Annotated in this window: 65 protein-coding genes (1 of these 65 only partly in view); 38 read left to right on the top strand and 27 right to left on the bottom strand. The window is 59.8% G+C overall.

Features of this window, described 5'->3' with window-relative positions:
• Positions 1-374 precede the first annotated feature (374 nt).
• The 23 genes from V7756_RS12905 to V7756_RS12795 all read left to right on the top strand — a co-directional run bounded on the left by V7756_RS12905 (position 375) and on the right by V7756_RS12795 (position 14,125).
• Positions 375-722 (top strand): hypothetical protein, encoded by a 348-nt coding sequence (locus V7756_RS12905; RefSeq protein WP_335610595.1) that lies wholly within the window; start codon positions 375-377, stop codon positions 720-722.
• On the top strand, positions 715-1,173 hold the full coding sequence (locus V7756_RS12900; protein WP_335610594.1) for a hypothetical protein: 459 nt from the start codon (positions 715-717) through the stop codon (positions 1,171-1,173). Before V7756_RS12905 ends, V7756_RS12900 begins: the two co-directional genes overlap by 8 nt.
• On the top strand, positions 1,170-1,481 hold the full coding sequence (locus tag V7756_RS12895) for a hypothetical protein (protein ID WP_335610593.1): 312 nt from the start codon (positions 1,170-1,172) through the stop codon (positions 1,479-1,481). Before V7756_RS12900 ends, V7756_RS12895 begins: the two co-directional genes overlap by 4 nt.
• Complete coding sequence (locus V7756_RS12890) at positions 1,478-1,879, top strand: DUF551 domain-containing protein (RefSeq protein ID WP_335610592.1); 402 nt, start codon at positions 1,478-1,480, stop codon at positions 1,877-1,879. The genes V7756_RS12895 and V7756_RS12890 overlap by 4 nt, the downstream gene beginning before the upstream one ends.
• Before the next feature lie 95 nt (positions 1,880-1,974).
• Complete coding sequence (locus V7756_RS12885; protein WP_335610591.1) at positions 1,975-3,045, top strand: hypothetical protein; 1,071 nt, start codon at positions 1,975-1,977, stop codon at positions 3,043-3,045.
• Positions 3,046-3,052: 7 nt separating this feature from the next.
• Positions 3,053-3,934 (top strand): hypothetical protein, encoded by an 882-nt coding sequence (locus V7756_RS12880; protein WP_335610590.1) that lies wholly within the window; start codon positions 3,053-3,055, stop codon positions 3,932-3,934.
• Positions 3,935-3,942: 8 nt separating this feature from the next.
• Positions 3,943-4,710: a YqaJ viral recombinase family protein gene (locus tag V7756_RS12875; protein ID WP_335610589.1), complete on the top strand. Its 768-nt coding sequence runs from the start codon at positions 3,943-3,945 to the stop codon at positions 4,708-4,710.
• Between the two features lie 35 nt (positions 4,711-4,745).
• Positions 4,746-4,994, top strand: coding sequence for a hypothetical protein (locus V7756_RS12870; protein WP_335610588.1), 249 nt, complete (start codon positions 4,746-4,748; stop codon positions 4,992-4,994).
• Positions 4,995-5,384: 390 nt separating this feature from the next.
• A complete protein-coding gene (locus tag V7756_RS12865) occupies positions 5,385-5,699 on the top strand; it encodes a hypothetical protein (protein WP_335610587.1) in 315 nt (104 codons plus the stop codon).
• A gap of 1 nt (position 5,700) precedes the next feature.
• Positions 5,701-6,165 carry a hypothetical protein gene (locus tag V7756_RS12860; protein ID WP_335610586.1) on the top strand — a complete coding sequence of 155 codons (465 nt, stop codon included), beginning with the start codon at positions 5,701-5,703 and terminating at the stop codon, positions 6,163-6,165.
• A 48-nt stretch (positions 6,166-6,213) separates the two neighbouring features.
• Positions 6,214-7,023, top strand: a complete 810-nt coding sequence (locus tag V7756_RS12855) for an N-6 DNA methylase (protein WP_335610585.1) — start codon at positions 6,214-6,216, stop codon at positions 7,021-7,023.
• A 126-nt stretch (positions 7,024-7,149) separates the two neighbouring features.
• On the top strand, positions 7,150-7,683 hold the full coding sequence (locus tag V7756_RS12850) for an HNH endonuclease signature motif containing protein (protein ID WP_335610584.1): 534 nt from the start codon (positions 7,150-7,152) through the stop codon (positions 7,681-7,683).
• Positions 7,667-7,906 carry a hypothetical protein gene (locus tag V7756_RS12845; RefSeq protein WP_335610583.1) on the top strand — a complete coding sequence of 80 codons (240 nt, stop codon included), beginning with the start codon at positions 7,667-7,669 and terminating at the stop codon, positions 7,904-7,906. Before V7756_RS12850 ends, V7756_RS12845 begins: the two co-directional genes overlap by 17 nt.
• A gap of 26 nt (positions 7,907-7,932) precedes the next feature.
• Positions 7,933-8,853, top strand: coding sequence for a DNA cytosine methyltransferase (locus V7756_RS12840; RefSeq protein ID WP_335610582.1), 921 nt, complete (start codon positions 7,933-7,935; stop codon positions 8,851-8,853).
• Between the two features lie 123 nt (positions 8,854-8,976).
• Positions 8,977-9,582: a hypothetical protein gene (locus V7756_RS12835; protein WP_335610581.1), complete on the top strand. Its 606-nt coding sequence runs from the start codon at positions 8,977-8,979 to the stop codon at positions 9,580-9,582.
• A 200-nt stretch (positions 9,583-9,782) separates the two neighbouring features.
• Positions 9,783-10,217 (top strand): hypothetical protein, encoded by a 435-nt coding sequence (locus V7756_RS12830; RefSeq protein WP_335610580.1) that lies wholly within the window; start codon positions 9,783-9,785, stop codon positions 10,215-10,217.
• On the top strand, positions 10,214-10,402 hold the full coding sequence (locus V7756_RS12825) for a hypothetical protein (protein ID WP_335610579.1): 189 nt from the start codon (positions 10,214-10,216) through the stop codon (positions 10,400-10,402). Before V7756_RS12830 ends, V7756_RS12825 begins: the two co-directional genes overlap by 4 nt.
• A 55-nt stretch (positions 10,403-10,457) precedes the next feature.
• Entirely contained in the window at positions 10,458-10,640 is a 183-nt protein-coding gene (locus V7756_RS12820) for a hypothetical protein (RefSeq protein WP_335610578.1), read from the top strand.
• Between the two features lie 45 nt (positions 10,641-10,685).
• Positions 10,686-11,336 (top strand): hypothetical protein, encoded by a 651-nt coding sequence (locus V7756_RS12815; RefSeq protein WP_335610577.1) that lies wholly within the window; start codon positions 10,686-10,688, stop codon positions 11,334-11,336.
• 3 nt (positions 11,337-11,339) lie between these two features.
• The gene (locus V7756_RS12810; RefSeq protein WP_335610576.1) at positions 11,340-11,567 is read left to right on the top strand and encodes a helix-turn-helix transcriptional regulator; all 228 of its coding nucleotides are present in this window, start codon (positions 11,340-11,342) and stop codon (positions 11,565-11,567) included.
• A gap of 395 nt (positions 11,568-11,962) precedes the next feature.
• A complete protein-coding gene (bfr, locus tag V7756_RS12805; RefSeq protein ID WP_335610575.1) occupies positions 11,963-12,427 on the top strand; it encodes a bacterioferritin in 465 nt (154 codons plus the stop codon).
• 417 nt (positions 12,428-12,844) lie between these two features.
• Positions 12,845-13,378: a hypothetical protein gene (locus V7756_RS12800; RefSeq protein WP_335610574.1), complete on the top strand. Its 534-nt coding sequence runs from the start codon at positions 12,845-12,847 to the stop codon at positions 13,376-13,378.
• A gap of 15 nt (positions 13,379-13,393) precedes the next feature.
• Positions 13,394-14,125, top strand: a complete 732-nt coding sequence (locus V7756_RS12795) for a DUF6515 family protein (protein WP_335610573.1) — start codon at positions 13,394-13,396, stop codon at positions 14,123-14,125.
• A gap of 114 nt (positions 14,126-14,239) precedes the next feature.
• Here V7756_RS12795 and V7756_RS12790 read toward each other — a convergent pair whose 3' ends face one another.
• From V7756_RS12790 to moaC, 6 genes are all read right to left on the bottom strand, one after another.
• Positions 14,240-15,442 carry a hypothetical protein gene (locus tag V7756_RS12790; protein ID WP_335610572.1) on the bottom strand — a complete coding sequence of 401 codons (1,203 nt, stop codon included), beginning with the start codon at positions 15,440-15,442 and terminating at the stop codon, positions 14,240-14,242.
• A gap of 93 nt (positions 15,443-15,535) precedes the next feature.
• The gene (hemN, locus tag V7756_RS12785; RefSeq protein WP_335610571.1) at positions 15,536-16,918 is read right to left on the bottom strand and encodes an oxygen-independent coproporphyrinogen III oxidase; all 1,383 of its coding nucleotides are present in this window, start codon (positions 16,916-16,918) and stop codon (positions 15,536-15,538) included.
• A 114-nt stretch (positions 16,919-17,032) separates the two neighbouring features.
• Complete coding sequence (gene moaA / locus V7756_RS12780; RefSeq protein WP_335610570.1) at positions 17,033-18,025, bottom strand: GTP 3',8-cyclase MoaA; 993 nt, start codon at positions 18,023-18,025, stop codon at positions 17,033-17,035.
• A 57-nt stretch (positions 18,026-18,082) separates the two neighbouring features.
• A complete protein-coding gene (moaE, locus tag V7756_RS12775; protein ID WP_335610569.1) occupies positions 18,083-18,553 on the bottom strand; it encodes a molybdopterin synthase catalytic subunit MoaE in 471 nt (156 codons plus the stop codon).
• Between the two features lies 1 nt (position 18,554).
• Positions 18,555-18,803: a MoaD/ThiS family protein gene (locus tag V7756_RS12770; protein ID WP_335610568.1), complete on the bottom strand. Its 249-nt coding sequence runs from the start codon at positions 18,801-18,803 to the stop codon at positions 18,555-18,557.
• On the bottom strand, positions 18,800-19,276 hold the full coding sequence (gene moaC, locus V7756_RS12765; protein WP_335610567.1) for a cyclic pyranopterin monophosphate synthase MoaC: 477 nt from the start codon (positions 19,274-19,276) through the stop codon (positions 18,800-18,802). The genes V7756_RS12770 and moaC overlap by 4 nt, the downstream gene beginning before the upstream one ends.
• A gap of 297 nt (positions 19,277-19,573) precedes the next feature.
• On the opposite strand from moaC, the gene ahpC reads away from it, so the two are divergent.
• Together ahpC and ahpF are read left to right on the top strand one after the other, a co-directional pair.
• Positions 19,574-20,137, top strand: coding sequence for an alkyl hydroperoxide reductase subunit C (gene ahpC / locus V7756_RS12760; protein WP_335610566.1), 564 nt, complete (start codon positions 19,574-19,576; stop codon positions 20,135-20,137).
• Positions 20,138-20,240: 103 nt separating this feature from the next.
• A complete protein-coding gene (gene ahpF, locus V7756_RS12755; RefSeq protein ID WP_335610565.1) occupies positions 20,241-21,818 on the top strand; it encodes an alkyl hydroperoxide reductase subunit F in 1,578 nt (525 codons plus the stop codon).
• A 61-nt stretch (positions 21,819-21,879) separates the two neighbouring features.
• Here the strand turns inward: ahpF and V7756_RS12750 are convergent, their stop codons facing one another.
• From V7756_RS12750 to purU, 3 genes are all read right to left on the bottom strand, one after another.
• A complete protein-coding gene (locus V7756_RS12750; protein ID WP_335610564.1) occupies positions 21,880-23,112 on the bottom strand; it encodes an HD-GYP domain-containing protein in 1,233 nt (410 codons plus the stop codon).
• A 340-nt stretch (positions 23,113-23,452) separates the two neighbouring features.
• The gene (locus V7756_RS12745) at positions 23,453-23,866 is read right to left on the bottom strand and encodes a CBS domain-containing protein (RefSeq protein ID WP_335610563.1); all 414 of its coding nucleotides are present in this window, start codon (positions 23,864-23,866) and stop codon (positions 23,453-23,455) included.
• A 34-nt stretch (positions 23,867-23,900) separates the two neighbouring features.
• A complete protein-coding gene (gene purU / locus V7756_RS12740) occupies positions 23,901-24,752 on the bottom strand; it encodes a formyltetrahydrofolate deformylase (RefSeq protein ID WP_335610562.1) in 852 nt (283 codons plus the stop codon).
• 354 nt (positions 24,753-25,106) lie between these two features.
• On the opposite strand from purU, the gene mvaT reads away from it, so the two are divergent.
• On the top strand, positions 25,107-25,475 hold the full coding sequence (gene mvaT, locus V7756_RS12735; RefSeq protein ID WP_335610561.1) for a histone-like nucleoid-structuring protein MvaT: 369 nt from the start codon (positions 25,107-25,109) through the stop codon (positions 25,473-25,475).
• A 63-nt stretch (positions 25,476-25,538) separates the two neighbouring features.
• Here mvaT and sbcB read toward each other — a convergent pair whose 3' ends face one another.
• From sbcB to V7756_RS12715, 4 genes are all read right to left on the bottom strand, one after another.
• Complete coding sequence (gene sbcB, locus V7756_RS12730) at positions 25,539-26,987, bottom strand: exodeoxyribonuclease I (protein WP_335610560.1); 1,449 nt, start codon at positions 26,985-26,987, stop codon at positions 25,539-25,541.
• A 46-nt stretch (positions 26,988-27,033) separates the two neighbouring features.
• Entirely contained in the window at positions 27,034-27,426 is a 393-nt protein-coding gene (locus tag V7756_RS12725) for a PilZ domain-containing protein (RefSeq protein ID WP_335610559.1), read from the bottom strand.
• Between the two features lies 1 nt (position 27,427).
• Positions 27,428-27,856 (bottom strand): DUF4124 domain-containing protein, encoded by a 429-nt coding sequence (locus tag V7756_RS12720; RefSeq protein ID WP_335610558.1) that lies wholly within the window; start codon positions 27,854-27,856, stop codon positions 27,428-27,430.
• 86 nt (positions 27,857-27,942) lie between these two features.
• Complete coding sequence (locus V7756_RS12715; RefSeq protein ID WP_335610557.1) at positions 27,943-28,317, bottom strand: tetratricopeptide repeat protein; 375 nt, start codon at positions 28,315-28,317, stop codon at positions 27,943-27,945.
• 169 nt (positions 28,318-28,486) lie between these two features.
• Here V7756_RS12715 and V7756_RS12710 point away from each other — a divergent pair, with 169 nt between their 5' ends.
• On the top strand, positions 28,487-29,416 hold the full coding sequence (locus V7756_RS12710; RefSeq protein WP_335610556.1) for a universal stress protein: 930 nt from the start codon (positions 28,487-28,489) through the stop codon (positions 29,414-29,416).
• Positions 29,417-29,425: 9 nt separating this feature from the next.
• Here the strand turns inward: V7756_RS12710 and eda are convergent, their stop codons facing one another.
• From eda to edd, 3 genes are read right to left on the bottom strand one after another with little or no spacing between them, the layout of a single operon-like run.
• Positions 29,426-30,067: a bifunctional 4-hydroxy-2-oxoglutarate aldolase/2-dehydro-3-deoxy-phosphogluconate aldolase gene (eda, locus tag V7756_RS12705; protein ID WP_335610555.1), complete on the bottom strand. Its 642-nt coding sequence runs from the start codon at positions 30,065-30,067 to the stop codon at positions 29,426-29,428.
• Positions 30,068-30,092: 25 nt separating this feature from the next.
• Positions 30,093-30,806, bottom strand: coding sequence for a 6-phosphogluconolactonase (gene pgl / locus V7756_RS12700; protein ID WP_335610554.1), 714 nt, complete (start codon positions 30,804-30,806; stop codon positions 30,093-30,095).
• Positions 30,807-32,621: a phosphogluconate dehydratase gene (edd, locus tag V7756_RS12695; protein ID WP_335610553.1), complete on the bottom strand. Its 1,815-nt coding sequence runs from the start codon at positions 32,619-32,621 to the stop codon at positions 30,807-30,809.
• 97 nt (positions 32,622-32,718) lie between these two features.
• Here edd and pyk point away from each other — a divergent pair, with 97 nt between their 5' ends.
• Entirely contained in the window at positions 32,719-34,170 is a 1,452-nt protein-coding gene (gene pyk, locus V7756_RS12690; protein ID WP_335610552.1) for a pyruvate kinase, read from the top strand.
• A gap of 255 nt (positions 34,171-34,425) precedes the next feature.
• Here pyk and V7756_RS12685 read toward each other — a convergent pair whose 3' ends face one another.
• A complete protein-coding gene (locus V7756_RS12685) occupies positions 34,426-35,949 on the bottom strand; it encodes a fumarate hydratase (protein ID WP_335610551.1) in 1,524 nt (507 codons plus the stop codon).
• A 343-nt stretch (positions 35,950-36,292) separates the two neighbouring features.
• Here V7756_RS12685 and V7756_RS12680 point away from each other — a divergent pair, with 343 nt between their 5' ends.
• The 3 genes from V7756_RS12680 to V7756_RS12670 all read left to right on the top strand — a co-directional run bounded on the left by V7756_RS12680 (position 36,293) and on the right by V7756_RS12670 (position 39,339).
• Positions 36,293-37,420 carry a GGDEF domain-containing protein gene (locus tag V7756_RS12680; RefSeq protein ID WP_335610550.1) on the top strand — a complete coding sequence of 376 codons (1,128 nt, stop codon included), beginning with the start codon at positions 36,293-36,295 and terminating at the stop codon, positions 37,418-37,420.
• 20 nt (positions 37,421-37,440) lie between these two features.
• A complete protein-coding gene (locus V7756_RS12675) occupies positions 37,441-38,376 on the top strand; it encodes a 2Fe-2S iron-sulfur cluster-binding protein (protein WP_335610549.1) in 936 nt (311 codons plus the stop codon).
• Positions 38,377-38,568: 192 nt separating this feature from the next.
• Positions 38,569-39,339, top strand: coding sequence for an enoyl-CoA hydratase (locus tag V7756_RS12670; protein WP_335610548.1), 771 nt, complete (start codon positions 38,569-38,571; stop codon positions 39,337-39,339).
• Positions 39,340-39,375: 36 nt separating this feature from the next.
• Here the strand turns inward: V7756_RS12670 and V7756_RS12665 are convergent, their stop codons facing one another.
• Together V7756_RS12665 and V7756_RS12660 are read right to left on the bottom strand one after the other, a co-directional pair.
• Positions 39,376-40,536, bottom strand: a complete 1,161-nt coding sequence (locus V7756_RS12665) for a phospholipase D-like domain-containing protein (RefSeq protein ID WP_335610547.1) — start codon at positions 40,534-40,536, stop codon at positions 39,376-39,378.
• Between the two features lie 24 nt (positions 40,537-40,560).
• Positions 40,561-41,340: an MBL fold metallo-hydrolase gene (locus V7756_RS12660; protein WP_335610546.1), complete on the bottom strand. Its 780-nt coding sequence runs from the start codon at positions 41,338-41,340 to the stop codon at positions 40,561-40,563.
• A 180-nt stretch (positions 41,341-41,520) separates the two neighbouring features.
• On the opposite strand from V7756_RS12660, the gene V7756_RS12655 reads away from it, so the two are divergent.
• Entirely contained in the window at positions 41,521-42,273 is a 753-nt protein-coding gene (locus tag V7756_RS12655) for a GNAT family N-acetyltransferase (protein WP_335610545.1), read from the top strand.
• Between the two features lie 2 nt (positions 42,274-42,275).
• Positions 42,276-43,064, top strand: a complete 789-nt coding sequence (locus V7756_RS12650; protein WP_335610544.1) for a lysophospholipid acyltransferase family protein — start codon at positions 42,276-42,278, stop codon at positions 43,062-43,064.
• Here the strand turns inward: V7756_RS12650 and V7756_RS12645 are convergent.
• The gene (locus tag V7756_RS12645; protein WP_335610543.1) at positions 42,998-43,633 is read right to left on the bottom strand and encodes an acyl carrier protein phosphodiesterase; all 636 of its coding nucleotides are present in this window, start codon (positions 43,631-43,633) and stop codon (positions 42,998-43,000) included. The two genes, V7756_RS12650 and V7756_RS12645, sit on opposite strands and share 67 nt — an antisense overlap.
• A complete protein-coding gene (locus V7756_RS12640) occupies positions 43,633-44,478 on the bottom strand; it encodes an ATPase (RefSeq protein WP_335610542.1) in 846 nt (281 codons plus the stop codon). The genes V7756_RS12645 and V7756_RS12640 overlap by 1 nt, the downstream gene beginning before the upstream one ends.
• 296 nt (positions 44,479-44,774) lie before the next feature.
• On the opposite strand from V7756_RS12640, the gene V7756_RS12635 reads away from it, so the two are divergent.
• Both V7756_RS12635 and V7756_RS12630 read left to right on the top strand, forming a co-directional pair.
• Positions 44,775-45,122, top strand: coding sequence for a hypothetical protein (locus V7756_RS12635; protein ID WP_335610541.1), 348 nt, complete (start codon positions 44,775-44,777; stop codon positions 45,120-45,122).
• 125 nt (positions 45,123-45,247) lie between these two features.
• Entirely contained in the window at positions 45,248-46,300 is a 1,053-nt protein-coding gene (locus V7756_RS12630) for a saccharopine dehydrogenase family protein (RefSeq protein WP_335610540.1), read from the top strand.
• Here V7756_RS12630 and V7756_RS12625 read toward each other — a convergent pair whose 3' ends face one another.
• The gene (locus V7756_RS12625) at positions 46,301-47,185 is read right to left on the bottom strand and encodes a LysR family transcriptional regulator ArgP (protein WP_335610539.1); all 885 of its coding nucleotides are present in this window, start codon (positions 47,183-47,185) and stop codon (positions 46,301-46,303) included.
• A gap of 95 nt (positions 47,186-47,280) precedes the next feature.
• Between V7756_RS12625 and V7756_RS12620 the strand changes: the two genes are divergently transcribed.
• The 3 genes from V7756_RS12620 (at position 47,281) to V7756_RS12610 (ending at position 51,023) form a co-directional block, all read left to right on the top strand.
• Positions 47,281-47,901: a LysE/ArgO family amino acid transporter gene (locus V7756_RS12620; protein WP_335610538.1), complete on the top strand. Its 621-nt coding sequence runs from the start codon at positions 47,281-47,283 to the stop codon at positions 47,899-47,901.
• A gap of 244 nt (positions 47,902-48,145) precedes the next feature.
• Complete coding sequence (sodB, locus tag V7756_RS12615) at positions 48,146-48,727, top strand: superoxide dismutase [Fe] (protein ID WP_335610537.1); 582 nt, start codon at positions 48,146-48,148, stop codon at positions 48,725-48,727.
• 226 nt (positions 48,728-48,953) lie between these two features.
• Positions 48,954-51,023, top strand: coding sequence for a putative bifunctional diguanylate cyclase/phosphodiesterase (locus V7756_RS12610; protein WP_335610536.1), 2,070 nt, complete (start codon positions 48,954-48,956; stop codon positions 51,021-51,023).
• Between the two features lie 18 nt (positions 51,024-51,041).
• Here V7756_RS12610 and V7756_RS12605 read toward each other — a convergent pair whose 3' ends face one another.
• The 5 genes from V7756_RS12605 to V7756_RS12585 form a co-directional block, all read right to left on the bottom strand.
• A complete protein-coding gene (locus V7756_RS12605) occupies positions 51,042-51,962 on the bottom strand; it encodes a GIDE domain-containing protein (protein WP_335610535.1) in 921 nt (306 codons plus the stop codon).
• Positions 51,959-52,531 carry a LemA family protein gene (locus V7756_RS12600; protein WP_335610534.1) on the bottom strand — a complete coding sequence of 191 codons (573 nt, stop codon included), beginning with the start codon at positions 52,529-52,531 and terminating at the stop codon, positions 51,959-51,961. The genes V7756_RS12605 and V7756_RS12600 overlap by 4 nt, the downstream gene beginning before the upstream one ends.
• Positions 52,532-52,751: 220 nt before the next feature.
• Positions 52,752-53,660, bottom strand: a complete 909-nt coding sequence (gene rpoS, locus V7756_RS12595; RefSeq protein WP_442908998.1) for an RNA polymerase sigma factor RpoS — start codon at positions 53,658-53,660, stop codon at positions 52,752-52,754.
• Between the two features lie 273 nt (positions 53,661-53,933).
• Entirely contained in the window at positions 53,934-54,755 is an 822-nt protein-coding gene (locus V7756_RS12590) for a peptidoglycan DD-metalloendopeptidase family protein (RefSeq protein WP_335610596.1), read from the bottom strand.
• Positions 54,756-54,877: 122 nt separating this feature from the next.
• Positions 54,878-55,149: the 3' portion of a DUF368 domain-containing protein gene (locus tag V7756_RS12585; protein ID WP_335610532.1), read on the bottom strand. The gene runs 652 nt beyond the window's last position; the window shows 272 of its 924 coding nt (coding positions 653-924); its start codon lies off the right edge, out of view — the gene reads right to left on this strand; its stop codon occupies positions 54,878-54,880.

Here is a 55,149-nt window from a genome sequence, read left to right as displayed (position 1 = left end):
ACGGCGGTGAGAGCCCGCGCCGGAGACGTAACCGGCACCGAACATGGCGAAAGCCGACAGAGCAAGCCGTTGGGACGTGGCATCCCGCCACGCAGAGAGCGGCACTGGTGCCGAGTAAATTGCTCGGTCGCTGGCAACTGCGAAAGTGTTGACCAATCACCCCGGCAGGGCCAAAGGCGGCTGTGGGGATGTATTGGAGAGTGATTTGGCGCGAGCGGGTATGCGCCGCGTAATGATCGAAAGGGCCGCAACCCTGACGACTGGCAAAGCCAGATCACTCTACCAATGCATTAACCAGCACCACCCCAACCCCCTTCCAGTGTCCAGAAGCATGCACGCCATGCCTGTGGGCACTCCCTTGTCTGGAGATTGATATGAACGCACACCAGCGAGTTACCCGGGCATACCCGGCCCCGCTATGCCATTCCGATCTGCACAGCCCGCCAGAGCCCGCAGACGAACCAGATTTCGACAACGAGGTAGACGAGCTGATGGTTTGCTCTGACACCGCGCTGCTGAGTTATGACGCATTCCGCCGGAGCGCTGACGAAGAGCTGTACGACCTGGTACCGGACGGGTTTTGCGTTGACCTGATTCTGGCCGCCAGCCGCTGCAGTGATCCATTCATGCGTGACCGCGCCAAGGCTGCACGGGCTGCCCTTGAGGATCACGCTACAAAGATGCTGCACGACTCACTGGAAAGGAGAAACAGCCGTGGATAACCCAGCAACCACCAGCAACCGGATGTTCTGGCGCCCTGTGAAGCTCAGCAGAGAGCAAGGCTTTCGCATCATCGACCTACGCCGCGCACTGCTCAAGGGTGCCGATAAAAAACAGTTGAACGGATTTATCGTCGCCGGGCGCGAAGAGCTGCGCCAATTGGTCGATTGCGGCGCCATCAGCCAGTGCGAGCAAGACGCGCTTGAGCTGGAATACAGCCGTATGTTTTCAGCTCGCCTGCTTCACTTCTTGCCGCAGCGCCAGGTGGTCGTAACGCCGGCAGCCAATGAGCCGCTGCTGATCGAGTCGGCACCAAGCCCGTGGGTCACATGGCGAGCGCTTGCTCTGGTGGCCGCCTCTGCAACGCTCGGCCTTGTTGCGGGCATTTACATCAACGAGCTACTGGGCGGACTGCTGGCTGTATCAAGCCTGGTACTGGGAGGTGATAAGTGAGCGACCCGAATGCAGGAAAGTATCAGAAGCTGTGCAGGGACGATTTCAAGCTGGCTGCTGAAATTTTAGCTGGTCGCAACGGCGCTCTCGACTGGTCTGAGCATGATTACCAAGCATTCACCTACCGAGAAACTGGCGTCTGCTTAGTCTTCTATTTGCACAAGACCTCAGCGGGAAACTACCACGTTCGTGTGCGCAACCAGGGAAGCAAAGACCAAAAACTGGCCAAAGTATTGATGACCGAACTCGACAAGGGATCGGGATTCAATTGCACATTCAGTCAGAACAATCAGGGGTACAAGCGATGACAACCCCACTCGTTAAATCGACCACTGATGAGCTGATAGAAGAGCTGCCGTCAGATGCATTCCACGGCGATAACGCTCAGCTCCTGCGCAGCGCCGCCTCACTGCTCGCTGTCGATGCGCGAGGCGCACTTGGGCCGCATGGTATTGGGCAGCTTGCGCGTGACCTTATTGCATCGCTGTCGCGCCGCCTGGCCGAGCTGGAAGAGGCGCAGCGGTGGGTGCCGGTGACGGAGCGACTGCCCGCCGAAAATAAGAAGGTGATTGTTTGGGTAAACCGTCACGGATACTACCCCTCATTCATAGATGCGGCGCACAGGCAGGGCGGTCGATGGTCATCCAATGAAGGGGTGAGCTACACGATCACCCACTGGCAACCCATGCCGGAGTCACCCCAATGATCCGCTACATCCTCTGGCAAACAGCCGAAATCCTCACCTATCTGGCGGCATTCGTAATCCTGCCGCTCATGGCTTCAACTCTGTAGGACAAGACAATGAATGCACAACAGCAACTGGTGTCGGTTGACGACATCAGCGAGGACAACGCGCCTCAGATTTATGTACCCGATGGCCTGAAGCCTTTCATTGAGCGCGTTCGCTCTGAGGTAACCGGCGAGGTGCCAGACCTCAGCACCAAGAAAGGCCGCGATCGTGTGGCCAGCCTGGCTGCGAAGGTGAGCAAGTCGAAAGTGGCCGTCGAGAAGCCTGGCCGCGACTACCTGAAGCGTCTCAAGGATCAGCCGCGAATCGTAGAGGCTGAATTGCGCGAGTTCGTGAATAGCATGGACGCTCTGCGTGACGAGGTGCGCAAGCCGCTGACAGATTGGGAAGCCAAAGAGGCAGCGCGAGTTGCTGACTTTGAAGAGCGCATCAACGAGCTGAAATTGTTCGCTGTGGTATCCGACGAACTCAGCGCCGCCGGCATTCAGGTTCAGATCAGCAACCTGCAGGCCATCGACATCAGTGAGTCATGGCAGGAGTTTGAAGCCGAAGCGCACCGGGTTAAGGCCGCAAGCCTGGAGGCGCTGCAACAGCTGCTGACCAAGCGCCAAGCGCACGAAGCCCAGCAGGCAGAACTTGAGCGTCTACGCGAAGAGCAGGCAGCACAGGCCCAGCGTGAGCGAGAAGCCCAGCTGGTGCGCGAGGCCGAAGAGCGCGCCCGCGCCGAAGCAGCACAGGCCGCCCAAGCAGAGCGTGATGCTGTCATTCGCCGCGAAGCCGAATCCAAGGCGCAATCAGAAGCCCGCGAACGCCAACTGCAGCAGCAGGCCGAAGCGGCAGAGCGCGAACGCTTGGCATCACAGCAGCGCGCCGAACAGGCAGAGAAGGATGCAGCAGCCAAGGCAGAAGCCGCAGCCGCAGCCGAGCGCCAGCGCTATCTGGACGAGCAGAAAGAGATTGCGCGTCAGGCAGCAGCGCGTGAAGCGGACGTGGCGAACAAAGCCAAAGTGAACAAGGCGGCAATGCAGGCGTTCATGGCGGGCGGCATGCCTGAAGAGTACGCCAAGCAAGCGGTGGTCCTGATCGCCAAGCGCCAAATCCCCAACGTCACAATTTCATACTGAGGTTCCCATGGGACAAGAAATCGCAATGGTCGCGCAGCGAGAGACTGCCGGCCTGGTCGCCAGCGAAGCACACCGCTTCTCTGTCGTGGAGATACGCCAGCGTGTCAACCTGGTGCAGGAAGTCATGCAGAACATTATGAAGCGTGACACCCACTACGGGACGATTCCCGGCACACCGAAACCCACGCTGTACAAGCCGGGCGCCGAAGTGTTGTGCGTGACGTTCCGCATTGCGCAGGAATACCGCATTGAAGACCTATCCAGCGACGGCCACGCCCGCTACCGCGTCACCTGCATTGGCCGCCACCAGACAACAGGCATCACGCTTGGCGAAGGTGTTGGCGAGTGCTCATCTGGCGAAGAGAAGTACAAGTGGCGCGGCGCTGCCTGCAAGGCGGAACTGGACTACACGCCCGAGAACATGCGCCGCAAGAAGTTCTACAAGAACGGCAACAGCGTTGATCAGATCCGGACCGAGCCGGCCGACCTTGCAAACACCATCCTGAAGATGGCCTGCAAGCGGGCCATGATCGCCATGACGCTTAATGTCACAGCGGCATCGGACATCTTCACGCAGGACATCGAGGACATCCCCGAAGAGCTGCGCACCGAGGAAGCAGGCCAGCCCGCAACCGATCCGGAGCTGACCGCCAAGTGGGTCAAGATGGCGACCGGTGCCACGAATGCCGAGGCGCTGACTGAAATCTGGCAGGCCGGCGTTAAAGAGATTCAAGCCGTGAAGGATATGACCGCATACAACGCCTTCAAGGCAGCGGTCGGTGCCCGAGGCGAAGCGCTCAAGAAAGAGCATGCGGCATCTGAGCCTGAGCCAGAGGCGCAGCAGCCGGCGACCGAACCCAGTGATGACGATGACGTTCCTTTCGATTGAGGTGACCCATGATTGCTATCGAATGCCCGCAAGGGTCAGCGGTATGGTATGCAGAGCGCGCCGGCTGCATTACAGCCAGCATGTTCACTGTCGCCAGGTCGAAGGTGAACGGCCTGACGAAGCAGCAGAAGCTTTACGTTGACGCGCTGCTGGCCGGGAAGAGCGAAGCGGCCGCCCGAGAAACTGCCGGGTACAAGACTGCGCCGAAAGCGGACGTGGTCCAGCGAGCCCTTGACGGCGAGTCGGTCGGCGAATACTCCGAAGCTGCGCGCGATTACGCTTTCCGCCTGGCCGTCGAGCGTATCAGCGGCGAACCACTGGACGGCGGTTTTGTGACATGGCAGATGCGCCGCGGTCATGAGCTTGAGCCTGATGCTCGCATGGCTCACGAAATCCGTACCGGCTTGATCGTTAAGCAAGTAGGCCTGGTCAAGACAGATGACCTGGCGTTCGGCGCCAGCGCAGACGGCTTCATCGGTGAGGAAGGAGTCAGCGAATACAAGTGCTTCCTTGCTCCTGAAAAGCTGCGCGCTTTTCACATCGAAAACGATGCTGACGGTATCAAGGATCAAGTGCAAGGCGTTCTCTGGATCACTGGCCGCAAGTGGGCGCACATCGGCATGTACTGCCCTGCCCTCAAGTCCGCTGACCGTGAACTGTGGCTTGGCGAGTACGAGCGTGACGAGAACTACATCGAAGAGCTTGAAGCCGACCTCTGGCAGTTCAAGACGCTGGTCGATGAGTACGAATCGAAGCTGCGCGCCAAGGCCGCCTAACCCCCACCCTCCCCGTTAAGGGGTATGGAGACGCAATGGCAAAGTCCGGAGCCGAGCGGATGCGCGCTCTTCGTGCTCGCCAGAAGCTGCGGGACAGCGAGCGAGCCGAACGCCTGACCGCATTCACCCTGAACATGCCCGTCTATCAAGGCACAGCCGATTGCATGGAGCGCATCAAAAGCGTTGCCGGAATCGACGAAAACGCTGATCTGGTGACCAGGGCAATCCACAACATCAGCAAGCTGCCTGACGAGGCGTTACGGGAAATTATGAAAAACCCATAACGTCACGCGGCAGCGTCACGGTGAGTTAAATGGACTCAATCAAAACACTTTACCAGTGTGGCAAGTGCAGAGAAGTGCATGACGACGAAGACGGTGCCCAGGAATGCTGCATGCCTACCGTGTCGGAAGTCTACCAATGCCCTGCATGTGAAGAGATTCACGACAGTCACACAGAGGCCAGTAAGTGCTGCAACGCAGGTGATCTTGTCCGGTGCCCCTGCTGTTCCAGGGACTACGGGCACACGCAGATCAATTCACGCGCCGTCTCTGTCGCTGGGCACTGCAGCACATGCAACCCGCTGTTCACGATTGAAGAAAAGCTGCTGATCGAGGATTTGCACGTTCAGCAGACGGATCAGTTTGTAGACCTTTCGCGCGGAGCTTAACCCAATGCTACAGCAAACCATCCCAGCAGCACGGGCGGCAGAGGCTGCCCGGATATCGGCGAGTGTTGAACAGTATTTGGCGGCAGGTGGTGAGGTCAATAAGCTGCCCGGCTTCCAGCAGCGCGCCCCACGCCAGCGCAGCAGCAATATGGACGAGCGCTTGAATCTCATTACCCAGCTTCGAGCAATGGCCCGTGAACGCTATAGCCGTCGCTACGCTGCGCAGTGCCTGGGTATTGCAGACGGCACCGTCTATGAGGTATCCCGCGCCAACGGAATCCGCTGGCGGCCCGATCCGTCGAAAACGCACAGGGTGTGATATGGCCAAGGTCAGGAAGAAGAACGACACGGCACGCCGACTGCTGCGCGCCACTGACGCCCTGTTGCGCACCAATCATGTGGTCATCGTGGACATTCACCCGACAGACCTGCAGGGGCTGATCAACTGGAAGAACTGTCGATCGGTAAAAGCTGGGCGGCAGCTGGTCGACGGGGTGTGCGACCTGCCCCACCAGTGGACCATCTATCTCGCCGTGTTCTGCCGCTCGCCCCTCGGTGAGCGCTACATCAAAGGCGAAGAGATTGAACCGCAAGGCAAGTACCGGTCTGAGCAGATCAACGATGCCATCACTCAGCACCATGACGCACTGATAGCCACCTGCAACCCCGCCCACGTCATCGGTTACGGCTGGATTGCCAGCCCTACCGGTGAGTCGCTGACCGAAGAGCAGGCGGCGCGCGTGTTCGACGCCGTGGGCTGTTGGGAGCAGACGGCAGCAGCTTAACACCACCCGGCCGGCTGGCCAGAGGTATCAACCATGAATGCCCGAACCATGCCTCCAATAGCAACTACCGCTGAAGCGCATCGTAAAGCACTGGTCAAGCTGCTGCAGCAGGCCAGCCACAGGCATCACCTATGGGAGGTGTTCGGCGACTTTATAGAAATGGCCGCTATTGCCCTGGCCAACTCAACCGACCTGACCCAGCACGAACGCCGCGAAGCTCGATACATGCAGCTGATTGGTCGCTACGAGCCGGCAGAGCAAAAGCTGTTCCCAATGATGTTCGGCGAATTAACCCTGGCTATGGAGTTCGGCCCAGACGATGTGCTGGGCAAGGTGTTTGGAGAGCTTGAGCTGGGTAACTCCGCGCGCGGTCAGTTCTTCACGCCTTACCACCTATGCGCGCTTATAGCTCAAGTCAATGTTGGGGATGGCGAACACTGCCGCGACCTCATACGTCAGCGCGGATATGTGCGGGTAAGCGAGCCTGCTGCAGGTGCTGGGGCCATGGTGATCGCCATGGCCGAGGCCATGACAAAGGCAGGCATCAACTACCAGCAGCACATGCACGTCGTAGCGCAGGACGTAGACAGCCGCGCTGTGCACATGGCCTTTCTACAGCTATCGCTGCTGCATATCCCGGCCATTGTCGTGCTGGGCAACACGCTGACCATGGAGGTTCGCGAGCAGTGGTTCACGCCCGCTCACATCATGGGGCTGTGGGGCGTCAAGCTTGAACGCGGCTATGCGCTGGGCAGTGAGATGGATCACGGGGCAGAAGCCGAGAGCCACGAATCTGCACCGCCTTTCTTACCCCCGCCAGTTCAAATCATAACCGAAGAGCAGTTAGCGCTTTTCTAGTCGAGGCACCCAATGGCTAAAAACACCGGGCGGCGGCGCTTGGAATACAAGGCGTGGACGCCTGAAGAAGATACGTTGCTGCGCGAGCTATGGAAAACGCACTCCCTGAACCAGTGCTCTGAGGTAATGGGGCGCGGCACCAGCTCTATCTATAACCGAGTGCAGAAACTGCAGCTCAAGCGCACCGATGAATACAAGGCGATCACTGGATGCGGCCAGTTCAAGCCAGGCCACAGCACGTGGAATGCCGGCAAGAAAGGCTGGAAGGCTGGCGGGCGATCTGCTGAAACCCAGTTCAAGCTGGGCGACAGGCCATCAAACACTTGGCGGCCAGTCGGCGCCGAGCGTCTGAGCAAGGACGGAATACTGTTCCGCAAAGTGGCCGACACCGGGCGCAAAAAATCTGACTGGCGGGCCGTACACGTCTTGATATGGGAAGAGCACAACGGGCCGCTGCCTGATGGCCATATCGTGATCTTCAAGGACAAAAACCGCGCCAACTTCGAGCCCCACAACCTTGAAGCCCTCACCCGTGCCGAGAGCATGCAGCGCAACAGCATAGACCGCTACGGCAGCGACTACCGAAGCGCTGCAATCAAGCTTGGCTGGTTCAAGCGCAAGCTCAACAAATTGGAGAAAGCCAATGCAGACGCTCAGTGATCTGCGGGAAATCCTTGGGAAGACCATGAATGGTGTGCTGGAAGGAAAATACACGGTTGACCAGGCGCGCGCAGTCGCACAAGTCGCGTCAGAAGTGAACGCCTCGGCGCGCCTTGAAGTTGATATGGCTAGGGCGACGGACGGCGACTACAAGGGCTCTGGCTTCATCGAAGTTGACCCCAAGCCGCATATTCGCCCCGCAATCGCAAACAACCGCCAATAGCCACCGCATAACCGAGGTAATCCCCCATGGACTGTATTGACCTGTTCGCCGGCGCTGGCGGCTTCAGCACCGGCGCGTCCCTTGCTGGCTGTAATGTAGTTTTTGCCGCTAACCACTGGCCGGATGCGGTCGAGTGGCACAGCCGCAACCACCCAGAAGCCCAGCACCTTTGCCAAGACCTGCACCAAGCTGATTGGTCGCTGGTGCCCAAGCATGACCTGATGATGGCCAGCCCCTGCTGCCAAGGCCACAGCAAGGCCCGCGGCAAAGCAGCAGGCAATCCACAGCATGACGCCAGCCGCTCGACTGCGTGGGCCGTGGTTTCGGCTGCTGAGTATCACCGCCCTGACCTGGTACTGGTCGAGAACGTGCCGGAGTTCCTGCAATGGACGCTGTACCGCCCTTGGGAGCTGGCAATGAATGCCCTCGGGTACCAGGTGGCGCCACACATTGTTGACGCTGCAGACCTTGGGGCGCCTCAGAACCGGGTGCGACTATTTCTCGTCATTACTCGCTCGAGCAATCCTTTAATGTTGACCTTGGTTCAGCAGAAAGAGATCACCGCGCGAACCTTCATCGACTTTGATGCAGGCAATTGGTCGGAGATCGACAAGCCAGGGCGAGCCGCAGCAACACTGCAAAGAGTTTCAGCGGGCCGAAAACTTCATGGCGACCGCTTCCTGATGCCTTATTACAAGTCCGGCTCTGGACTTACAGGCCGCAGCCTTGATCGCCCGATTGGGACCATCACAACCCTTGACCGCTGGGCTGTGGTCGATGGTGACCGCATGCGAATGTTGAGCCGTTATGAGTGCCGTTCGGCTATGTCCTTTCCAGACACATACCAGCTACCGGACAACCACCGGCTGGCGGTTCACCTGATGGGCAATGCGGTCTGCCCGGTCCCCGTCTCCCACATAATCAACGAGATCCGGAGGGTTGCATGACCCCACAACTAACAGCCCGGCCGCCCGAGCCGCGCATTCATATCCGCGTAGACGAGTGGATGACAAAGAGCGAGTTCGCTGCGCTTTGGCGTGCAACGAACCATGATTTCAACGACGCAGCGTATGAGCTTGAGCCTGTGGTTCCGGGCGCAGAGCTTGTGGGCATTGATAGCGAAGGAGGTTCCCTTGACTAACACAGAACTGAGCGGCGGTGATGCCGTGTTGCGCATTGCAGTGCTTGAGCAGCAGGTTGCGGCGCTTGAGGCTGAGAAGGCGGGCCGCCAGCAGGCGGTGCCTGTTGAGACCTTGCGCGCATGGTGCGACAAATTGCACACGCTGGCCTTTCAGGAATGCTTTGATATTTGTGGCGAAATGGAAGGCATGCTCGCAGCAGCCACCCCTGCCCCTGCTGAGCGGGTGGAGCTTCCCGGTATGTGGCACGATTCCGATCTTGAAGGCGGTGAAACTGATTGCCCAGCAGCCCCGGACCCCTCGACAGCCCCTGCCGCGCCGGATGTTGCTGCGCTTCCGTTCGTTCGGAAGATTCTGGATAAGCTGGCAAGGGTAGAAGAGTGCTTTAGCGACGCCTGCGATGCGGATGTTGGGCTTGAATGGCTTCGCACTCTGGAAGGTTTCGGGCTGCTTACGCGCATTCAGCGCAGCCCTTCACGCTGGACAATATCCCCCGAAGGTGAGCAAGCCCTCGCCACCTTCCATAGGGAGGGTTGAGTGATGAAGGAATGCGAGCACGACTGGGATACTTGGTGCGCGATGGCTCTGGTTTGTCGCGACTGCAACGCGGTGAAGTATGACAAGTGTGTCTCGTGTGACGGCAGGCTTTCGAGCAGGGGCGACGAGCTATGCCGAAAGTGTCAGCGCCTTGAAAATCCAGCGCAAGAAAAGGCCGCAAAGCAAAGCAGGATAAGCCAATGGCTCGACCGACTGATAACCCGCTTGGCCCGCCGTGGTCGCATCGAATGCCGACACTGCGGAACATTCAACAAGGCCGGCACGCCGTGCTGCTGCAAAGGATGGGCAAAGCCATGACTGATAAGCCGGATATTGCTGGGTATGCCTTCCCCGTGGGCAAAGGGCTGCTGCTGGCCAACGATGTAACCGAGCCAGAAAAGCACAAAGAACTAGCACTCATCCGCCTCACCGACCACGAATCCTCACGCGCAGCAGACAAGGCGCGGATTGCGGAGTTGGAATCGGCGCTGAATGGTGTGCTGGAAATCGTATCGAAATCAACAGGCGTGGCCGGATACCATTTGAATGGCGACGTTGCATTGTGGGATGAGTTCGATGATGTCAGTGCTGCTGACGCAGCCCTAGCCCAGCAGGGCAAGGAAGGTGGGGTGTGAAAAGTTACATGGTGGTCTATACGACAGGCGCGGCAACAGGTCGGTTCTTTGTCGATACTCAAAACCGGGGCCTACCCACAAGCGACCAGATTGAAAGCTGGGAGAAGATTGCAGCCAAGAAGTTCGGGCACAAAGACCCCGCCGTGGTCGGCTTCTTTGAAGTAGCTTACCCGGCAGCACGCTGAACTAACCCCACTCACCCACCAAACACTACATCCTGCATTGCGGGAGGGAGAAGTAATGCCTGACTTTGAGCGCATTCTCGACCAGTTGAGGTTTGACCTCGCGGACACGCCAGAAAAGAAAGCCCATGCCGCCGGGTTCATCGCAGGAAAACGGCACGCAAGGAAAGAGATCGCTTTGATCGTTGCTTTCGTAGCGGCTCTAGTGATTTTGATCGCGGCACTGGCCGCGGCACATTAACCCCACCCCACTTTGGCACCACCCTACACGCCGGGAGGCATAGCAATGTCCGAACCAACACGATCACCGCTCCGCTGGCCTGCCTGGTTTCCGCGCACGTCAGAGAGCAAACGTCAGCACGGCCGATTCGGTCGCCGTGATGGCTACAGCACCAAGTCAATCACGCTGCACCAGGCTTGCGGCCGGGTCGTCGATGAGCTGGGAAAATTCACCCGAACCGGGCAGAACTGGCGCTGCGATCCCAAGGAAGTGATCATCAGCACCGACCTACTGTTGCGCAATGACGGTCTGCCACGGTCCGGTCAGCGCACACCGGCAGACCCGGGCGCCGCAGTCTACTTCACCCTGGACGGCAAGCAACGCTGTGTCCCTTGCGATATGTACCTACGCATCGAGGACAACATTGCAGCGATTGCGGCCACGATCCAGTCGCTGCGCACCATCGAGCGCCACGGTAGCCAGATGTTCGAGGCGGCATTCACCGGCTTCGACGCCCTGCCCGCGCCTGATCAGGTGGTCGGTCGCTCATGGCGTGACGTGCTGGGCTATTACGGCGACAGCCTGGCCGAAGCCAAACAGGCCTACATGCGAGCCCGCAAGACCGCGCACCCTGACCACGGCGGCGCACCGGGTCTGCTGCATGAAGTGACAGTTGCCTGGGAACAGGCGCAAAACGAACTGAGCCGGGAGGCATGACAGATGAATGAAGCAAAGATAATCGACCCGGACAGCTATATCATCCGGATCAATGAAGCTGCAAAGATGTGTGGCTTCTCTCGCTCAGGGCTGGACAAGCTGCGCCTTAAAGACGCAACATTCCCCAAGGCAATACCGTTGACCAATAGCAAAGCTCGCAATGCGCCGCGTGGGTTTACCTACGCTGAGCTGAAGGCTTGGATTGATCAGCGCAAGGCACTGCGCGAATAGCCAGCAACGACTTTCCTGTATGGTGCCGTGTATGGCGGCACCGATATCAGCGCTACAAACCCCGCCATACCTTATCAGTTCGATTCCCTTCACCCGCTCCAGCTTTCCAGTATTACCCACCCTTGCCATCAGAACCTGTGGTCAACTGGCGATATGTTGCGGCCACGCTCCCTTTCTTTTCCCTGTCTGCGCACTAAACTGCAAGAACCGGGGAAGCAGAGCCCGCTGTCGAAAAACAATGCGAGCAAGAAGTACTCTCACCACGCTTTTCAACACGTCCTACACAAAGATAACCCGTTGTAAGCATTGAACTTTTATTCCGTTCAAAGGTGGCATTACTCAGCCTACTAAGGCACTATTTGTTCCTTGCCATCCAGCCGCAGGAGTAGCACTACATGAAAGGCCATCCAGACGTTATTAATTGCCTGATCGAACTGCTGCGCGGTGAGCTTGGCGCGCGCGATCAGTATTTTCTGCATTCCCGTCTGTATGAGGATCTGGGCTACAGCAAGCTGTACGAGCGCATCAACCATGAGATGGAAGAAGAGACCCAGCACGCCGATGCAATTCTCAAGCGTATCCTCTTTCTGGAAGGCAAGCCCGATATGCGTCCCCACGCGATCACGCCCGGCTTTACCGTAAAAGAGATGCTGGAGGCAGACCTGAAGCTGGAGTACGAAGTGCGCGAAAACCTGGCAAAGGCCATCGCGCTGTGCGAAAGGCTGGGCGACTACCCCAGTCGCGAGATGCTGGAAGTGCAGCTCAAGGATACCGAAGAAGACCACGCCTACTGGCTGGAGCAACAACTGCGCCTGTTCAAGATGGTGGGCGAGCAGAATTACCTGCAATCGCAGATCTGAACAGCGCAGCTGATAAAGCGCGATGAAAAAGGCCCTGGTAGCTCTGTTACCAGGGCCTTTTTATCGCTGCAGACCAGTTCGGCAACTGCTGATGCAGCGCCGCGCCCAGCCCTATCCCTACCCTACCCTACCCTACCCTACCCAACATAAATTCTCGCGGCCTACAGCAGCCAGCGCCAACACATCTCACCTTTTGCCGCTAAAGGGCAACAATGCCTGAGGCCTGGTGAGGCCCTATTCTTTACCAAACATTTACACTCTCCGGGCGTTGCCTGACACAGGCGCGAGTAGGCTTGCACAGGTGGCAGCTTCGCCTGACCTTGCAGCTCCCGGCATGACCCAGGCGCCCCGCTCCACACCGGCTGCGCTGGACTGCGGCCGGCCGCCTGACCAGGATGCCTATCGCAGAGTGGCAATATGTCCGCCCCCCGTACCGAGAACCCTGTAGTACCCAGAACACCATTGTTGTTGCTGCTGGCTTTACTGGTCAGCGCGTGCGCCAGCCATAGCGAACTCCCGCCGCCCGCCAGCAGCCACACAAGCCTGCCGTTGGTGATATATCCGACGCAGGGGCAAAACAGCACGCAATTGGCGCGCGACCGCTATGACTGCCATTTGTGGGCGGTAAAACAGTCCCATTTTGACCCCGCCATCATGGCTGACGCCTACCCCCCAGACCCGGTATCAGCTTTACCCGGCGCGGGCACCGCGGGCGGTGCCGTTGTGGGGGGCATAACCGGTGCGGTTCTCGCCGGCCCGCGGCACGGCGGTGAAGCTGTGCTGGCTGGCGCCCTGATCGGCGCTGCGCTGGGCACCGCCGCCGACCTCAACCAGGCGCAACAGATCAACCAGCACAATGCCGACCAGGAAAGGCAACAGAGCCTGGCCGAGAACAGTTACCGACGCGCCAGTGAGGCCTGTCTCGCTGGTCGCGGCTACAGCGTTCGTTAATCCGAGGAGAACAGCATGCATCAGAGCCTTTCGCGTATACCCACTCGACTCACCCTATTGCTGGCAGTCGGCCTGTTGAGCTGCACTGCAGCCCTGGCTGCCCCCGGTGGCGAACAGCATGGCGAACGCGGCCAGCCGAACCAGCAGCGCTCTGGCCAGGCGGGCGCTGCCCAGCCAACGCAGGGGCATTCGCCCCGGGATGCGCCTCGTGCCCAACCGCACCGGCAGTCGCAGCCCGTGTTACGGCGTGGCGACCGGATCGGCCAGTTGCCCAGTGGCTATCGCCAGATCCATCACCGTGAGCAGGATTATTACTATGCCCGCGGCGCCTGGTACCGTCCCTACAGCGGCGGCTTCGTTGTGGTGATGCCACCGGTCGGGCTATCCATTCCGATACTGCCTGATGGCTACATTACGCTGACGATTGGCGGTCGACCCTATTACCGCTACAACGATGTCTATTACACCCGGCGCGGCAACAGCTACGTGGTGATAGAGGCGCCAGCACAAACCGCGACCGCCGCCGTTGCGCCCGACGAGCTGTTCATCTATCCGGCACGTAACCAGTCGTCTGCGCAGCAGTCTCAGGATCGTTACGAATGCCATGAGTGGGGCAGTAGCCAAACCGGTTACGACCCCACCCTGGCATACGGCGGCGTGGACCCGGGCCAGGCTGACAGTACCCGCGCGCAATATCACCGGGCAATGACCGCCTGCCTTGAGGCTCGGGGATACAGCGTGCGCTGAAAAGCACGGCTCTGAATTCCCGCGTACAGCCCGGCCGATGATCGTCAGGCCGGGCCTCGGGGCTGCATGCGGCAGTTGCCAATCAGCGCACGACAGCGTAGTTAAATCCTGCGACTAGGTAGCCAACGGTTGGGACGGGGCTCGCTCGCGACTTAGCCAGGATTGCAGATCAAGGCGCCATATTGCCCGCACGCCCTTGAGTAGCAGATACAGAAACAGCAGCGGCAGGACCAGAGTGCGCAGGAAGAACAGGGTCATGGCTCGCAACACCGTGTCTACCGCGTTATCCAGCGCCTGCCTGATGGCATGGTAGGTCTGCGGATCGCCAGCCTGCGCCAACTGCTCGCGCAGAACGGACCAGCCTTCAGCTTGCTCATGGTTGGCCGATTTGGCCCGCTGCACCGCGCTGCGCTCGCGCTCCAGTCCGGCCAGCCGCTGCTGCAACTGGCGCTGGTGTTCGGTGTTCTGCTGCCGTTGCCGGGCCAGCAGTTCGACCTGCTGTGCCAGCGCGGCATGGTCGTTGTCACGCGTAAATGGATTGAGCTTCTGCAGACTGCTCATGTGTTCTTCCTTCGCCGCCAATGCCCGGCGGCTTTGCGTCAGCGCACGATCAAGCTGCTGCTGTTCCGCCTGCAACTGGCTCAGTTGGTTCTGCAGCGTCCGTTCGCGCTCAGCCAGCGCGTTAAGCGCAGGCTCGGCCTCAAACACGCTGTCGCCATCGCGCAACAGCTCCACCTGACCTGGCAGATTGTCCAGCCGCGCCATCTGCTGCCGGGTCTGATCGTCGAGAAAGTGATGATCTACCGCGCCGTTGAGCAGCACCACTGCTGCCAGCGCAAAGCGCAGAAACAACAGCACCAGAAACAGACGCAGGCAGCGCGCGGCCCAACGCCCCTGACGCCACCACAGGCTCAGCGCCAACAGCGCCGCGCTGATACTGATGAGCACCTTGAACAGACCATGAGAGACCACCCCAAGCAGAATCTTCTGGGTCAACAGCGAGCCGATGGCCCATTGCATCAGGGTGCCGTACTGCTCAATCAGATCATTGAACGGGTCAAGTAACTCACCCAGGGTCACCGCCACGCCGCCAAACAGACTGAAACTCAGGGTGGTCGATTGCAGCACCGAGACCAAGGCATTCAGCACGCGGGCCGAGGCAAAGGCGACCGAGGCCTGCAGCAGCGCGCCATCGAGATAATTTGCTGAAGCCCGATCAGCGCTGCCCAGCCAGGAAACCAGCACCACCAGCGCCGCAAACAACAGCAGCGCACCACGAAACCAGAATGAGCGCTGAGCGCGCACCGTATTTTGCATGACACCACCCCAGGCCGACGCATAAGCAAGGGGCTCAGCATAACAGCAGGGCAGCGCCGCTGGCGCTGGAAAACCCCAACGCCCTTACATCCTTCAGATGATGCGCGAGAATCGCTGCGCGCACTGTTCGCGCTGATACACATCAAACACCATACAGACAGAGCGGATCAGCAAACGCCCAGCCGGCAGTACGCGGATGCTGCCCGGTGTCAGTAATAGCAGACCGTCGTCGGCCATCTGTTCGAGCACGGGCAGACAGTCGGCGAAATAGTCGTGAAAGTCGATATCGAAACGCTGCTCGATGCTGGCAAAGGACAGCGTGCAATGACAGATCAGCTGGGCGATCACCGCGCGGCGTATATGATCGTCACTGTGGCACATCAGACCTCGCTGCGTGGCCAGCTGGTCAGTCTGCAACTTCAGCTGATAGACCTTCAGATCGCTGCCGTTCTGGCTGTACAGGTCGCCAATCTGGCTGATCGAGGACACGCCCAGACCTATCAGGTCACAGTGACCATGGGTGGTGTAGCCCTGAAAATTGCGCTGCAGTTCGCCGTTGTCCTGAGCGATGCTCAGGCTGTCGTCCGGCAGCGCGAAGTGGTCCATGCCGATGTAGCGATAACCGGCAGCAAGCAGCTGCTGCACGCTGTTTTCAAACATGCGCAGTTTGTCCGCCGGCGATGGCAGCTCGGCGGTGTTGATCCGCCGCTGCGGCAGAAAGCGCTCCGGCAGGTGAGCGTAGTTGAACACCGACAGCCGATCGGGTTTGAGCGCTATGATGGCCTCGACAGTGCGCGCGAAACGCTCCGGGGTCTGTTTGGGCAGGCCATAGATCAGGTCGATGTTGATTGAACGGTAAGCCAAGGTACGGGCAGCATCCATTACCGTCTGGGTCTGTTCCTGGCTCTGCAGTCGGTTCACCGCACGCTGCACCTCCGGGTCCAGATCCTGTACACCAAAACTGACCCTGTTGAAGCCCAGCTCGCGTAGCAGGCCCATGGTCGCCCAGTCGGCCTCGCGCGGGTCGATCTCGATGCTGTAGTCGCCGCCGTCGTCGTCATGCAAGACAAAATGGCGGCGCAGGCACGCCATGAGTTCACGCAGTTCGGCATGGCTGAGAAAGGTCGGCGTGCCGCCACCAAAATGCAGCTGCTCCACGTGCTGGTCCGGCCCCAGGTGCTGACTGACCAGCTCTATCTCGCGCTGCAGCGCGGCCAGATATTCGCGCGCTCGGCTGCGATCCTTGGTGATCACCTTGTTGCAGGCGCAGTAGTAGCAGATGTTGGCGCAGAACGGGATGTGCACGTAGAGCGATAGCCCGCGGCCGCTCGCGCGGCTTTGTTCCAGCGCATGCACGAAGTCCGTGGGGCGAATACCATCGTGAAACTGCACGGCTGTAGGGTAAGAGGTGTAACGCGGACCGGCCTGGTCGTAACGCCGAATCAGGTCGGCGTCCCAACGAATTGAGCTAAGCATGAGATTCCCCGGCGCTTGCAAGTCTGAGCAGGCAGATTACGCAGTCCCGTCGGCGGAGGTTTTGACGCGGATCAATAGAGTATAGGCTACTGCCAGGAACGAGCAGTCCCTGGCTTAGCCGCCGGTGGCGTTCATGAATCGCAACACCTGCACCTCGCCGTCCACGGCAAACTCGTGCCGCGCCGGCTTGTGCTGCAAGGCGCGCTCCAGGGCCGCACGAATGGGCTCATCAGAGCCATGGCGGCGCACCAGCTCACGCATATCCAGGGCGTTTTCATGCCCCAGACAGAGCAGCAGGCGCCCTTCCGTGGTCAGGCGAACGCGGTTGCAGGTATCACAGAAATTGTGTGAATGCGGCGAAATGAAACCGATGCGGCTGGCGGGGTAGCCTTCCACTCGCAGATAGCGTGCCGGGCCGCCGCTACTCTCGTTGCTGTCGATCAGGCGGTAGTGCTGACTGATCATCTCGCGCACCTCGGCGCTGGAGCAGAAGGCTTCACCGCGCTCGCGACCGACATTGCCCAGCGGCATTTCCTCGATGAAGGTGATGTCCAGCTCCCGCTGCAAGGCAAAATCGGTGAGCGCGGTGACCTCATCATGATTGCGCCCCTTCATCACCACCACATTCAGCTTGATTCGCTCAAAGCCTGCCGCCCTGGCCGCTTCGATCCCGCCGAGCACCTGGCTCAGCTCGCCGGTGCGGGTGATGGCTTTGAACTTGTCCGCCTGCAGGCTATCGAGACTGATATTGAGACGTCTGACGCCAGCCTCGGCCAAGGGCTGGGCCAGGCGGTCAAGTTGAGAGCCGTTGGTGGTCATCACCAGCTCATCCAGCCCCGGCAGCGCACTCAGGCGTGCACACAAATCCACGACGCCGCGACGCACCAGCGGCTCGCCGCCGGTCAGGCGGATCTTGCGCACTCCCTGTTCGACGAACAACCGGGCAATACGCTCCAACTCCTCCAGACTGAGGATCTGCGCGCGCGGCAGAAAGGTCATGTCTTCGGCCATGCAGTAGACGCAACGAAAGTCGCACCTGTCGGTCACCGAGAGGCGCAGATATTCAATCCGGCGTCCCTGGCCATCCTGCAATCGACCTTGTGTCATGCCTCGCTCCACTTGCTGCGTAATGTTCACTGGCTTTTGCACTGTAGCATGCTGCACTCAGGACTCGGAGCCACGGCTTGCGCACCAGCGCGCCAATGCCTGCTCGTCGCTATCGCGGGCTTCGACCCAGCGCTCGCCCTGCGGCGTGCTTTCACGTTTCCAGAACGGCGCGCGGGTTTTCAGGTAATCCATGATGAACTCGGTCGCTGCAAAAGCGTCTTGCCGGTGCGAGGAAGCCGTGCCCACAAACACGATAGGCTCCCCCGGCTCGAGTTGTCCGACCCGATGAATCAGTTGCACATCCAACAGAGTCCAGCGCGCCGCCGCCTGTTCGGCGATCGACTGCAGCGCTTTCTCGGTCATGCCGGGATAATGCTCAAGCCACATGCCGGCCACCGCGGCACCTTCGTTGTAATCGCGCACATAGCCGACAAAACCGCTGACCGCGCCGGTGCCTCGATTGTTACCGTGCAGCCGGTTGAACCAGTCGCCGGGATCAAAAGCCGCTTGCTGCACTAGGATGCGCATATCAACCTCCAGTCACCGGCGGGAAGAACGCCAGCTCGTCCCCGTCGACAATGGCACTGTCCAGCGCGCACAGCTCCTGATTGCGCGCGCACATGATGCGCGGCTCGGCGAGTACTTGCCAGGGCTCGCCGCGCGCCAGCAGGCGCTGACGCACATCGTTCAGGGTTTTCAGCTCGGCGTCCCAGGCTAGTTGCTCGCCACTGCAGCCAAGCTGTTCGCGGTAACGGGCAAAAAACTGCAGGCTGATCATGGCGCGGCCTCGGCCTGGTAATCGCCACTCTTGCCGCCGGACTTTTGCAGCAGCCGTGTTGTCTCGATCACCATGCCCTTGTCTACGGCCTTGCACATGTCGTAGAGAGTCAGAGCGGCGATGCTGGCAGCGGTCAGTGCTTCCATCTCCACTCCGGTCTGGCCGGCGAGCTTGCAGCGCGCCTGGATGCGTACCGCGTCGGGCGCCTCCAGCAACAGGTCCACCTTGACACTGGTGAGCATGAGCGGATGGCACAGCGGGATCAGGTCGGAGGTTTTCTTCGCGGCCTGAATGCCGGCAATGCGCGCCACCGCCAGCACATCGCCCTTGGGATGGCCTCCGGATTGAATCAGCTCGAAGGTCTGCGGGCGCATGCGCACCAATGCCTCGGCAATGGCCTCGCGCGCGGTAACGGCCTTCTCGGTAACGTCGACCATATTGGCGCGGCCTTGTGCATCAAGATGAGTCAGCATACATTTGCTCTCTCGGGTACGATGCGCTCTACTTTACTGGATTCCTCCTCGGGGTTCAGCCTCGGGGAACCTGTCAACGCGCGGCGCAGTCCCAAATGTCAGTCATACGGGATGATCCGGCGGAGTTGATGGGCATAGCGGTTGCTCGATACGCCTTGCATCCTCCGCAGCGGTCTCAGATAGACAAAAGCTATCTGCAATTTAGTTGAAATTTATTTTAAGTATCCATGGCAGACGCCTACTATGGCACCTGTCTTCTCAACCAACGACGCAAACGACTCAACAAGGAGTTTATCGATGTCAGTTATCAACACCGAAATCAAACCTTTCAAGGCTCAGGCATTCAAGAATGGCGAGTTCTTCGAAGTCACCGACGCTGACGTGAAAGGCAAGTGGGCGATCTTCTTCTTCTATCCTGCTGACTTCACCTTCGTATGCCCTACCGAACTGGGCGACGTTGCTGATTACTACGACGAGCTGCAGAAGATGGGCGTAGAAGTATATTCGGTCTCTACCGATACCCACTTCACCCACAAAGCATGGCACGACGCTTCCGAGACCATCGCCAAGATCAAGTACACCATGATCGGCGATCCGACCGGCACCATCACCCGTAACTTCGACAACATGCGCGAAGACATGGGTCTGGCTGACCGCGGTACCTTCATCATCGATCCGCAGGGTATCATCCAGGCGGTTGAAGTGACCAGCGAAGGCATCGGCCGCAACGCTGAAGACCTGGTTCGCAAGGTCAAGGCTGCTCAGTACATTGCTGCTCACCCGGGTGAAGTCTGCCCGGCCAAGTGGAAAGAAGGCGAAGCCACCCTGGCTCCTTCTCTCGACCTGGTAGGCAAGATCTAAGTTTGCCTGATGACCCGGCCCGCTGTGGAGCGCAACGTGCTCCCGGTTGGCGGGCCGGGTTTTTTACGCCCAGAATTTGACTATTTGTTTAAAGGACACGCACATGTTGGACGCCAATCTGAAGAAACAACTGGACACGTACCTGCAGAACATCGTTAACCCGATTGAAGTCAGCGTGTCCGTGGACGACAGCCCCAAGGGCAAAGAACTGCATGAACTCGCGGTCGAGATCGCGGAAATGTCGAGCAAGATCGGCCTGGTAGCGGCTGAAGACAAACGCACCCCCAGCATGGGCGTCGGCCCCAGCGGCCAACCGCCACGCGTGCGTTTTGCCGGCATCCCGATGGGCCACGAGTTCACCTCACTGGTACTGGCACTGCTGCAGTCTGGGGGCCATCCATCCAAGGCCGACCCGGCACTGCTTGACCAGATCCGTCATCTGGAAGGCGAGTTCCACTTCGAGACTTACATCTCGCTGTCATGCCAGAACTGCCCGGACGTAGTCCAGGCACTGAACCTGATGGCTACGCTGAACCCCAACGTCACCCACGTGATGATTGATGGCGCGCTGTTCCAGGATGAAGTCGACGAGCGGCAGATCATGGCTGTGCCCTCGGTCTACCTCAATGGCGAGCACTTTGGCCAGGGCCGCATGACCCTGCCGGAGATCGTCAACAAGGTCGACAGTGGCGCCTCCAAGCGTCGCGCCGCCGAGCTGAACGAGAAGAAGCCCTACGATGTACTCATCGTCGGTGGTGGCCCGGCAGCTGCCTCTGCTGCCATCTATGCCGCACGCAAAGGCATCCGCACCGGCATAGTGACCGAGCGTTTTGGTGGCCAGGTGCTGGATACCGTGGGTATCGAGAACTTTATCTCCGTGCCTTACACCGAAGGCCCCAAGCTGGTCGCCAGCCTGGAGCAGCACGTGAAGGAATACGAGGTAGATCTGATCACCGAGCAGAAAGCCGCGCAGATCAGCACTGGCGACTACGTTGAAATCGCCCTGGAAAGCGGTGCTACCCTGCTCAGCCGCGCGGTGATTCTGGCCACCGGCGCACGCTGGAGAGAAATGAACGTGCCCGGCGAGCAGGAATACCGCGGCAAGGGCGTGGCGTACTGCCCGCACTGTGACGGCCCGCTGTTCAAGGGCAAGCGCGTGGCGGTGATTGGTGGCGGCAACTCGGGTATTGAGGCAGCCATCGACCTGGCTGGCATCGTCGAGCACGTCACTGTGCTGGAGTTTGCCGATACCCTGCGCGCCGACGAAGTTCTGCAGCGCAAGGCCCGCTCGATGCGCAATATCGACATCATCAAGAGCGCGCAGACCACCGAAGTACGTGGCGACGGCAACAAGGTCGTGGGTCTGACCTACAAGGACCGCACCACCGAGGAACTGAAGCAGGTGGACGTAGCCGGGATCTTCGTGCAGATCGGTCTGGTGCCCAACACCGAGTGGCTCAAGGGCAGCGAGCTGAACCTGACCCGCTTCGGCGAGATCGAGATCGACGCGCGCGGTGCAACCAACATCCCCGGCGTCTTTGCTGCCGGTGACGTAACCACGGTGCCGTTCAAGCAGATCATCGTTGCCATGGGGGCCGGTTCCACTGCCTCACTGGCCGCCTTTGATCACCTGATCCGTACGGTTGACCCGGCAGAGGCAAAGCAAGCCGTTAACAGCTGATCCACTGAGTCGCAACGCAAAACCGCCCTGCTGGGCGGTTTTGCTATTCTGGCCTACTCTTTCAAGTTGGTAGCCAGAGCGCATCCAGGTTATTGAACGGCCAATCATCAGGATTTTCGCGCCCGGTGATGCGTTCCACCTCCTGCGCATCCGCCAGATCAACCAGTTGGACCGGCACTGCGCGTCCCAGCCGAATCGAGTAGAACACCCGGACGCGAGGGGTAAGCAGCGAACCTTCGCCCTGCTCCACCACCACGCCCAGTCGGTCCGAGGCCAGCCGCACCAGCGACCCTACCGGATAGATGCCCAACATGCGCACAAAACGCTGAAATAGCTCGCTATCAAAATGGCCGTGCCAACTGGCCATACGACTAAGCGATTCGGCTGGGCCCCACCCTGCCTTGTAGGGCCGGTTGGAGGTGACGGCATCGTATACATCACAAATTGCCCCCATGCGCGCCAACAGCGAAATATGCTCACCGACCAGCTGCTGCGGATAGCCGCTGCCGTCTACCTTCTCGTGATGATGCAGACAGACATCCAGTACTGCCGGCGAGGCTGACTCCCATTCCAGCAGAATGCGGTGACCCTCCACCGGGTGTTGCTGCATCACGGCAAACTCGGCAGTGGTCAGCTTGCCCGGTTTATTCAGAATAGCCTCCGGCATTGCCGCTTTGCCCAAATCGTGCAACAACCCGGCCATGCCGGCTTCCAATACCTGAGGCTCCGACAGTCCGCTGGCCCTGGCCATGCCCACCATCAAGGCGGCCACAGCCACCGAATGCAGATAGGTATATTCATCCTTGTGCTTGATGCGGGCAACGCTGATCAGAGCATGGGGGTTGCGACTCAGCGACTCGTTCATTTCACCTACCAGTTCACCAAGCCGCTCGGCATTAACTACCTGGCCAAGGCGCACGTCAGCGAACATATCTTTCACCGCCTGTTTGCCGCGGCGAAAGATCTGTTGCGCGCGTAATACTTCATCCGCCATCGAGCAGCGCTGCAGGGCTACCGCAGGGGGCTTTAGAGCGGGTTCTGGGTTCTGAACGTCAGCTTCGGAAAACGCTGGGGCGGGTGGTACTTCAGGGTCCGAAGGCGGCGCTGAAACATCCACGCCCTTCGACAAATCAATGATCAGTTCTTCTACCGAACTTTCCTGGATGCGCAGCAGGGTCTGCATGTCCTCGACCAGCAGTTTGCGCGACCAGAATGGATGCTGCATCCATGAACCGCAAAAGCGCTCGACATACATGCCGATACGGACCTGGCCGGTGGGAATCTTTTTTAACATTGCTGCTGGACGTCCAATTATCACTGACCCGTGAACCAGCATCCTGCCGAGCTGAAGACCGCTGCCTATGAAAAAATCGGGCGGCGACCACTAGCCTTTTGCCACTCTCAGTATAATCACGGGAAAGGCAAGCTGGATAGCTACTTTTGGTGGTCCTGACTATCTGCTGAGTTAGCGACAGGAAAGGATTCAAAACCGGAGAAATCAGCGCCCATGTCGTCAGTCAAGGCATCGGGCGCAAAACGCAACAGACAGCCTTCGCCCTGTAGCACAGGCATGCTGGCCGCCCCGGCAGCCAAAGGACCCACCGCATCAGGATCGTCATCATCGCTGAACCTGCTCACTTCGGCGCCGCGTGCAGGTTGTATTTTTGCACCGCGCGCAGAATATCGCGCCGGCTGATCTGGCCCACCAGGCGCCCTTCATCAATCACCGGCAAGCGACGGCGGCGCATCCGGATGAAATGCTCCGCAGCCTTGACGATATCGGCATCGGCATCGATGGTTTCCACCACCACCGTCATGACCGACGCGACGGTGCCGCCCGCTTCCTCAAAGTAGCTGCCTGCCAGAATGCCCTTGAGACAATCACCTTCGGACAACAATCCGATCAGATGCCCATGCTCATCCAGCACCGGTGCGCCGGAGATCTTGTGCGTGAGCAGGTGATCAATCGCCCGGAACAGGTCCATATCGGCGGTCAGGGTAATCAGATCCGATGTCATGTAATCACGCACTTTGACCGATTTCAGCATAAAGCCTCCTGCCTTGGGTTGTTTCTCCTACAGCTTAGCTGAACACCACGGTCTTGTTGTCATGCACCAGCACACGATCTTCCAGGTGGTAGCGCAGGCCGCGCGAAAGCACCATTTTTTCCACGTCCTTGCCCAGGCGCACCATATCGTCGGCGTTGTTTCTATGGGTAATTCGTACCACATCCTGTTCAATGATGGGGCCGGCATCCAGTTCTTCGGTGACATAATGACAGGTAGCACCAATCAGCTTCACGCCCCGCTGCGCGGCCTGATGATATGGCCGCGCGCCCACGAAAGAAGGCAGGAAACTATGATGAATGTTGATAATACGATGGGCATAACGCTGACATAGCTCGGGCGGTAGAATCTGCATGTAACGCGCCAGCACAATGCAGTCAGCCTCTTGTTCTGCAACCAATTCGTTTATCCTGGCAAAGGCCGGCGCCTTGTTTTGCGCATCAACAGGTACATGGTGAAAGGCTATACCGTGCCATTCCACCATACTGCGCAAATCGTCATGATTGGATATTACGCTGGTGATATCACAATCAAGTTCGCCACTGTGCCAGCGGTGCAGCAAGTCGGCCAGACAATGCGACTCTCGGCTGGCCATCAATACCACTTTCTTGCGTTGTGCAGAGTCGCTGACACGCCAATCCATTTGAAACTCGTTACCGATGGGCGCAAATGCGGTACGCAGACCTTCCACATCAAAGGGCAGCGAATCGGCCCGAATCTCATGCCGCATGAAGAACCAGCCAGACAAATTATCGGAATGATGATTGGCCTCGGTAATCCAGCCATTATAGGCCGCCAGCACATTACTCACCTTGGCGACAATACCCACCCGATCAGGACAGGCAATGACCAATCTGAAAGTACGCATTTCCACTCCTCAATCACGTGCAATAACCACGACAGAAATATAAAAGACATAGACACAAAGACATTAAACCGGCACGCCGGGTCAGCACTATGCTTATCGACCAGCACACCGCGGTGACCGCTGCACAGCAACGCATGACCGGTGGGCATTCTAACCGCTGCGCCCTATCCGGTGCAGCGAAATAATCAGCCTAGCAAGCCCGACAGCATGGCATTGACTGGCAACGCGAGATAACTCGATTAAAAACTTGCACTTTGTCGGAGACAAGTTACAACTTGTTGTAAGCCTTGCGCGCATAAATTACTATTGCGTTGTTTCCGCCGATTCCACCTCGCTTTAGAAAGGTAAACTTACATGTCCATGCTGCAAGAATATCGTCAGATTGAAGAAACCATTCGCGAACTTAATGAACGCCTTCAGTCTCTGTCCAACGATGACAAACTGAAAAAAGAAATCGAGTTTGAAGAAAAACTCCGCAGCTTGATGGGTCAGTACAACAAATCGCTCAAGGATGTTGTTGCGATTCTCGATCCGGACAACAAGACTGCCAGCGGCAAGAAAGCGGCTACCGGTAGCAAGCGTGCCCGCAAGGTCAAGCAATACAAGAACCCCAATACCGGTGAAGTTATTGAGACCAAAGGTGGCAATCACAAGACACTCAAGGCCTGGAAAGAAAAGTACGGTGCCGAGAAAGTTGAATCCTGGATGACGATTCTGGGCTGAACAAATCAGCGTTGAATAAAAAACCCGATGCCTGTCATCGGGTTTTTTATATCTGCACCGTCTTCAAACTCGGGCCAAGCCGAGTTTATCCGCACGGCGCAGCGCCTCTGCCTGCCAAGCCAGCAGCAACCTCTGTTGCGTTGCATCGACCTGGGGCAACAGCGCATCCAGCGTCTGCATGAAGTCGTTGAAGGTGATGGGCGCGCCCGGTTCCGCGCCACTCAGCCGCCCCCGGCAAAATCCATCCCAGGCCTGTTGCTCCTGCTCACTCAATGACTCGGGAAAATTGCGGGCACGGTAACGAAACAGCATATCCACCAGGCGCTGGTCACGCAGCGGCCATTGCGTCGTGGCCAGTGTCTTGGCGTCGGCTTCGCGGATGGCCGGTAGCAGCCGACGGTCCGCATCGCCCAGAAAGCCGCCATACAGTTGCAGCTCGGGGTCTTCGTCGCCCGCCGCAGCGACGGAGTCCTGGGCGTAGATTTGCGCCAGCAGGCCCTGCGCGCCACCGCGCCAGTTGCCCAGTTCCGCGGCACGCTGCAACATCAGCGGCATGTTCAGCTGCAAGCGCTCGATGTCGGTCGGCAGTAGTACTTTGGTGTCGGCCAGTACCGGGCATTTATTGATATGTACCAGTTTCAATCCGGGCCGAGCTTCTCTCTCTTTCAAATCTTCGGCGCGGGTATACAGCAGCCTGCGGATATCCTCAGCCGATTGCTGCATCAACTGCACTGGATCGGTGGCCAGATCACAGACAATCAGCGCGTTGCGATTGGTCGGGTGCCAGCCCAGCGGGAGCACCAGACCCAGGCCGCTGCGCTCACGGCCAAAACGGCCGGACACGTGCACCAGCGGACGCACATTCTGCAAGTCGATCAATTCACTGACCCTGTGCTTGCTGCGCAGGGTCACCAGATAGTCGAAGAGCCTGGGCTGCGCCTGCCGCAGCAGCCGAGCCATGGCAATGGTCGCGCGCACATCAGCCAGAGCATCGTGAGCCTGGCCATGGTCTATACCGTTGGCGGCCGTCAGCAATTCCAGGCGCAGACTGGTAAAGCCATCCTGCTCGGGCCAAACGATACCCTCAGGGCGCAAGGCGTGCGCCGCGCGCAGCGCATCCAGCAGATCCCAGCGGCTGTTGCCACCTTGCCACTCACGCGCGTAGGGGTCGTGGAAGTTGCGGTAGAGGGTAAAGCGCGCCATTTCATCATCAAAACGCAGGCTGTTATAACCCACGCTGCAGGTGCCCGGCTGGATCATCTGTTCGTGCAACCGGTGAATGAACTCGGGCTCACCGAGCCCGGCAGCCAGGCGCTCGGGCCCGATTCCGGTCACCAGACACGCCATGGGGTGCGGCAGAATATCCGGCGGCAGACGGCAATCGATGCACAACGGCTCGCCTATTTCCTCCAACTGTTCATTGGTGCGCACGCCCGCAACCTGCACTGGCCGGTCGCGGCGTGGGTCGATGCCGGTGGATTCAAAGTCGTACCAGAAGAAACTCTTGCTCATGCCTGCCCCCATTGATCAGCAATGCAGGGTAACGCAACGGCGGCGTTCAGACATCCACGGGCTGGCTGAAACTGAAATAGCGCTGCAACAAGGTGGCCAGTGAGGCAAAGGTTTTCGGATTGGAGACGATGCTGAAACCGCAATCGTAGTAGCCGGGTGTGATATCCGCTCGGCACCAGTGGCTGCGCACACGAAAGTGTATGGGCTCGGCCGGTTTGTCATCTTCGCCTGGCAGTTTGAGCAGCAGCTGGTATTCCTGGTCGAGCATGACCGGCAGCTCGGTAATCAGCATAATACCCATACGTGAGACATTGCCGATGTACCCAAAGGGGCGGTCGGTCTGACTGTTGTACACACGCAGATAGGCACTGAGCTGCTGGCGCGGGATCTGCCGCTGCTCTATCGGATGATCGTTGCTTGATCCGGGTAACACCTGCATTTCAGCACTCCTCCCGAAGTCGCTCCAGCAGTGCATTCTTACTGGCCTGAACCTGCTCGTTGGCCACCTCGACCCGGCGACCCTGGGCGTCTTCCTCGTACCAGAACACGCGCTGATCGAACATCGCCAACTGCTCACGCATCTGCGCACAGCGCGCAGCCTGACGCTGGCGTTGCTGCGCGCTCAACTGGCGCTGTTGGGCGCGCTCCTGTTCGCGAACGTCATACAGTCGCTGGCGATTCTCCTCGCTCTCGCGAACATGGTCTTCGCGTTCCACCACCTGTGGCTTTACGTCCACCTGCTCAGCGCCCTGACGCGGCCGCTGATCGAAATGCACCTGCCCCTGCGCGTCTACCCAGCGGTAGATCTGCGCCATGGCGGGCGCGGCCCAGCAGCTAATCAAGAGCAGCAATAACAAAGGTAGCTTCATGACAATTTCCGTCGAATCCCTGACCAGACGGTCAAGCATAGCCGACCGCCATCAGTGTTCCAAGCCCTGCTTTGCCGTGGAAAACCTCAATGCGTCTGTGGCGGCAATGCCAATTCCGGGTCGTAGTGCCCCAGCTGACGCAGGGTTTCCAGCCGGGCGCCTGCACGGTAGGCATATTCATTGTGCGGATAGTTTTCCACCAGATAGCGATAGGTCTGAGCGGCATCCAGATACAGCGCCTGCCGCTCCAGACATTGACCACGCAGCAAGGAAATCTCCGGTTGCAGATAAGGACGCGAGCGGCTAAGGCGCTCGGTTTCCGACAGCTGGCTGATCACTTCAGCGCAGTCGCCACTATCGTAGGCATCGTAGGCCTTGCTCAGATGCTTGCTGTAGGCGGTGGAACCGCAACCGGTTAGCGCAAGAAACAGGGTGAGCACGAGTGAGAGTTGGCTGGTCATGAGATTCTCTGCAAATAAAAGACACTGTTGACAGGGTATCGGCGTCCCACACAGATTCTTCAGCCCGCCCTAACCCTTGACCCAGGTCAGTGACAGTTGCTGTCATGGACACTACCTTTAGTCTTGAAACTGGCATTTCTGTTCGCAAGCGCTTACCGGAGGCACCACCATGAATATCGGCCACCTGCTGGTTGTAATAGACCCAACCACCGAAGACAAGCAGCCCTGTCTCGAGCGGGCTGAAAATCTCTGCCAACACTATCCCCAAGCGCGAGTGACGCTGCTGTTGTGCGACTATGTTGCGGCACTGGATGGCGGCACGCTATTCGCCAGCCATGGCCTGGAAAAGGCTCGCGCCTCGCTGCTGAGCAACCACGAGCAACGTCTCGAGAAACTGGCCGCCCCCCTGCGCGCCAAGGGCCGAACCGTGGCGGTACAGGCGGTCTGGGGCAAGCGCCTGGATCGGCACATCCTGCAAGCAGCAGAGCAATTGCAGCCAGACCTCATTATCAAGACCACCCATCACCACAACGTACTCAAGCGGCTGTTTCTGACCAACACCGACTGGCAACTGATCAGACACTGCGAAACGCCGCTATGGTTGGTCAAGAACGCGCAGCCGATTACCCGCATTTGCGCGGCCGTGGACCCGGTACACGAGGATGACAAGCCGGCCAGTCTGGATATCAAGCTGATCGACAGCGCCGCAATGCTGGCAGAGGGCACAGCAGCCAGCCTGGATATAGCCCACTGTTACAATCCGCTGCCGCGCACCATGGTGCTGGACGCCACGCTGATACCCAACTATCAGGACTACGCCGATGATGTGAAAAAACATCATCAGCAGGCGCTCAGTGAATTGCTCAGTCGCGCCAATGCCCCCCAGGCGCAACAGCAGCTGCTGGAAGGTTTTCCGGAGGAAACCATCCCGCGTCTGGTGGAGCAGCAGGGTATCAACCTGCTAGTGCTGGGTGCGGTGTCGCGCTCACGCCTGGAAAGCGCATTAATTGGCCACACCGCCGAGCGACTGCTGGATGAAGCACCCTGCGACCTGCTGATCATCAAGCCCGACGATTTCAGCGACCCGAGCAAATCCTGACAGCCGACCTCAGCGCGCGGCCGCTAGCGCGGTCGCCGCGCGACTGAGTCTGGTGATCTCGGCCCAATCGGCCGCAGCCACAGCAGCCTTGGGCGTGACCCAACTGCCACCCACCGCCAGCAGATTATCCAGCGCTAGGTACTGGTCGATGTTCTGCTGGCCGATACCGCCGGTGGGGCAGAAGCGCACATCCTTGAACGGGCCAGCAAAGGACCTGAGCAGAGCCGCACCACCCAGAACTTCGGCTGGAAACACCTTGAAGCGACGATAGCCCAACCGATAACCGGCCAGAATTTCGGAGGCAGTCGCTATGCCCGGCAGCAGCGGGATGCGGCTACGCAACCCCAGTTGCAACAATTCCTCGGTGATGCCGGGAGTAACGACAAAATGCGCACCAGCCTGCTCCACCGCCTGAAACTGCGCCGCATTGGTGACGGTACCTGCGCCAATGCGCAACTGGGGTCGCTCACGCCGCAACAGCTCGATGGCAGGCAAACCCAGGGAAGTACGCAGGGTGATTTCCAGCGTGGTGATGCCGCCTGCCGCCAGCGCGTCAGCCAGCGGCAGGACATCGGCTTCGCGTTCAATGCTGATGACCGGCAGCAAGGTCACATCTGCGAACAGGGCATCCAGCGCTTGAGTTTTATCCATGCTCGCTTGTTCCTCCAACTGGCCGTCAATCACCATCAGGCCCATAAACTATTTCCAGCGGGTTACGTAAAAATGCACTGACGGGCCATTGCGGATGTTGGCCGGACAGAGCAGCTGCCAGCACCGCGGCTTTGTCCTCACCGCGTATCTCCAGCAGTTGCGTGCGCGCGGAGTTTAACCCAGCGCCGGTCAGCGTCAACCTTGGCGCGCCTTCAGTTGACTCGGTAGCCATGCACAGGGCCGGCGCCTGCGCACTCAGCAGGTCGGCCAATCCTGGCGCACCGGGGAACAGCGATGCTGTGTGGCCGTTGGTGCCCATGCCCAGCACCAGCACATCCAGCGGCATCAACTCGGCCAACGCCGCGCTGCTGCGTGCGGCGTCTTGCTCGGGGCTCAGCCCGTGGTATAGCGGCGTCCAGACCACTCTGGGCATCACTTCAGGCATGCAGCGCCAGAGCAGGCCGGCATTGCTGTCGGCATGCTCCGGTGGCACCCAGCGCTCATCGGCCAGGGTCACGCACACCCGCTCCCATGCCAGCTCCACGCGGTTCAGCGCCCGCAGAAAGGGCGCCGGACCCCGCCCGCCGGACAGCGCCAGCGTGGCGCGCCCGCGCTCCTGTATGGCTGCCTGCAAAGCCCGGGTAATGCGCTCTACCAACCAATTTGCATGCGCCTCCACGCTGGGGTTACTGCGAAACGGCAACGCCCGCTGCGCTGCCAGTGCCGATAAGCTTTGCATCTATCTATCTCCTTCAGCCAGACTCGCGGTAAATACGCTGCCACCCTCTTCCGCCGGGCTGGCCTCGGCGCGCATGAAGGCGAACAGCTCACGCCCCCAACCTCGCCGGATCGGCTGTTGCTGCACTGCAGGCACGCGGGACTGCCACTCGGCCTCGTCCACCAGCACTTGCAGTTCCCCGCGCTGAGCATCGAGCGAGATCAGATCACCATCGCGCAGATAAGCCAACGCACCACCAGAGGCCGCCTCCGGGCAGAGATGAATGGCCGCAGGCACCTTGCCGGAAGCACCGGACATGCGGCCATCGGTGACCAGCGCCACGTGGTAACCCTTGTCCTGCAGCACGCCCAAATAAGGCAGCAGCTTGTGTAGCTCGGGCATGCCGTTGGCGCGCGGACCCTGAAAGCGCAACACGGCGATGCAATCACAGTCCAACTCGCCGGTCTTGAAGGCGCTGACAAAATCATCCTGATCCTCGAACACCCGACAAGGTGCGCGCACCTGCCAATGCTCCGGCGCCACAGCGGAGACCTTGAGCACACCGCGGCCCAGATTGCCCTGTAGCAGACGCAGGCCTCCGTCAGGCAGAAACGGGGTAGCCAGCGGCCGCAGAATATTCTCGTCCAGGCTGGTCTCGGCACCATCTCGCCATACCAGTTTGCCATCCAGCAGCACCGGCTCTTGGCAATAACGTGCCAGCCCGGGCCCGGCGACTGTCTGCACCTGCTCGTGCAGCAGACCGCCGGCGAGCAACTGACGGAACATCCAGGCGGTGCCGCCAGCCGCCTGGAACTGATTGATATCGGCCTTGCCGCTGGGGTAGATATGCGCCAGCGTGGGTACCACACTGGAGAGGGCTGCCATGTCTTCCCAGCGCAGTTGCAGGCCGGCAGCCTGGCCTATGGCAACCAGATGAATGGTGAGATTGGTCGAGCCACCGGTGGCCAGCAGCATCACCAGCGCATTGATCAGCGCACGCTCGTCCAGAATGTCGGCCAGCCGCACCTCGCCAGCCCGCGCCAGGCGCACTACCTGCTCGCTTGCTTGCGCCGTAAGGGCCTCGCGCAGCGGTGAATCAGGCTGAATGAACGATGCGCCGGGCAGTTGCAAGCCCATGGCCTCAAGCAGCATCTGATTGGTATTGGCGGTGCCATAGAAGGTGCAGGTGCCGGCGCTGTGATAAGAGGCGCTCTCGGCGGCGAGCAGGGCTTCGCGGTCGACCTTGCCTTGGGCAAACAACTCGCGCACCCGGGCCTTCTCACTGTTGGGCAAACCGCTGGGCATGGGGCCGGCCGGTACAAAGATCACCGGCAGATGGCCAAAGCGCAGCGCACCGATCAGTAGCCCAGGCACTATCTTGTCGCAGATACCCAGACACAGGGCACCATCGAACATGTTGTGTGAAAGCGCGATGGCGGTGCCCATGGCGATCACATCACGGCTGACCAGCGACAGCTCCATGCCCGGCTCGCCCTGGGTAACACCATCGCACATGGCCGGAACCCCGCCGGCCACCTGGCCAGTGGCACCAATGCCGCGCAATATCTGGCGTATCTGTTCGGGGTAGCGTTCGTAGGGCTGATGCGCAGAGAGCATGTCGTTATAGGCTGTGACCAGGCCTATGTTGACCTCGTCCATCATGCGTATGCGGCTTTTGTCCTGCGCCGAGCAGGCCGCCATACCGTGGGCCAGATTGCCGCAGGACAACCTGCGGCGCCCGTCCGGCGCCTCCTGCATCTGCACCAGATAAGCCGCACGCGAATGCTTGCTGCGTTCGCGTACTGCAGCAGTTACCGCTTCAACCTGGGGATGCATGCAATCTCCTGTACCAACCAACCTACCCGCGGCAGGCAATTATGTTCTATTGTAGACCCCATTCCCAACTGCCCGCTCACCACACAAGGACCTCCGCATGTCGCTGCGCCGCACCAAGATAGTCGCCACCCTCGGACCTGCCAGCAGCAGCCCGGAAAAGATCGCCGAGCTGATTGCCGCAGGCATGAACGTCGCCCGCCTCAACTTTTCCCACGGCAGCGCAGATGAGCATCGCCGTCGCGCCCGCCTGGTACGTGAAATCGCCGAAGAGAACGGCCAGCACGTAGCTTTGCTGGGCGACCTGCAAGGGCCAAAGATCCGCATCGGCCGCTTCACTGAAGGCCGTATCGAGTTGGAAGTGGGCGACAACTTCCGGCTATCTACGGTACATGATCTGGAACATGGCAACAGCGATATCGTGGGTCTTGACTACCCTGACCTGGTGGCCGACTGCCGCGCCGGCGACGAACTGCTGCTGGACGACGGTCGCGTAGTACTGGCGGTGGAAAGCGTCGGCCGCGATGAAGTACGTTGCCGCGTCACGGTCGGCGGTCCGCTGTCGAACAACAAGGGAATAAATCGCCGCGGCGGTGGCCTTTCAGCGGCGGCACTGACCGACAAGGACCGCAACGATATCAACCTGGCCGCAGAGCTGCAGATGGAATACGTGGCCGTTTCCTTCCCGCGCGATGCTGCCGATATGAACCTGGCGCGCAAGCTGCTGCGCGATGCCGAATCCGAAGCCTGGCTGATTGCCAAAATCGAACGTGCCGAAGCCGTGGCTGATGACGAGGCGCTGGACGGCCTGATCCAGGCCAGCGACGGTGTGATGGTGGCGCGCGGCGATCTGGGTGTGGAGATTGGCGATGCCGAACTGGTGGGCATTCAGAAGCACATCATCAGCCGCGCGCGCAAACAGAACAAGGTGGTGATCACCGCCACGCAGATGATGGAGTCGATGATCTCCAGCCCGATGCCCACCCGGGCAGAAGTCTCCGACGTGGCCAACGCCGCGCTGGATTACACCGACGCTGTCATGCTCTCGGCCGAAACCGCCGCCGGCGATTATCCGGTGGAAGCGGTACGCGCCATGGACCGTGTTTGCCGCGGCGCCGAAAAGCATCCCACCAGCCAGAAATCCGGTCACCGGCTGTATCAGAACTTCGAGCGCTGCGACGAGACGGTCGCGCTGGCGGCCATGTACGCGGGCAACCATTTCCCGGGCGTTACGGCCATCATCAGCCTGACCGAAAGCGGCTTTACGCCGCTGATCATGTCGCGCATCCGCTCGCATCTACCGATCTTCGCGCTCTCACCCAATACCCAGACCCTGGGTCGGGTGGCACTGTATCGTGGCGTCCAGGCCATTCCTTTCAATCCGGCAGACATGCCTTCCAGTGACATCAACCAGCAGGCGGTCAACAAGCTGCTTGAAGGCGGTTATGTGCAGCCGGGCGACTGGGTAATTCTCACCAAGGGCGACGTTTACAATTCGCGCGGCGGCACCAACTCGATGAAGCTGCTGCACGTGGGGGAGTCGCTGGTTTAAGAGCTGGAGGCTGGAGGCTGGAGGCTGGAGGCTGGAGGCTGGAGGCTGGAGGCTGGAATTCAGCGTGCGGCTTTCTGCCGGCTTCGTGTCAACAGCTTCTAGCCGGCTGATGGCTGATTCCCGCTCCTGCCGAGCCAAGGCCATCCAACTGCAATGGGCACCGAACATCGTAGGGTGGACGGTCGCAGTCATCCCTGCGCAGCGTGCAATAAAAAAGGGCCTCGCAAGCGAGGCCCCTTTTCTGCCCGAACGGGCTTACTCCACTTCCACCGCCAGGCTCTCGGCAATCTTCTTCTGCCAGATCGCCGGGCCGGTGATGTGCACCGATTCGCCCTTGGTATCCACTGCGACGGTGACCGGCATGTCTTCGACCTCGAACTCGTAGATGGCTTCCATACCCATCTCCGGGAACGCCAGCACTTCAGCCTTCTTGATTGCCTGGGCAACCAGATAGGCGGCGCCGCCGACAGCCATCAGATACACCGCCTTGTGGTCCTTGATCGCCTCGATGGCAATCGGGCCGCGCTCGGATTTGCCGATCATGCCCAGCAGACCGGTCTGATCCAGGATCTGGCGGGTGAACTTGTCCATGCGCGTGGCGGTTGTCGGACCTGCTGGCCCGACAACCTCTTCACGCACCGGATCAACCGGGCCAACGTAATAGATAAAGCGACCCTTGAGATCCACCGGCAACTGCTCGCCGTTGTTCAGCATTTCGACCATACGCTTGTGCGCGGCATCGCGGCCGGTCAGCATCTTGCCGGACAGCAGCACGGTTTCACCGGTCTTCCATTCCAGCACGTCTTCCGGTGTGAGGGTGTCGAGGTTGACCCGACGTACGCCAGTGCCGACTTCCCAGGTGATGTCGGGGTAGGCTTCCATCGGCGGCGCCTTGAGCTCGGCCGGGCCGCTGCCATCGAGCGTGAAATGCGCGTGACGAGTCGCCGCGCAGTTGGGGATCATGCACACCGGCAGGCTGGCTGCGTGGGTCGGGTAATCCTTGATTTTGACGTCCAGCACCGTGGTGAGACCACCCAGACCCTGGGCGCCAATGCCAAGGGCGTTGACCTTGTCCATGATTTCCAGACGCAGCTCTTCGACGCGGTTCTGCGGGCCGCGCGCGCGCAGCTCGTGGATGTCGATGGAATCCATAAGGGACTCCTTAGCCATCACCGCCGCTTTCTCGGCGGTGCCACCGATGCCAATGCCCAGCATACCCGGCGGGCACCAGCCAGCACCCATGGTCGGGACCGTCTTGAGCACCCAGTCGACGATGGAGTCGGAGGGGTTGAGCATAACCATCTTGGACTTGTTTTCGGAGCCGCCGCCTTTGGCTGCGACGTCGATCTCGACGGTATCGCCCGGTACCATCTGGTAATGGATGACCGCCGGAGTGTTGTCTTTGGTGTTGGTTCGCTTGCCGGCCGGATCGGCCAGAATCGAAGCACGCAGCACGTTTTCCGGCAGGTTATACGCCTGGCGCACGCCCTGGTTGATCATGTCATCGAGGCTCATGGTGGCCCCTTCCCAGCTGACGTTCATGCCAATCTTGACGAACACGGTAACGATGCCGGTGTCCTGACAGATCGGCCGGTGACCGGTGGCGCACATGCGCGAATTGATCAGAATCTGAGCAATGGCGTCCTTGGCCGCTTTCGACTCTTCACGCTCATAGGCTTCATGTACTGCCTGAATGAAATCGACGGGATGGTAGTAGGAAATGTACTGCAGCGCGTCAGCCACGCTCTGGATCAGGTCATCTTGCTTGATAACGGCCATGCTCGGACAGGCTCCTCTCATTAGGCGGCTGACAAGGACTGCGCCCTGTCAGGCCAGGCTCACGGAATCGGACAGGCTTGGGTGATGCGGGGGGTCACCCTGAAAAAATCAGGCGCCAAGTATACCCGAGCTGGCTCAATGGCATAGCGCCAGGCTCTGATTCTCTGACGAAATAACCTGGAGCCAGCACGCATGCAAACACGCCACCGCGGCTATGAACGATTTCAGTACTGCCAAGTGCATCTCGGTCATTCGAGAAGCAGATGAAATAAAATGCTTTTCAAAACAAGGCGCAAACGATAAATTGACGTCATAATGCCATCACAACAAAGGCAGGCCTATCGTGAGCGAATTGCAGGACGCAAACAGCGATAAATTCCAGGCACTCAGGCTCCAGCGTTTCTACCTGGCGCAGATCAACTACCTGATCACCTATGTAGTCATCGGCGTGGCCTGGGCAGCGGGACAGTACGACGCTTCCGCCTGGATGGCGACGACCCACGTGCTGCTTGGGCTTCTCACTCAGACTGTGTTTTGGGTATTGCTCAAGAGCGGACTGAATCTGCGCTTTCGCGAACCCAGCATGACCAACGCCCAGATCGTAGTCGCCATTCTACTTACCACCTATTTGCTGGCCTTTGCGGGCAGTCTGCGCGGTAGCCTGGTAATGGTGTATGCCAACATTCTGACCTTCGGCATCTTCCAGCTGACCCGGCGCGATCTGGTACTGCAGGCCTTGCTCGCCCTCACCTGCTTTGGCGGCCTGATCGCCATCGAGAGTTACCGTGGTCCCAGCGCGCAAAACCTCACTCTGAGTCTGGTGCAATGGTTTATCCTTGCCTGCTTCCTTGGCTGCCTGTCGTTTACCGGTAGCTATATCCGTGAACTGCGCGAACGTCTGCAGCAACGCCATAGCACCTTGCAGGCCCATCAGGAAACGCTGCGCGGGATGATGGGACAGCTGCAGAACCTGGCTACCACCGACAGCCTTACGGGTCTGGCGAATCGGCGTTACTTCATCGATGAAGCACACCGCCGCATGACTCTGATGCGCCCGAATCAACTGCTTGGTGTCGCCCTAATCGACCTGGACCATTTCAAGCGCATCAATGATCTCTATGGCCACTCCGCCGGAGATGAAGTGCTGCAAGGTTTTGCTACCCTGGCCCGGGACAGTCTACGTGACGGTGATCTGGTGGCGCGCTTCGGCGGCGAAGAGTTTGTCATATTGTTGAGCAATGCTGACCTCGGCGCCCTGCATCAATGCATGGAACGCATTCGCGCCAGCTTTGGAAAAATGCAATTTTCCTGCCTGCCGGAGGGCGTACACTGCACCTTGTCGGCCGGCTTGAGCCTGATCCGTCAGGAGGATGACCTCGAAGCCTGTTTGAACAGCGCCGACCAGGCTCTCTATATGGCCAAGAACAGTGGCCGCAATCGCTGCGAGCACCACCAAACCGACCCTGCCTGAGGGCTGTACCGGAAAACACCATGCCCGAGCTGAACGTACACGGCCAAAGGCTGCAGGTAGGCCAGGGCAGCAATCTGCTCGACGCACTGCAGGCCGCCGGCCTGCCGGTTAGCTGGTCCTGCCGGGCGGGTCAGTGCCAGAGTTGCCTGGTCCAGGCCAAGGATCAATCGGTTCCGGAGCAGGCGCAACAGGGCCTTAGCCCGCAGCAGCAAATGGACGGCTGGTTGCTGGCCTGTCAATGTCCGGTAACCGCAGACATGCAGGTGAGCCTGCACGACCCGCTGAGCGATGGCCTGGGCGCCAGCATTGAGACCCTCACCCAACTGCCCGGCTCGATCATGCTGCTGCGTCTGCGTCCCCATCGCCCGCTGCGCTATCGCGCGGGCCAGCACCTTACGCTCTGGTTAACGCCCGAGCTGGGGCGCAGCTACTCACTGGCCAGCCTGCCTGGCGATCCGCTATTGGAGTTTCATATCCAGCTGCAGCCGGAGGGTGCCTTTTCCTCGCGCTTGCAGCGAGCGCAGATCGGCGAGCAGCTGTATCTGGGTAACCCCTGCGGAAACCTGTGCTATGACCCGGCCTGGCATGACCGGCCCTTGCTGTTACTCGCCAGCGGCACCGGTCTGGCGCCACTGCAGGCGGTCGCGCGGGACGCGCTGAGACAGCAGCACAGCGCAACCATAGTGCTTTGGCACTGGAGCGCTGACGGCCAGGCCAGCTACCTTCAACCAGAGCTTGAAAAGCTGGCGGCAACCGCCCCACAACTTCAACTCAGGCTGCATCAGCAAGGGCAGATGCATAGTGATCTGCGCAACCTGCGCCCACCCTCGCGCACTACCCAGGCCCTGCTCTGCGGCAGCGCCCGCTTCGTGGACCAGCTGCGTCGTCCGCTGTTTATGGCCGGCCTCGCCGGCCGTCAGATACTCGATGAGGCCTTTCTCAGTCGCGGGCTCTGAACAGCCCCGCCCACCCGGATTCCAGCACAGCGAAAACGCAATGACTCTCGGCCCCACCCGCCCCAGATCCAATCGCGCCACCTTATAAGCCCCTATTCGGCGCGGGCCAGGTTGCTGGGGTAGCGAAATAATTCATGCGACCATGCTCCCAATGGCAACACCCCCTCTTCCACCAGAATAATTGGAGCTACCGTGAGCGAGCACCTGCTGATCGAGCAAAGCGCCGGCATACTGACGCTGACCATGAACCGTCCCGACAAGAAGAACGCCCTGACCCAGAATATGTACGGCGCCATGGCTGACGCTATCAGCGCAGCGCAGGACGACAGCGCAGTGCGCGCCATCGTCATTCAGGGCAGTACCAGCTGTTTTACCAGTGGCAACGATGTGGGTGACTTCATCAACTCGCCGCGCAGTGGCACCGACAGCCCCGTCTACCGGTTTCTGCGCGCCATCTGCAACGCGGAAAAACCATTGATCGCGGCGGTGAACGGTCCGGCGGTAGGCATTGGTACTACCATGCTGCTGCACTGTGATCTGGTCTATGTGGCGGACAACGCGCGACTGAAGATGCCCTTCGTCAACCTCGGCCTGTGCCCGGAGGCCGGCTCCAGCTTTCTGCTGCCGCGCCTGCTGGGCCACCTGCGCGCCGCCGAACTGCTATTGCTCGGAGAGGAAGTATCCGGCCAACGCGCTACCGAGATTGGCCTGGCCAATCAAGCGCTACCCACCGGTGAAGCCGTACTGCAGGCTGCCCGACAGGCCGCCGTCCGGCTGACCGAACAACCCCCGGGCTCACTGAAACTGACCAAGCAACTGATCAAGGAAGGCGTGACGCAGGTCGCCGAGCAGACAATGGACGCCGAAGGGGCGCATTTTACCAAGCTACTGGCAGGCCCCGAAGCACGCGAAGCGCTGACGGCCTTCATGGAGAAACGCAAAGCGGTCTTCGCCAACCACTGAAATCGCGCTGCGGCCCCGCATGCGTGCGGGGCCTTACTAGCGCGGAATACCAAAGATTCGCATCACCCAGCGGTTGACCTGCCCCCACAAGCGGATCTTTAAACGGTGAGACAGGGGCATTTCGCGCCAACCCTGCAGCGTCCACTCGTGACTGTCGGCAAAGTCGTCCTCAAAGCTCTGGGTAACGGCCCTGGTCAGCCCGGCATCAACCGCCTGCTGATTGGCCTCCAGATTCCAGTGCAGGGTCCAGTGGTCAAAATTGCATGATCCCAGCGAGACCCAGTCATCCACCATGGCGGTTTTCAGATGGGTAAAGCGTGGCTGGAATTCATAGATGCGCACCCCTGCCTTGAGCAGCCGCTTGTAGTAGCGCTGCCCCGCATACAGTACGGCCAGATGATCGATGCTGGTACCGCAAAGCAGCAGGCGCACGTCCACACCGCGGCGAGCTGCGCGCATCAGCGCACGGCGGATGCGCCACGAGGGAAGAAAATAGGGGGTTGCCAGCCAGGCTCGTTCCTTGCTGTGCGCCAGCGCCGCCAGTAGCGAGGCGACGACCTCCTTCTGCTCACGGGCACCTATATAGGACACCCGCCCGTGCCCGCTGCCTTGATGCGGCAGGCGCGGTATCTTGACGCGGCGCACTGGCGAGAAGCCGCGGCGCTGAAACTTGCCTACCCGGCCCCATTCGACCTCAAACAGATCCAACCAGTCGGCAACGACTGGTCCCCGCACTTCCAGCATCTGCTCGTGCCAACGGGGGCATTGACCATCTTCCTCGGTCAGACAGAAATTATCGGTAAACCCGGTACCACCAACGAACACGATCTGTCGGTCCACCACAATCAACTTGCGGTGGTCGCGGTGAAAAAGACGCCGCCCGTGGTACCAGCGCGCGGGATTGTAGATACGCAGCTCCACCCCGCCCTCGGCAAGCCGGTCGCGGTCCCCCTGGGTGAGCTTTTCACTGCCGATGGCATCGAACATGAAGCGCACCTTGACGCCTCGCGCCACCGCTTGCAGCAGGGCATCAATGACCTGCTCGCAGGTGGTCCCCGAGCTGACCAAGTACATTTCTATATCGATACTGCTCTGAGCCTGGTCAAAGGCTTCGAGCAACCGTGGAAAGTAGCGATGTCCATCGACTCGTAGTTCGAACGTATTGTCCTGGTGCCACTCATACACGCGTGACGACATAATTCTCCTTGCAACGCTGATGGCTCAAGGAATGCGGTAGTCGTCCTGGGTAAGCAGGTCCATGCCGCATTCCAGCTGGCTGATCCAGTCCAGAAAGGCATTGATCATAGCAGGCCCCGCGAAGGACCGGCCATGCTGCGGCACCAGCATCGCTGGCGCCAGTTGACGCACCATGTTGGCCCAGAGGCGGCAAGCCTTGTTGCCCGCCATGTAGCGCCGATGAAAGCCTTCCATGCTGGATTTGTGAGTAGCAAAGTCGGTTACAGGTTCCGCATCGTCCACCATTGAGGCTCCCATGTCGCCGGAAAACAGTATTCCGCTGATCGGGTCGAAGAACTGCAGGTTGCCTACCGAATGCAGAAAGTGGGCCGGCAATATCTTGATAAACGACTTGCCCAGGGCGATATCCGCACCACGGTCCGGGATCGCGATCATGCGCTCGGTAGTCGACATGCCCAATTGACGGTTGAGATAACCCGCACTCAGATGCGGCAGAAAGCGCGCCCAAAGCTTGGAGCAGACGACCTGACAACGGGTATGCAGCAACCACTTGTCGAGCGAGGCAATGATGTCCGGATCCTGATGCGAGGCAAAAACGTAGGTCAACTCGGTCAAGGGAATGTATCGGCTGACCGCCAGCGACAGCGGCATATAGGTGAGGTCGCCACCGGGATCCAGTAGCGCATGCTGGTCGTGATCGATAATCAGAAACTGGTTGGACTGCACGCCGTCGCCGGTCACCAGCTGGTCAAAGCACAGTACCTTGTGCGGCCCGTTATCAAACAACACTCTTGCCACGACCATCTGTCACTCTCCGTTGGTTTGTCTGGAGCCTTCTTATAAAGCAGGCGCGGCACACATCCACTGACCTGTATCAAGATGTATGCGGTCACAGGAACGTAACCAAGCCTTCACAATCCTGACACCCCGGCGCCATAGGCTCAGCTTGTACATCAAATAACAGATGCCCGGATGGAGGTGTCCATGTCACAAGCAGCGCTCGCCCTCGAAGAATCCAACAGCCGCCACCTGCTGGTTGAGCTGGCTACCGACGCACACAGCCTCAGAGCCGCCCAGGCGCTGAGATACCAGGTATTTGCCGAAGAGTGCGGTGCGGTGTTGCACAGCACCGAGCAGGGCCTGGACCAGGATCACTACGACCTGCATTGCGAACATCTGGTGGTACGCGATCAGAACAACGGTCGAGTGGTAGCAACCACCCGTATTCTCGACAGCCGTCGGGCACCCCTGGCTGGCGGCTTCTATAGCGAGAGTGAATTTCAGCTGGTGGGCCTGGCTGCGCTGCGCGGCGATATCATGGAAATTGGCCGCACCTGCGTGCACGCCGACTACCGCAATGGCGCGACCATCTCGGTACTCTGGTCCGGTCTGGCACAACTGATGAACGAGCGGCACTACAGCTATCTGATGGGCTGCGCCAGCATCGACATGAGCGATGGCGGCCTGCAGGCCCATGCCATTATGCAGCGGCTGCGCGGTCGTTATCTCAGCCGTGAGTATCTCAACGCCATTCCGCGTCTGCCGATCCCCGAGCGCGATCTGCCAACCAACCTTACCGCGCAATTGCCACCGCTGCTCAAGGCCTACATGCGTCTGGGCGCCAAGGTGTGCGGCGAGCCCTGCTGGGATCCCGAGTTCAACTGTGCCGACGTGTTTATTCTGCTGCGTCGCGAACAGCTGTGCCCGCGCTACGCTCGCCATTTCAAGGCGGGTTGAGCATGATCCTGCGCAAGGGTTTGCGGCTGCTCGGCGTGGTTGGCTGGATTCTCTGCGGACTGGTGCTGGCCACCTGGGTGGCCGTGCTGCAACCTCTGAAACCGGCGTTCCTCGATGGCCAGCGCCAGCGCCTGACCTGCTGGTGGCTGCGCAACCTGATCCGTCTGCTGCCGCTACGCCTGCATCTGCACGGCCGGCCGACCGGCAGAACCGCGCTCTGGGTGAGCAATCATGTGTCCTGGCTGGATATCGCTGTGCTCGGCGCCCAGGCGCCACTGCACTTTCTGTCCAAGGCCGAAGTGCGCCATTGGCCGGTTATTGGTTGGCTGGCAGCGGCGGCCGGGACCTGCTTCATTCAGCGCGGGCAGTCGGCGTCGCAATCATTGCAGCAGCAACTGATCGAAGTGCTGAAGCAGGATCGCAGCCTGCTGATCTTTGCTGAAGGCACCACCACCAATGGCGAGCAGGTGCGCACTTTCCATGGCCGCCTGCTGAGCAGCGCCATCGAGGCAGAGGTACCGCTGCAGCCAGTGGCGGTGGCCTACCGTTTGCACAATGAGGTGGATGAGGTGGCGCCTTTCATCAATGATGACGAGTTTTCCCGGCACCTGCTGCGCCTACTGGGCGCTGAGACGATAGACGTACATGTGCACTTTCTGCCGCTGATCGACAGCGCCACGGGTAACCGCAACCAGTTGGCACGCCAAGCCCAATCAGCTGTGAGTCAGGCGCTTGGCCTGGCTGATGGCAGCAAAAGGTCCGGCGAGCCCGCATTCAAGCGAGCCGCCTGATCTGACGCAAAGCGCTGCACATCAGGCATGAAGCCGAGAAAGTCAGCTTCAAAGCTCAGATAGTCTGCTTCCAGCTCGGTAACCGCGCCGGGCAAGCTGTTGTCCCGGCGCAGCCGCCTTGCCATATTGTCCAACGCGCGATGCAGATGCGGCAGCTGCGCGTAACTGCCCAGCCAGTCGTTCTCGCTCATATGCCGGATAACCGGCCAGGCATTGGCCGGAATCAACTCCGGATGTTGCAGCAGGTAGCGATATGACTGTTGGCTGAACTCGGCCAGCGGCAGATCGGCAAACTGCTCCCAGTGCCTGGCCAGCAGGTGGTCGTAGAACATATCCACCATGATACCGGCAAACCGCCGACGCGCCGGGCTGATGCGCGCCTTGCTCTGCAACACCAGCGGATGGCTATCGGTAAAGACGTCGATCCGGCGGTGCAGCCAGATACCACCACGCACCTCTTCAGGCAAGGCGATCTGCTGCACCGGGCCTTTGACGAAATCCCCCAGCAGACTGCCCAGCGCCTGTTGCGGACTCTGCGAACCCATCAACAGATGGGCGAGAAAGTTCATCAGTTGCCCTGCAACTGCGCGTGCAGATTGGCCACCTGGTTCTGTAGGGTGCTGATACTGCGATTGGTCTGCAGCCTGAAACTGTCAATCGCATCCAGCGCCTGCTCGGTAGCGGCCGCCCGCCTGTCCAGCTCGGTGCGCATGATCAACAGGCTCTGCTCTACATCCCCGCTGCCCTTCTCCTGCAGAGCCTGCAAGGCCTGCTTCTGGCTGGCCAACTGAGTTGACTGCGCCGTCAGCTGTTGTTCCAGTTGCTCTAGCGTTGCGAGCTGGCCTTTGAGTTCGGTCAGTTGCGTGCTGGCGGCCTGGCTTTGCTCGACCAGCGCAGCCATGCGCTCAGCCTGCTGTGCAAGACGCTGCTCGGCACTGGCTGAAGCGGCCGTGAGCGTCGCCAGCTCTGCCTGCTGTGCTTGCAAACGCTGGCCCAGATCCGCGCTACCGGCGCTGGCGCTGCTCAGGCTCTGCTCATGTTGGCCCAGGCGCCCACCGTGTTCGCCCAAGGTTTTCTGCAACTGAGCCAATTGCGCTTCCAGCTTGGCAACACGTGCGTTACGCGCCTGCTCAGCCTCGCTGAGGCTGGACTCGGTCGCGCTGACCTTGCCGGTAATATCCTGGATGCGGCCGGAGGCCTCTTCGCTGATCCGCGCGAAACTGGTCTGGGTGGCGACCAGCTGCTGTTTGAGCATGCTTTGTTGCTGATAGGTCCAGTAACCCAGCGCCAGCAGCGCCAGCGTAAGCGCTGCGCACAGTGCCCACAGCGGACCCGTGCCGCGCGCGGGCGGCGCGCTCGGCGGGTCGGCGCGCAGACCCGCCGTGGCGCCACCACGCCGCGGCTGTGACGCCACAGGGTCAAAGCCTTCATCACGAGAAGCTCGCAGACTTGGCAAATCATCACCTAACTCACGCTCTTTCATTTTTCCCCCAAAAGATTGCTTATCAGCCAAAAGCCCGCGCCAGAGCGGTGCAAGCATGCACCATCGCATGGCGAGTCACCTCGGCGCACACCTGTTCACCATGCTTTCTACCGCCGCCAACCCGCAAGTATCCGGCGCTTTGGCGTATTGGTACACATTCTGCTTGCAGTTGATTGACTTGGCTACCGCACCTTGCGCAGCCAATGTTCTTATCGGGGGATAACAGCATGATTGCAGACGCGCAGTTCAACCGAGCGACCCTTGACTGCATGACCGCATTGCGCCGTCAGCTCAAACGCTCCCTGGGAGTGACGGTACGTCTGGGGGATCCCGATGCGGTGGAAAGCATGATAGGTCTCAGCCGCAGCTGTGCCGAAGCTGACATTCAGCAGTTGGGCAATCGCCTCGCAGAGATGCTGGCACCCACGCCGGAGGCGGAAGAAAGCATGGTCGCGCAGGGCGCCATCGCGGCACGTCAGTACCAGCCCGAACGCAAACGCGCCGTGCCGGAACAGCCAGTTTCTGCGGCACCCAGTGGCAGCGTTCGAATCTATCGCGGCCAGGTTATACGCTGACGCTGCCCGTTCGGCGCCCGGAGTGCTGATAATTGTGCGCTGTCGCTCAGCGAAGAACTGAAGGCGCTGGCACAAGCCCGGCGCAGACATTACTCTGAACCATTCCGGCTTCGAGGAGTGAGAGTATGTCTGAATGGATGATCTACGGCGCCAACGGCTACACTGGCGAACTGTTGGCCAGAGCGGCTGCGGCCCGGCGCCTGAAACCGGTTCTGGCCGGTCGCAACCAACACGCAGTAAGCGCCCTGGCCAATGAGCTCGGCCTGCAGGCGCGCAGCTTCAGCCTCGATCATGCCCAGGCTGCTCGCGATGGCTTGCAGGATATGCACTGCGTGGTGCACTGCGCGGGCCCATTCTCGGCCACCAGTCAACCCATGATCGACGCCTGCCTGCATAATCATTGCCATTATCTGGATATCACTGGCGAGATCGACGTATTTGTCGCCGCGCAGAGTCGCCACAACGATGCCGCCGAAGCCAATGTGGTGATCTGCTCCGGCGTCGGTTTTGATGTAATCCCCACCGATTGCATCGCCGCCCGCTTGAAGGAAGCCTTGCCGGACGCCGACCGCCTGGCGCTGGGTTTTGATTCACGTAGCAGCTTTTCCCCCGGCACGGCCAAGACCTCGGTGGAAGGTCTGAAATACGGCGGGCGCATTCGCAAGGGCGACAAGATCAAGACCGTTCCACTGGCCTACCAGAGCCGGGACATAGACTTCGGCAATGGCACCAAGCACGCCGTGACCATCCCCTGGGGCGATGTAGCTACCGCCTGGTTCTCTACCGGCATTGATGACATTGAGGTGTTCATCCCGATGGCGCCCAGCGCCGCTACCCGCCTTCGCCGTCTCGACCGGCTGCGTCCGCTGCTGGGCTTGCCGCCGATCCAGGCGCTGCTGAAGTATCTGGTTGGCCGTCGCATCCTTGGCCCCGACAGCACCCAGCGGCAAAATGCCCGTACCTTTGTCTGGGGCGAAGCGCAGAACCGGGTGGGCAAAAAGGTCACCGCACGTATACAGACGGCCAACGGCTACGATGTCACGGTTGAGGGCGCGCTCTTTGCGGTCGAGTTTCTGCAGCAGAACGAACCCGCGCCAGGCTACTACACCCCTTCCCGCCTGCTCGGCGCCGATTGCATCGAGAAACTGCCCGGCTCCGGTGAAATGCATCTGGAATAATCAGCTCAGCAGGGCTGGCGCGCGCCGCGCCAGCTCATTGGTCAGTCCCTCAAGCAAGTGTCCGCCGTGACGCCAATAATGCCAGTATAGAGCCACTTCCTGCGGCCGCCCTGGCACCAACTCGCAAAGCTCACCGCTGCGCAACTGTTCGGCCACTTGCATGGCCGGCACCATGCCCCAGCCAATACCCGCGCTGAGCAGGCGCACGAACCCCTCGGATGAAGGGCAGAGATGGTATTCAAACTCGCCCGGCAGCCCCAGCGCCTGCATAAAGCGATGCTGCAACTGATCGTCAGGGCCGAAGACAACCGCCGGTATTCGCGGCAACCTCGCAACTTCCACTCCCGCCGGAAAATGCCGAACAATGAACTCGCGACTGGCCACCGCCAGATAGGGCATCTGACCCAGCAACAGACTGCGCGCTCCGGCGACGGGCTGCTCGGTGGCGCAGACGCAGGCAGCCACTTCTCCGTTGCGCATGCGCCGCAGGCCTACGTCCTGATCTTCAACTTGCAGGTCGAGCAACACCCGTTCGGCGCAACACCAGCCACTGACCGCTTGCGCCCACCAGGTGGCCAGGCTGTCGGCGTTCAACGCTACCCGCAACCGGCTCATCCCCGCCTGCGTGTCGATCTCAGGCAAATCGGTGCGCAAATCCCGCTCCAGGAGGCGCACCTGTTGCACATGATTGAGCAACCGCTGGCCGGCTGCCGTTGCCTGCGGCGGTGACATGCGCACCAGCACTGGCGAGCCCAGCCGCGACTCCAGCAACTTGATGCGCTGTGAAATCGCAGACTGCGACAGGCCCAGACTAGCAGCCGCGCGTTCAAAGCCGCCCTGCTCAACCACCGCAGCCAGAGCGGCGAGCAATTTATAATCGAGCATCATCAAAATCCCTAATGTGACATCAGCATTATTGTCTTTTCTAATAGTAACTGCCACGCCAGAATCCACTTCGTTCATTCACCGAGACGTCCGTCATGTCTTCACTGCTGCACAGTTATACCAATGGCCTGCTGGTGGCCGCCGGGCTGATCATGGCCATAGGCGCACAGAATGCCTTCGTGCTGGCGCAGGGCTTGCGCCGTGAGCATCACATCAGTGTGGCGCTGATCTGCATGAGCTGCGACGCGGTGCTGATTGTGGCGGGCATCTTCGGTTTGGCAGCCCTGCTGCAGAGTCATCCGCTGGCTATGGAGATCACCCGCTGGGCGGGTGTTGGCTTTCTCACGCTCTACGCGTTGCAGGCATTGCGCCGCGCTCTTTCCCCGCAAATCCTGAGCCTGGGCGATCAACCGCAGCGTTCGCACCGCGCAGTGCTGCTCAGCACCCTGGCGGTCACACTGCTGAATCCGCATGTCTATCTCGACACCATGGTGCTGATCGGTTCGGTGGGAGCACAACATGCCCTGCCGGCGGTCTTTGCGCTCGGAGCCGTCAGCGCTTCGGTACTCTGGTTCAGCGTTCTGGCGCTGGGCTCGGCCCGCCTGGCGCCATTGCTACGCCGCCCGATGACCTGGCGCTGCATCGATCTCACCGTTGCAGCGATGATGCTGGCGGTCGCCTGGTCGCTGGCCAGACCGGCATTGCAGACACTCTGAACGGCTATACCCCTATACTTGGTACGTGGATAGCCGCGCACTCAGGTGCTATCATCGGGGCTTCCCGATCGCGAGACGGGCAACGCCCCGTGGAGCCGATATCAGCTCCAGCACAAAAGAGGCGTAGCCAGGTTGCCAAGCGCAACGGCAGCAATCCTGGCGAACTGTAGGCCACCCATTCCGGTCACACAGTGAGAGCAGTATTCCGTTTCTGGACCTTGATACCTGAAGATGGAGATTAACCATGGCTTTTGAATTACCAGCACTCCCATACGAGAAAAATGCACTGGAGCCGCACATCTCTGCGGAAACTCTGGAATATCACTACGGCAAGCACCACAACACCTACGTTACCAACCTGAACAACATGGTTCCGGGTACCGAGTACGAAGGCAAAAGTCTGGTAGAAATCATCAAGACTTCCAGCGGCGGCGTATTCAACAACGCAGCGCAGGTTTGGAACCACACGTTCTACTGGAACTGCCTGGCGCCAAACGGCGGCGGCGAACCTACTGGCGAACTGGCTGAAGCCATCAACAAGGCTTTCGGTTCCTTCGATGCCTTCAAGGAAGAGTTCAGCAAAACCTCGATCGGCACCTTCGGTTCCGGTTGGGGCTGGTTGGTCAAGAAGGCGGACGGCTCACTGGCGCTGGCCAGCACCATCGGCGCCGGCAACCCCATCACCTCCGGCGACACTCCGTTGCTGACCTGTGATGTGTGGGAACATGCCTACTACATCGACTACCGCAATGCCCGTCCCAAGTACGTCGAGGCATTCTGGAACCTGGTCAACTGGGACTTTGTAGCGAAGAACTTCGCTGCCTGATCGCAGTAGCAATACCGCACAACACCCCGCCTCGGCGGGGTGTTGTGCGTTTATGAGTCTGAAAAAGTGATTTCACTTTGACGTCACAGGGCAGTTTGCCGATACTCGACAAAACGCCGCACGAAATTATTACTAACAACAAAGAGTGCGGGTGTTGCGCAGTCGAGCCTGGAGCTTGCATGATGAATTCAGCGCGCAACTTACTTATGACAGGAATAACAAGACTTTGAAGCTAGAGCGTCGGCACAGCCTTTCCATCAAACTCCTTCGTCTAGTGTTGTTGTGGGCACTGGTGGTTGGCGTGGTTCTCAGCTTGGGCCAGATCGCCTACGACCTGCGCAAGGAGCGCAAGCTGATCGATAGCAACGCCGAGCAGATCCTCGCCATGTCACAGGATCCCGCCACCCAGGCGGTTTACAGCCTCGATCGCGAAATGGCACTGCAAGTCATCGGTGGCCTTTTCGAGCATGAAGCGGTGCGCTATGCCGCCATCGGTCATCCGGACGAAAGTCAGTTGGCCAGCCGCGAACGTCCGCTGCAGGACTCGCCCTACCGCGCGCTTACCGACTGGTTGTTTGGTATCGAGCAGCAGTACAGCGTCGGTCTTTACGGGCGCGAGCCCTACAATGAATATTACGGCGACCTGCGCATAACCCTGGACACCGCGCCCTACGGCGACGACTTCCTGCAAAGCTCATTGATCATTCTGCTGTCTGGCGTATTACGCGCCATGGCCATGGCCTTTGCCCTCTATCTGCTCTATCACGTTCTGCTCACCAAACCCCTCGCTGGCATCATCGACCGCATCGCCGACATCAACCCTGACCACCCCGGCAAGATGCACATCCCCATGTTGCCAGGCCAGGAAAAGAACGAACTGGGCTTGTGGATCAGAAAGGCCAATGAGTTGCTGGAGTCGATCGAGCGCAACAGTAGCCGACGCCGCGAAGCCGAGGCCAATCTGCTGCACATGGCGCAGCACGATCACCTCACCGGCCTGCCCAACCGCAGCATGCTGCAGGAACAGCTCAGCCGTATTCTCGCCGACGCCGGGCGTCGGCAGCGAGGCGTTGCGGTGCTCTGTTGCGGGCTGGACGACTTCAAGGAAATCAACGAGCAGTTCAGCTACCAGTCCGGTGACAGCCTGCTGGTCACCGTCGCTGACCGTCTGCGTGCCAACAGCGGTCGGCTGGGCAGTCTGGCGCGTCTGGGTGGCGATCAGTTTGCCCTGGTGCAGACCGGCGTCGGCGAGCCCTACGAGGCCGCCGAACTCGCGCAGACCATCCTTGACGATCTGGGTCGCCCGTTTGATCTGGGCGAACATACCGTGAGTCTGCGGGCGACTATCGGCATCACGCTCTTCCCTGACGACGGCGACAACGCCGAAAAGCTGCTACAGAAAGCCGAACAGACCATGATGCTGGCCAAGGCCCGCTCCCGAAATCGCTATCAGTTCTATATCGCCAGCCTCGACAGCGAGATGCGTGTACGCCGGGAGCTCGACAAGGAGCTGCGTGGCGCGCTGGAGCGCAATGAATTCCATCTTACCTATCAGCCTCAGGTCAGCTACGAAACCCATGAAGTGGTGGGCGTAGAAGCCCTGCTGCGCTGGCAGCACCCCGAGCGCGGGCTGGTACCGCCGGACCTGTTCATCCCGTTGGCAGAGCAGAACGGCATCATCATCAGCATTGGCGAATGGGTTCTCGACCAGGCCTGCAAACAGCTACGCGCCTGGCATGATCAAGGCTTTGACGGGCTGCGCATGGCCGTGAATCTGTCCACTGTGCAACTGCATCACAGCGAGTTGTCTCGCGTGGTCACCAACCTCATGCAGCGCTATCAGTTGCCGGCGCACTGTCTGGAAATGGAAGTCACCGAGACCGGCCTGATGGAAGACATTGCCGCTGCGGCCAGTCATCTGAACAGTCTGAAAAAGGCCGGCGTGCTGATTGCCATTGACGACTTCGGCACAGGCTACTCCTCGCTCAGCTATCTGCGCGGCCTGCCGCTGGACAAGATCAAGATCGACAAGAGTTTCGTGCAGGACGTGCTGGTAGACGAAGACGACGCGACCATAGTTCGCGCCATCATCCAACTGGGCCGCAGCCTGAATATGGAAGTCATCGCCGAGGGCGTGGAATCGGCGGAACAGGAAGCCTATGTGATTGCCCAGGGCTGCAACGAAGGCCAGGGCTATTACTACAGCCGCCCGCTCACTGCAGCGGCCTTCGGCGACTGGATTCGGCAGTATCGAGCCAAACCAAGAATACCGCGCAACACCTCCGAGCTCAGCTGAGCGCCTCCAGTGCGTTCTTCAGGCCAGCCACAACCAGCAGGCCAGCAGCGCACTGCCGGCAAGGCCAAGCAGACTCCACCAACTGCCGGCACGCAGGCGCCGGCTGAGATCATCCTGATGATGGTCTGACAGCACAAAGGGCAATCCCCGTTGCGGTGGCTTGCGCAATCCATGGACCACCGGCGCCTGCCCTGCCACCCTCGCTTGCTGCGCTGCGGTTTTTTCTGCGGCGCGGCGGACCCGCTCCCATTCCTGCAAGTCAATCTTGCCATCGCCGTTGCGATCGAAGCGTGCCAGCAGATCCGGGTAGTCCGCCTTCCAGTTACTGATGACCTGTCGTGACATGGCGTTCAGATCTACCGCCTCGCGCCCGCCACCGCGGCTTTCGAACCAACCGATGGCGTACAGCGGCTCCTCGGCCACAAACCATTCTTCGGTGTAGCGATAGCGCTTGCGCAGCAAACTGCCAAGCAGTCCTTTGGAAACGGATGTTTCGGCGGGCCAACGCTGATTGCCCTCCCAGCGCCGTCGGTGCTTGGGATGTACCTCAGCGCCCAGCGGATTGATCCAGCAGGCACCCGTGGCATCGCGCAGCAGAAAGGGCCGTTCCGACACGCCCTGCTCCACGGTACGCCACTGGCTATCGCGGTCGGAATTGCCCTTGTGCTCCTCTACGCGGAAGCGATACCAAAGACAGGGACGCTTGGCCAGAGGCGAGAACAGCGGCTCGTAACCGCCGGCATCCAGCATGCCATTGAGTTCGACCAGACCCTGAGCGGCGGAGCGAATGCGTGAGGTCGGGGTATCTTCGATCCAGCGCGCGCGCCGCAGGCGCGTCAGCATCAGATAAAGGCAAACCAGCGCTGCCAGTGTGGCCAGGCCGGAGAACAGATAATAATGCGGCGGGGACAACCACATGACCCCGTGCACATCAATCATGAAAACAGAGCCCGCATGTTGACGTCGGCTTTCTCCTCGGCAGAGAACTGCAACAGATCAGCCGGCTTGAACGCAAACAACCGCGCCAGCAGCACTTCAGGGAACTGCTCGATGCGCACGTTGTTGATGTTTACCGCAGCGTTATACAACTCGCGCCTATCGGCAATACCGTTCTCCAGGCCGGTGATACGCTCCTGCAGGTGCTGGAAGGACTGACTGGCCTTGAGCTCGGGGTAGTTTTCCGCCAGCGCGAACAATTGCCCAAGACCGCTGCGCAGTGCCGTCTCGGCAACGCCGACGCCTTTCACGTCACTCTGCTGCCGAGCGCTGGCAACCGCGCCGCGGGCAGCGATAACGCGCTCCAGAGTCTCGCCTTCGTATTGCATGTACTGGCGGCAGGTTTCCACCAGCTTGGGCAGTTCTTCGTGACGCTGGCGCAGGAGCACATCGATGTTGGCCCAGGCCTGGCTAACGGCGTGCTTCACGCTGACCAACTGGTTGTACAGCATGATGGCGTAGATCAGTGCCACGGCCAGCACTACAAGAATAATCAGAGTCGTCAGTTCCATTGGTCAAATCCTTTGCTGTAGCACCAGCGAACGTGCGTTCTCTGGTCCGGGGTTATTCAGCCACACAGCGGCTGCCTGCCGATACTATAACGGCACACTGGGCCAAGTGGCATGGCTTTTTGAGCGCTGCAAAAAATTGCGGAAACCGCACTGAGAAGGACACTCAGGATAAAAAAAGCCACCGCCGGCGGCGGTGGCTTTCGCTACACAGTCGGGGAATTTATTGAAACAGCGATTCGCTGGACAGGCCGTGCTGTTCGAGGATGTCGCGCAGACGTTTGAGCGCTTCAACCTGAATCTGTCTGACTCGCTCCCGAGTCAGACCTATCTCTCTGCCCACTTCCTCCAGCGTGCTGCTCTCATGACCACGCAGCCCGAACCGCCGGGTAACCACTTCGCGCTGCTTCTCGGTCAACTCCGACAGCCAGCTGTCGATACTGGTGTTGAGATCATCATCCTGCAGCTTGTCGCAGGGGTCGCTGCCCTGATCGTCAGTCAGGGTATCGAGCAATGTCTTGTCCGAATCCGGCCCGAGTGACATGTCAACGGAGGCGACCCGTTCGTTGAGACCCAGCATGCGCTTGACCTCCGCTACCGGCTTGTCCAGCAGCAGGGCGATCTCTTCCGGGGAAGGCTCATGATCCAGCTTTTGCGTGAGCTCGCGGGCCGCCCGCAGGTAGATATTGAGCTCCTTGACCACATGAATCGGCAAGCGGATGGTCCGCGTCTGGTTCATGATGGCGCGCTCAATGGTTTGTCTGATCCACCAGGTGGCGTAGGTAGAGAAGCGGAAGCCGCGCTCTGGATCGAATTTTTCCACGGCGCGTATCAGACCCAGGTTACCCTCTTCGATCAAATCCAGCAGAGTAAGCCCACGATTGACATAGCGCCGCGCGATCTTGACGACCAGGCGCAGGTTACTCTCGATCATCCGCTTGCGCCCAGCCGGATCCCCTTTTTGCGCCAGGCGCGCAAAATGGACCTCTTCTTCAGGGGTCAGTAAGGGGGAAAAGCCGATTTCGTTGAGGTACAGCTGAGTAGCGTCCAGCTGCTTGGTGAATTCAAAAGCGTTCTCGCGTTTGTGATTGCGCGGGGTCGCTCTTTTAGCAGCAGTGATTGATGCAGGCATTGGTGTCTCCTCATCATCCTTGATACCGCGCTCGGTAAGCGCAGGTTGGTCCGTCATGGTCTGCCTTGGCTGTTTCTTATTCTTCACTGCCATATACATGCCCCATTCTCAGTCAAATCGCGGTAAGACACATTTCCCGAACCGCGTCTTGACTAGACAGGGCAAGTCGAGTTTGGTTCGTTCCGCTTTTTACACCGTTGCTATGTACTGTTCTTCGCTGCCAGCGTGCCCTCAAAGCATGACAATCATGTGGCAGTCACCACCACCTTAGCATCAAGATTTTGGCAAATACGCCAACGGGTCTACAGGTTGGCCTTTTCGTCTGATTTCAAAATGCAACTTGACCCTGTCGGTGCCGCTGCTGCCCATCTCTGCGATGCTTTGCCCCACCTTTACCTGCTCACCTTCCTTCACCAGCAGCCTGCTGTTGTGCGCGTACGCGCTAAGATAAGTCTCGTTATGCTTGACGATAATCATCTCGCCATAACCGATCAGACCACGCCCAGCGTAGACCACTACCCCGTCCGCAGCTGCCTTGACAGGCTCACCCAATTGCCCGGCAATATCAATCCCTTTATTCAAACTCCCGTTTGACTGAAACCGTGCCAGCAGCGTGCCGCGTGCGGGCCAGTTCCAGCCGGCTACCGTGGTCGGCAGACTGACCTGAGCGCTGGTGTTGGCCGGCGGACGAGACTGGGTCGCGGCAGGTCGCGGTGTGGTCGTGGTGGTGAGGCCAGGCTGAGGAGATGTCACGGGCCGGGAGACCACCGGGCTGGCGGGAGTAACCGCAGGCGCTGCCGCAGGGCGGGCAGCCGGTGGCGCTGCAGGCCTGGAACTGGCAACAGCAGGGCGCGAAGCGCGGCGGGAATTCAGACTGATGCGTTGGCCTGGGTAGATAGTGTAAGGCGCAGCCATATTGTTGTTGCTGGCCAAAGCCTTCCAGTCCCAGCCGTAGCGGAAGGCGATCTGGTACAGGGTCTCGCCACGTTGCACCGTGTGATAACCGTCCGTAACCACGTCTGCGCGCTGACCACCGCGGCCGCGCTCATCAATCGGAACTGTGCCAGACGGACCTGCGCAAGCAACCAGCAGCATAGCCAGCAGAGAGATACCAAGCTGTTTGATTTTCACACCCGCCTGTAGCCTGTAACGCACACACCACCCCAAATATCCAGGTTGGTTCCCGTTCTTACCCTACTGCAGCAGCGGTACCGGTGTCAGCCAGCCGTGCGCCGACCCCACCAGTCCAATAGCGACACTAATACCACGGCCAGGGCCATCAATGCCAATCCGGCCTGCCACAGCGACGGCTCTCCCATCACGCTCTGGTATTGCGCTGGCAACAGATTGCTCTGCAACAAGGGCACTGCTTCGCCATGACTGTCAGTACGCCAGGTAAGCGTCTGCTTCCAGGGCCATACCTTGTTCAACGAGCCGATCATCAGACCGGTAAGAAAGGCCAGAGTGATATTGCGCGCATGCGCCAGTA

Source organism: Halopseudomonas sp. (assembly GCF_036961105.1).
In the GTDB taxonomy this organism is placed as follows: Bacteria; Pseudomonadota; Gammaproteobacteria; order Pseudomonadales; family Pseudomonadaceae; genus Halopseudomonas.
Note: the sequence above shows the minus strand (reverse complement) of the source record. Positions and strands in the feature narration are given on the sequence as shown.

Coding starts and splice junctions, on each gene's coding strand:
- V7756_RS12905 (WP_335610595.1), top strand. CDS start 375: ATGAACGCACACCAGCGAGTTACCCGGGCATACCCGGCCCCGCTATGC.
- V7756_RS12890 (WP_335610592.1), top strand. CDS start 1,478: ATGACAACCCCACTCGTTAAATCGACCACTGATGAGCTGATAGAAGAG.
- V7756_RS12885 (WP_335610591.1), top strand. CDS start 1,975: ATGAATGCACAACAGCAACTGGTGTCGGTTGACGACATCAGCGAGGAC.
- V7756_RS12880 (WP_335610590.1), top strand. CDS start 3,053: ATGGGACAAGAAATCGCAATGGTCGCGCAGCGAGAGACTGCCGGCCTG.
- V7756_RS12875 (WP_335610589.1), top strand. CDS start 3,943: ATGATTGCTATCGAATGCCCGCAAGGGTCAGCGGTATGGTATGCAGAG.
- V7756_RS12870 (WP_335610588.1), top strand. CDS start 4,746: ATGGCAAAGTCCGGAGCCGAGCGGATGCGCGCTCTTCGTGCTCGCCAG.
- V7756_RS12865 (WP_335610587.1), top strand. CDS start 5,385: ATGCTACAGCAAACCATCCCAGCAGCACGGGCGGCAGAGGCTGCCCGG.
- V7756_RS12860 (WP_335610586.1), top strand. CDS start 5,701: ATGGCCAAGGTCAGGAAGAAGAACGACACGGCACGCCGACTGCTGCGC.
- V7756_RS12855 (WP_335610585.1), top strand. CDS start 6,214: ATGCCTCCAATAGCAACTACCGCTGAAGCGCATCGTAAAGCACTGGTC.
- V7756_RS12850 (WP_335610584.1), top strand. CDS start 7,150: ATGGGGCGCGGCACCAGCTCTATCTATAACCGAGTGCAGAAACTGCAG.
- V7756_RS12845 (WP_335610583.1), top strand. CDS start 7,667: ATGCAGACGCTCAGTGATCTGCGGGAAATCCTTGGGAAGACCATGAAT.
- V7756_RS12840 (WP_335610582.1), top strand. CDS start 7,933: ATGGACTGTATTGACCTGTTCGCCGGCGCTGGCGGCTTCAGCACCGGC.
- V7756_RS12835 (WP_335610581.1), top strand. CDS start 8,977: ATGAGCTTGAGCCTGTGGTTCCGGGCGCAGAGCTTGTGGGCATTGATA.
- V7756_RS12830 (WP_335610580.1), top strand. CDS start 9,783: ATGGCTCGACCGACTGATAACCCGCTTGGCCCGCCGTGGTCGCATCGA.
- V7756_RS12820 (WP_335610578.1), top strand. CDS start 10,458: ATGCCTGACTTTGAGCGCATTCTCGACCAGTTGAGGTTTGACCTCGCG.
- V7756_RS12815 (WP_335610577.1), top strand. CDS start 10,686: ATGTCCGAACCAACACGATCACCGCTCCGCTGGCCTGCCTGGTTTCCG.
- V7756_RS12810 (WP_335610576.1), top strand. CDS start 11,340: ATGAATGAAGCAAAGATAATCGACCCGGACAGCTATATCATCCGGATC.
- bfr (WP_335610575.1), top strand. CDS start 11,963: ATGAAAGGCCATCCAGACGTTATTAATTGCCTGATCGAACTGCTGCGC.
- V7756_RS12800 (WP_335610574.1), top strand. CDS start 12,845: ATGTCCGCCCCCCGTACCGAGAACCCTGTAGTACCCAGAACACCATTG.
- V7756_RS12795 (WP_335610573.1), top strand. CDS start 13,394: ATGCATCAGAGCCTTTCGCGTATACCCACTCGACTCACCCTATTGCTG.
- V7756_RS12790 (WP_335610572.1), bottom strand. CDS start 15,442: ATGCAAAATACGGTGCGCGCTCAGCGCTCATTCTGGTTTCGTGGTGCG.
- hemN (WP_335610571.1), bottom strand. CDS start 16,918: ATGCTTAGCTCAATTCGTTGGGACGCCGACCTGATTCGGCGTTACGAC.
- moaA (WP_335610570.1), bottom strand. CDS start 18,025: ATGACACAAGGTCGATTGCAGGATGGCCAGGGACGCCGGATTGAATAT.
- moaE (WP_335610569.1), bottom strand. CDS start 18,553: ATGCGCATCCTAGTGCAGCAAGCGGCTTTTGATCCCGGCGACTGGTTC.
- V7756_RS12770 (WP_335610568.1), bottom strand. CDS start 18,803: ATGATCAGCCTGCAGTTTTTTGCCCGTTACCGCGAACAGCTTGGCTGC.
- moaC (WP_335610567.1), bottom strand. CDS start 19,276: ATGCTGACTCATCTTGATGCACAAGGCCGCGCCAATATGGTCGACGTT.
- ahpC (WP_335610566.1), top strand. CDS start 19,574: ATGTCAGTTATCAACACCGAAATCAAACCTTTCAAGGCTCAGGCATTC.
- ahpF (WP_335610565.1), top strand. CDS start 20,241: ATGTTGGACGCCAATCTGAAGAAACAACTGGACACGTACCTGCAGAAC.
- V7756_RS12750 (WP_335610564.1), bottom strand. CDS start 23,112: ATGTTAAAAAAGATTCCCACCGGCCAGGTCCGTATCGGCATGTATGTC.
- V7756_RS12745 (WP_335610563.1), bottom strand. CDS start 23,866: ATGCTGAAATCGGTCAAAGTGCGTGATTACATGACATCGGATCTGATT.
- purU (WP_335610562.1), bottom strand. CDS start 24,752: ATGCGTACTTTCAGATTGGTCATTGCCTGTCCTGATCGGGTGGGTATT.
- mvaT (WP_335610561.1), top strand. CDS start 25,107: ATGTCCATGCTGCAAGAATATCGTCAGATTGAAGAAACCATTCGCGAA.
- sbcB (WP_335610560.1), bottom strand. CDS start 26,987: ATGAGCAAGAGTTTCTTCTGGTACGACTTTGAATCCACCGGCATCGAC.
- V7756_RS12725 (WP_335610559.1), bottom strand. CDS start 27,426: ATGCAGGTGTTACCCGGATCAAGCAACGATCATCCGATAGAGCAGCGG.
- V7756_RS12720 (WP_335610558.1), bottom strand. CDS start 27,856: ATGAAGCTACCTTTGTTATTGCTGCTCTTGATTAGCTGCTGGGCCGCG.
- V7756_RS12715 (WP_335610557.1), bottom strand. CDS start 28,317: ATGACCAGCCAACTCTCACTCGTGCTCACCCTGTTTCTTGCGCTAACC.
- V7756_RS12710 (WP_335610556.1), top strand. CDS start 28,487: ATGAATATCGGCCACCTGCTGGTTGTAATAGACCCAACCACCGAAGAC.
- eda (WP_335610555.1), bottom strand. CDS start 30,067: ATGGATAAAACTCAAGCGCTGGATGCCCTGTTCGCAGATGTGACCTTG.
- pgl (WP_335610554.1), bottom strand. CDS start 30,806: ATGCAAAGCTTATCGGCACTGGCAGCGCAGCGGGCGTTGCCGTTTCGC.
- edd (WP_335610553.1), bottom strand. CDS start 32,621: ATGCATCCCCAGGTTGAAGCGGTAACTGCTGCAGTACGCGAACGCAGC.
- pyk (WP_335610552.1), top strand. CDS start 32,719: ATGTCGCTGCGCCGCACCAAGATAGTCGCCACCCTCGGACCTGCCAGC.
- V7756_RS12685 (WP_335610551.1), bottom strand. CDS start 35,949: ATGGCCGTTATCAAGCAAGATGACCTGATCCAGAGCGTGGCTGACGCG.
- V7756_RS12675 (WP_335610549.1), top strand. CDS start 37,441: ATGCCCGAGCTGAACGTACACGGCCAAAGGCTGCAGGTAGGCCAGGGC.
- V7756_RS12665 (WP_335610547.1), bottom strand. CDS start 40,536: ATGTCGTCACGCGTGTATGAGTGGCACCAGGACAATACGTTCGAACTA.
- V7756_RS12660 (WP_335610546.1), bottom strand. CDS start 41,340: ATGGTCGTGGCAAGAGTGTTGTTTGATAACGGGCCGCACAAGGTACTG.
- V7756_RS12655 (WP_335610545.1), top strand. CDS start 41,521: ATGTCACAAGCAGCGCTCGCCCTCGAAGAATCCAACAGCCGCCACCTG.
- V7756_RS12650 (WP_335610544.1), top strand. CDS start 42,276: ATGATCCTGCGCAAGGGTTTGCGGCTGCTCGGCGTGGTTGGCTGGATT.
- V7756_RS12645 (WP_335610543.1), bottom strand. CDS start 43,633: ATGAACTTTCTCGCCCATCTGTTGATGGGTTCGCAGAGTCCGCAACAG.
- V7756_RS12635 (WP_335610541.1), top strand. CDS start 44,775: ATGATTGCAGACGCGCAGTTCAACCGAGCGACCCTTGACTGCATGACC.
- V7756_RS12630 (WP_335610540.1), top strand. CDS start 45,248: ATGTCTGAATGGATGATCTACGGCGCCAACGGCTACACTGGCGAACTG.
- V7756_RS12625 (WP_335610539.1), bottom strand. CDS start 47,185: ATGCTCGATTATAAATTGCTCGCCGCTCTGGCTGCGGTGGTTGAGCAG.
- V7756_RS12620 (WP_335610538.1), top strand. CDS start 47,281: ATGTCTTCACTGCTGCACAGTTATACCAATGGCCTGCTGGTGGCCGCC.
- sodB (WP_335610537.1), top strand. CDS start 48,146: ATGGCTTTTGAATTACCAGCACTCCCATACGAGAAAAATGCACTGGAG.
- V7756_RS12605 (WP_335610535.1), bottom strand. CDS start 51,962: ATGATTGATGTGCACGGGGTCATGTGGTTGTCCCCGCCGCATTATTAT.
- V7756_RS12600 (WP_335610534.1), bottom strand. CDS start 52,531: ATGGAACTGACGACTCTGATTATTCTTGTAGTGCTGGCCGTGGCACTG.
- rpoS (WP_442908998.1), bottom strand. CDS start 53,660: ATGCCTGCATCAATCACTGCTGCTAAAAGAGCGACCCCGCGCAATCAC.
- V7756_RS12590 (WP_335610596.1), bottom strand. CDS start 54,755: ATGCTGCTGGTTGCTTGCGCAGGTCCGTCTGGCACAGTTCCGATTGAT.